This window comes from Streptomyces sp. NPDC002835, assembly GCF_053591995.1.
The window spans coordinates 112,118-168,353 of record NZ_JBSFUW010000001.1 but is presented as its reverse complement, the minus strand read 5'-3'; the positions used below and the strand labels follow the sequence as shown (position 1 = coordinate 168,353).

54 protein-coding genes (2 of these 54 cut by a window edge) are annotated in these 56,236 nt (G+C 71.8%); 35 read left to right on the top strand and 19 right to left on the bottom strand.

The genetic code is table 11. From position 1 onward, the window contains the following. Positions 1-556, top strand: partial view of a radical SAM family heme chaperone HemW gene (gene hemW, locus ACWD01_RS00820; RefSeq protein ID WP_451156675.1) — the final stretch only. It extends 677 nt beyond the left edge of the window; the window shows 556 of its 1,233 coding nt (coding positions 678-1,233); its start codon lies off the left edge, out of view; the stop codon is at positions 554-556. Positions 557-655: 99 nt separating this feature from the next. Beyond that, entirely contained in the window at positions 656-1,234 is a 579-nt protein-coding gene (locus ACWD01_RS00815) for a Uma2 family endonuclease (protein WP_451156673.1), read from the top strand. On the opposite strand, the gene ACWD01_RS00810 is transcribed toward ACWD01_RS00815, so the two are convergent. Both ACWD01_RS00810 and ACWD01_RS00805 read right to left on the bottom strand, forming a co-directional pair. Further along, positions 1,212-2,024, bottom strand: a complete 813-nt coding sequence (locus ACWD01_RS00810; RefSeq protein WP_451156671.1) for a DUF3097 domain-containing protein — start codon at positions 2,022-2,024, stop codon at positions 1,212-1,214. The two genes, ACWD01_RS00815 and ACWD01_RS00810, sit on opposite strands and share 23 nt — an antisense overlap. A gap of 25 nt (positions 2,025-2,049) precedes the next feature. Beyond that, positions 2,050-2,772, bottom strand: a complete 723-nt coding sequence (locus ACWD01_RS00805) for an MBL fold metallo-hydrolase (RefSeq protein WP_451156669.1) — start codon at positions 2,770-2,772, stop codon at positions 2,050-2,052. Positions 2,773-2,960: 188 nt separating this feature from the next. Between ACWD01_RS00805 and hrcA the strand changes: the two genes are divergently transcribed. The 4 genes from hrcA to ACWD01_RS00785 all read left to right on the top strand — a co-directional run bounded on the left by hrcA (position 2,961) and on the right by ACWD01_RS00785 (position 7,671). Next, on the top strand, positions 2,961-3,986 hold the full coding sequence (gene hrcA, locus ACWD01_RS00800; RefSeq protein ID WP_356889918.1) for a heat-inducible transcriptional repressor HrcA: 1,026 nt from the start codon (positions 2,961-2,963) through the stop codon (positions 3,984-3,986). After that, a complete protein-coding gene (dnaJ, locus tag ACWD01_RS00795; protein ID WP_451156667.1) occupies positions 3,987-5,123 on the top strand; it encodes a molecular chaperone DnaJ in 1,137 nt (378 codons plus the stop codon). A 731-nt stretch (positions 5,124-5,854) separates the two neighbouring features. After that, the gene (locus ACWD01_RS00790) at positions 5,855-6,928 is read left to right on the top strand and encodes a nitronate monooxygenase (RefSeq protein ID WP_451156665.1); all 1,074 of its coding nucleotides are present in this window, start codon (positions 5,855-5,857) and stop codon (positions 6,926-6,928) included. After that, complete coding sequence (locus ACWD01_RS00785; protein ID WP_451156663.1) at positions 6,928-7,671, top strand: 16S rRNA (uracil(1498)-N(3))-methyltransferase; 744 nt, start codon at positions 6,928-6,930, stop codon at positions 7,669-7,671. The genes ACWD01_RS00790 and ACWD01_RS00785 overlap by 1 nt, the downstream gene beginning before the upstream one ends. A gap of 22 nt (positions 7,672-7,693) precedes the next feature. Here the strand turns inward: ACWD01_RS00785 and ACWD01_RS00780 are convergent, their stop codons facing one another. Then, on the bottom strand, positions 7,694-8,083 hold the full coding sequence (locus tag ACWD01_RS00780; RefSeq protein ID WP_451156661.1) for a hypothetical protein: 390 nt from the start codon (positions 8,081-8,083) through the stop codon (positions 7,694-7,696). Positions 8,084-8,156: 73 nt separating this feature from the next. On the opposite strand from ACWD01_RS00780, the gene ACWD01_RS00775 reads away from it, so the two are divergent. The 3 genes from ACWD01_RS00775 to ACWD01_RS00765 all read left to right on the top strand — a co-directional run bounded on the left by ACWD01_RS00775 (position 8,157) and on the right by ACWD01_RS00765 (position 12,637). After that, positions 8,157-8,690, top strand: coding sequence for a hypothetical protein (locus ACWD01_RS00775; protein ID WP_451156659.1), 534 nt, complete (start codon positions 8,157-8,159; stop codon positions 8,688-8,690). A gap of 45 nt (positions 8,691-8,735) precedes the next feature. Continuing rightward, positions 8,736-11,933: a S41 family peptidase gene (locus ACWD01_RS00770; protein WP_451156657.1), complete on the top strand. Its 3,198-nt coding sequence runs from the start codon at positions 8,736-8,738 to the stop codon at positions 11,931-11,933. 236 nt (positions 11,934-12,169) lie between these two features. Beyond that, a complete protein-coding gene (locus ACWD01_RS00765; RefSeq protein ID WP_451156655.1) occupies positions 12,170-12,637 on the top strand; it encodes a cupin domain-containing protein in 468 nt (155 codons plus the stop codon). A 197-nt stretch (positions 12,638-12,834) separates the two neighbouring features. Here ACWD01_RS00765 and ACWD01_RS00760 read toward each other — a convergent pair whose 3' ends face one another. Continuing rightward, the gene (locus tag ACWD01_RS00760) at positions 12,835-13,290 is read right to left on the bottom strand and encodes a VOC family protein (protein WP_451156653.1); all 456 of its coding nucleotides are present in this window, start codon (positions 13,288-13,290) and stop codon (positions 12,835-12,837) included. 159 nt (positions 13,291-13,449) lie between these two features. Here ACWD01_RS00760 and ACWD01_RS00755 point away from each other — a divergent pair, with 159 nt between their 5' ends. Beyond that, a complete protein-coding gene (locus ACWD01_RS00755; RefSeq protein WP_451156651.1) occupies positions 13,450-14,022 on the top strand; it encodes a CGNR zinc finger domain-containing protein in 573 nt (190 codons plus the stop codon). Between the two features lie 50 nt (positions 14,023-14,072). On the opposite strand, the gene ACWD01_RS00750 is transcribed toward ACWD01_RS00755, so the two are convergent. The 4 genes from ACWD01_RS00750 to ACWD01_RS00735 all read right to left on the bottom strand — a co-directional run bounded on the left by ACWD01_RS00750 (position 14,073) and on the right by ACWD01_RS00735 (position 18,204). Then, entirely contained in the window at positions 14,073-16,085 is a 2,013-nt protein-coding gene (locus ACWD01_RS00750; protein ID WP_451156649.1) for an FAD/NAD(P)-binding protein, read from the bottom strand. A 103-nt stretch (positions 16,086-16,188) separates the two neighbouring features. Then, positions 16,189-16,335 carry a hypothetical protein gene (locus tag ACWD01_RS00745; RefSeq protein ID WP_451156647.1) on the bottom strand — a complete coding sequence of 49 codons (147 nt, stop codon included), beginning with the start codon at positions 16,333-16,335 and terminating at the stop codon, positions 16,189-16,191. Continuing rightward, positions 16,332-16,847, bottom strand: coding sequence for a cobalamin B12-binding domain-containing protein (locus ACWD01_RS00740; RefSeq protein ID WP_451156645.1), 516 nt, complete (start codon positions 16,845-16,847; stop codon positions 16,332-16,334). Before ACWD01_RS00740 ends, ACWD01_RS00745 begins: the two co-directional genes overlap by 4 nt. A 439-nt stretch (positions 16,848-17,286) precedes the next feature. Further along, positions 17,287-18,204: a LysR family transcriptional regulator gene (locus ACWD01_RS00735; protein ID WP_451156643.1), complete on the bottom strand. Its 918-nt coding sequence runs from the start codon at positions 18,202-18,204 to the stop codon at positions 17,287-17,289. Between the two features lie 257 nt (positions 18,205-18,461). Between ACWD01_RS00735 and ACWD01_RS00730 the strand changes: the two genes are divergently transcribed. The 7 genes from ACWD01_RS00730 to ACWD01_RS00700 all read left to right on the top strand — a co-directional run bounded on the left by ACWD01_RS00730 (position 18,462) and on the right by ACWD01_RS00700 (position 24,538). Continuing rightward, positions 18,462-19,073: a CGNR zinc finger domain-containing protein gene (locus ACWD01_RS00730; RefSeq protein ID WP_451156641.1), complete on the top strand. Its 612-nt coding sequence runs from the start codon at positions 18,462-18,464 to the stop codon at positions 19,071-19,073. Positions 19,074-19,316: 243 nt separating this feature from the next. After that, a complete protein-coding gene (locus ACWD01_RS00725) occupies positions 19,317-20,720 on the top strand; it encodes a vanadium-dependent haloperoxidase (protein WP_451156639.1) in 1,404 nt (467 codons plus the stop codon). 353 nt (positions 20,721-21,073) lie between these two features. Continuing rightward, entirely contained in the window at positions 21,074-21,208 is a 135-nt protein-coding gene (locus ACWD01_RS00720) for a hypothetical protein (RefSeq protein ID WP_451156637.1), read from the top strand. A gap of 83 nt (positions 21,209-21,291) precedes the next feature. Continuing rightward, positions 21,292-21,996, top strand: coding sequence for a DoxX family membrane protein (locus ACWD01_RS00715; RefSeq protein WP_451156635.1), 705 nt, complete (start codon positions 21,292-21,294; stop codon positions 21,994-21,996). 182 nt (positions 21,997-22,178) lie between these two features. Beyond that, complete coding sequence (locus ACWD01_RS00710; protein WP_451156633.1) at positions 22,179-22,538, top strand: histidine triad nucleotide-binding protein; 360 nt, start codon at positions 22,179-22,181, stop codon at positions 22,536-22,538. 17 nt (positions 22,539-22,555) lie between these two features. Next, positions 22,556-23,467, top strand: a complete 912-nt coding sequence (locus ACWD01_RS00705) for a ribonuclease Z (protein ID WP_451156631.1) — start codon at positions 22,556-22,558, stop codon at positions 23,465-23,467. A gap of 69 nt (positions 23,468-23,536) precedes the next feature. Next, positions 23,537-24,538 carry an adenosine deaminase gene (locus tag ACWD01_RS00700; RefSeq protein ID WP_451156629.1) on the top strand — a complete coding sequence of 334 codons (1,002 nt, stop codon included), beginning with the start codon at positions 23,537-23,539 and terminating at the stop codon, positions 24,536-24,538. A gap of 71 nt (positions 24,539-24,609) precedes the next feature. Here the strand turns inward: ACWD01_RS00700 and ACWD01_RS00695 are convergent, their stop codons facing one another. Further along, positions 24,610-25,872, bottom strand: a complete 1,263-nt coding sequence (locus ACWD01_RS00695; RefSeq protein ID WP_451156627.1) for a YncE family protein — start codon at positions 25,870-25,872, stop codon at positions 24,610-24,612. Between the two features lie 186 nt (positions 25,873-26,058). On the opposite strand from ACWD01_RS00695, the gene ACWD01_RS00690 reads away from it, so the two are divergent. The 9 genes from ACWD01_RS00690 to era all read left to right on the top strand — a co-directional run bounded on the left by ACWD01_RS00690 (position 26,059) and on the right by era (position 33,700). Further along, complete coding sequence (locus tag ACWD01_RS00690; RefSeq protein ID WP_451156625.1) at positions 26,059-26,706, top strand: TetR/AcrR family transcriptional regulator; 648 nt, start codon at positions 26,059-26,061, stop codon at positions 26,704-26,706. Between the two features lie 166 nt (positions 26,707-26,872). After that, positions 26,873-28,006, top strand: coding sequence for a carbohydrate kinase family protein (locus ACWD01_RS00685; RefSeq protein ID WP_451157331.1), 1,134 nt, complete (start codon positions 26,873-26,875; stop codon positions 28,004-28,006). Between the two features lie 179 nt (positions 28,007-28,185). Beyond that, entirely contained in the window at positions 28,186-29,208 is a 1,023-nt protein-coding gene (locus ACWD01_RS00680; protein WP_356889961.1) for a PhoH family protein, read from the top strand. Between the two features lie 12 nt (positions 29,209-29,220). Beyond that, positions 29,221-29,718 (top strand): rRNA maturation RNase YbeY, encoded by a 498-nt coding sequence (gene ybeY / locus ACWD01_RS00675; RefSeq protein WP_356889963.1) that lies wholly within the window; start codon positions 29,221-29,223, stop codon positions 29,716-29,718. Then, positions 29,715-31,019, top strand: coding sequence for a hemolysin family protein (locus ACWD01_RS00670; RefSeq protein ID WP_451156622.1), 1,305 nt, complete (start codon positions 29,715-29,717; stop codon positions 31,017-31,019). The genes ybeY and ACWD01_RS00670 overlap by 4 nt, the downstream gene beginning before the upstream one ends. Then, the gene (locus ACWD01_RS00665) at positions 31,016-31,372 is read left to right on the top strand and encodes an MmcQ/YjbR family DNA-binding protein (protein WP_451156620.1); all 357 of its coding nucleotides are present in this window, start codon (positions 31,016-31,018) and stop codon (positions 31,370-31,372) included. The genes ACWD01_RS00670 and ACWD01_RS00665 overlap by 4 nt, the downstream gene beginning before the upstream one ends. A gap of 130 nt (positions 31,373-31,502) precedes the next feature. After that, positions 31,503-32,240 (top strand): hypothetical protein, encoded by a 738-nt coding sequence (locus ACWD01_RS00660; RefSeq protein WP_451156618.1) that lies wholly within the window; start codon positions 31,503-31,505, stop codon positions 32,238-32,240. A gap of 37 nt (positions 32,241-32,277) precedes the next feature. After that, positions 32,278-32,631, top strand: coding sequence for a cytidine deaminase (locus ACWD01_RS00655; RefSeq protein WP_356889971.1), 354 nt, complete (start codon positions 32,278-32,280; stop codon positions 32,629-32,631). A gap of 127 nt (positions 32,632-32,758) precedes the next feature. Further along, positions 32,759-33,700: a GTPase Era gene (gene era, locus ACWD01_RS00650; RefSeq protein WP_451156616.1), complete on the top strand. Its 942-nt coding sequence runs from the start codon at positions 32,759-32,761 to the stop codon at positions 33,698-33,700. A 47-nt stretch (positions 33,701-33,747) separates the two neighbouring features. Here the strand turns inward: era and ACWD01_RS00645 are convergent, their stop codons facing one another. Next, positions 33,748-34,014 (bottom strand): protealysin inhibitor emfourin, encoded by a 267-nt coding sequence (locus ACWD01_RS00645; RefSeq protein ID WP_451156614.1) that lies wholly within the window; start codon positions 34,012-34,014, stop codon positions 33,748-33,750. A gap of 59 nt (positions 34,015-34,073) precedes the next feature. After that, on the bottom strand, positions 34,074-35,129 hold the full coding sequence (locus ACWD01_RS00640) for a M4 family metallopeptidase (RefSeq protein ID WP_451156612.1): 1,056 nt from the start codon (positions 35,127-35,129) through the stop codon (positions 34,074-34,076). 294 nt (positions 35,130-35,423) lie between these two features. Here ACWD01_RS00640 and leuA point away from each other — a divergent pair, with 294 nt between their 5' ends. The 5 genes from leuA to ACWD01_RS00615 all read left to right on the top strand — a co-directional run bounded on the left by leuA (position 35,424) and on the right by ACWD01_RS00615 (position 42,481). After that, entirely contained in the window at positions 35,424-37,187 is a 1,764-nt protein-coding gene (gene leuA / locus ACWD01_RS00635; protein WP_451156610.1) for a 2-isopropylmalate synthase, read from the top strand. Between the two features lie 204 nt (positions 37,188-37,391). Next, positions 37,392-38,084 carry a tellurite resistance TerB family protein gene (locus ACWD01_RS00630; RefSeq protein WP_451156608.1) on the top strand — a complete coding sequence of 231 codons (693 nt, stop codon included), beginning with the start codon at positions 37,392-37,394 and terminating at the stop codon, positions 38,082-38,084. A 159-nt stretch (positions 38,085-38,243) separates the two neighbouring features. Continuing rightward, positions 38,244-40,325 carry an MMPL family transporter gene (locus ACWD01_RS00625; protein ID WP_451156606.1) on the top strand — a complete coding sequence of 694 codons (2,082 nt, stop codon included), beginning with the start codon at positions 38,244-38,246 and terminating at the stop codon, positions 40,323-40,325. 258 nt (positions 40,326-40,583) lie between these two features. Next, positions 40,584-41,810 (top strand): sensor histidine kinase, encoded by a 1,227-nt coding sequence (locus tag ACWD01_RS00620; RefSeq protein ID WP_451156604.1) that lies wholly within the window; start codon positions 40,584-40,586, stop codon positions 41,808-41,810. Next, complete coding sequence (locus ACWD01_RS00615; RefSeq protein WP_451156602.1) at positions 41,807-42,481, top strand: response regulator; 675 nt, start codon at positions 41,807-41,809, stop codon at positions 42,479-42,481. The genes ACWD01_RS00620 and ACWD01_RS00615 overlap by 4 nt, the downstream gene beginning before the upstream one ends. 16 nt (positions 42,482-42,497) lie before the next feature. Here ACWD01_RS00615 and ACWD01_RS00610 read toward each other — a convergent pair whose 3' ends face one another. Further along, positions 42,498-43,892 (bottom strand): FAD-binding oxidoreductase, encoded by a 1,395-nt coding sequence (locus ACWD01_RS00610; protein ID WP_451157329.1) that lies wholly within the window; start codon positions 43,890-43,892, stop codon positions 42,498-42,500. Between the two features lie 175 nt (positions 43,893-44,067). Further along, complete coding sequence (locus ACWD01_RS00605; protein ID WP_451156600.1) at positions 44,068-45,846, bottom strand: LuxR C-terminal-related transcriptional regulator; 1,779 nt, start codon at positions 45,844-45,846, stop codon at positions 44,068-44,070. A gap of 269 nt (positions 45,847-46,115) precedes the next feature. Between ACWD01_RS00605 and ACWD01_RS00600 the strand changes: the two genes are divergently transcribed. Beyond that, positions 46,116-46,358, top strand: coding sequence for a hypothetical protein (locus ACWD01_RS00600; protein WP_451156598.1), 243 nt, complete (start codon positions 46,116-46,118; stop codon positions 46,356-46,358). A 95-nt stretch (positions 46,359-46,453) separates the two neighbouring features. Here the strand turns inward: ACWD01_RS00600 and ACWD01_RS00595 are convergent, their stop codons facing one another. After that, positions 46,454-47,821 (bottom strand): FAD-dependent oxidoreductase, encoded by a 1,368-nt coding sequence (locus ACWD01_RS00595; protein WP_451156596.1) that lies wholly within the window; start codon positions 47,819-47,821, stop codon positions 46,454-46,456. 617 nt (positions 47,822-48,438) lie between these two features. Between ACWD01_RS00595 and ACWD01_RS00590 the strand changes: the two genes are divergently transcribed. After that, positions 48,439-48,660: a hypothetical protein gene (locus tag ACWD01_RS00590; protein WP_451156594.1), complete on the top strand. Its 222-nt coding sequence runs from the start codon at positions 48,439-48,441 to the stop codon at positions 48,658-48,660. A gap of 42 nt (positions 48,661-48,702) precedes the next feature. Here the strand turns inward: ACWD01_RS00590 and ACWD01_RS00585 are convergent, their stop codons facing one another. The 5 genes from ACWD01_RS00585 to sbnA all read right to left on the bottom strand — a co-directional run bounded on the left by ACWD01_RS00585 (position 48,703) and on the right by sbnA (position 55,242). Further along, positions 48,703-49,866: a benzoate/H(+) symporter BenE family transporter gene (locus ACWD01_RS00585; RefSeq protein ID WP_451157327.1), complete on the bottom strand. Its 1,164-nt coding sequence runs from the start codon at positions 49,864-49,866 to the stop codon at positions 48,703-48,705. Between the two features lie 212 nt (positions 49,867-50,078). Further along, positions 50,079-51,281, bottom strand: coding sequence for a trans-sulfuration enzyme family protein (locus ACWD01_RS00580; RefSeq protein ID WP_451156592.1), 1,203 nt, complete (start codon positions 51,279-51,281; stop codon positions 50,079-50,081). After that, complete coding sequence (locus ACWD01_RS00575; protein WP_451156590.1) at positions 51,278-53,245, bottom strand: FAD/NAD(P)-binding protein; 1,968 nt, start codon at positions 53,243-53,245, stop codon at positions 51,278-51,280. Before ACWD01_RS00575 ends, ACWD01_RS00580 begins: the two co-directional genes overlap by 4 nt. Beyond that, positions 53,242-54,243, bottom strand: coding sequence for a 2,3-diaminopropionate biosynthesis protein SbnB (gene sbnB / locus ACWD01_RS00570; RefSeq protein ID WP_451156588.1), 1,002 nt, complete (start codon positions 54,241-54,243; stop codon positions 53,242-53,244). Before sbnB ends, ACWD01_RS00575 begins: the two co-directional genes overlap by 4 nt. A gap of 12 nt (positions 54,244-54,255) precedes the next feature. Next, entirely contained in the window at positions 54,256-55,242 is a 987-nt protein-coding gene (sbnA, locus tag ACWD01_RS00565) for a 2,3-diaminopropionate biosynthesis protein SbnA (protein ID WP_451156586.1), read from the bottom strand. Between the two features lie 409 nt (positions 55,243-55,651). Here sbnA and ACWD01_RS00560 point away from each other — a divergent pair, with 409 nt between their 5' ends. Beyond that, positions 55,652-55,921, top strand: coding sequence for a DUF1905 domain-containing protein (locus ACWD01_RS00560; RefSeq protein ID WP_451156584.1), 270 nt, complete (start codon positions 55,652-55,654; stop codon positions 55,919-55,921). A 45-nt stretch (positions 55,922-55,966) separates the two neighbouring features. Then, positions 55,967-56,236 carry the 5' portion of a DNA repair protein RecO gene (gene recO, locus ACWD01_RS00555; RefSeq protein WP_451156582.1) on the top strand. It continues 477 nt past the right edge of the window, so the window shows 270 of its 747 coding nt (coding positions 1-270); its start codon is at positions 55,967-55,969; its stop codon lies beyond the right edge, outside the window.

The window sequence follows — 56,236 nt, the reverse complement described above, 5'->3', positions numbered from 1 at the left end:
CGCGCTGATCGTCGAGGAGGGCACGCAGCTCGCGCGGCGCATCCGCCGCGGCGAGGTCCCCATGACCGACGACGACGTCCACGCGGACCGCTATCTGATCGCCGACGAGGTGCTCTCCGCCGCCGGCTTCGACTGGTACGAGGTCTCCAACTGGGCCACCACGAAGGCCGGCCGTTGCCTGCACAACGAGCTGTACTGGCGCGGAGCCGACTGGTGGGGCGCCGGCCCGGGGGCGCACAGCCATGTGGGCGGCGTGCGCTGGTGGAACGTGAAGCACCCCGGCGCGTACGCCGCCGCGCTCGCGGAGGGCCGCTCGCCGGGCGCGGGGCGCGAGATCCTCGCGGACGACGACCGCCGTGTCGAGCGGATCCTGCTGGAGCTGCGGCTGCGCGAGGGCGTCCCGCTGGCGCTGCTGCGCCCGGCGGGCCTGGCGGCGGCCCGCAAGGCCCTCGCCGACGGCCTGCTGGACCCCGGCCCGTACGAGGAGGGCCGCGCGGCCCTGACCCTGCGGGGGCGGCTGCTGGCGGACGGGGTGGTCAGGGACCTGGTGGACTGATCACTCGCCGGAGTGAATCGGTGCGGAGACGCCACGTAGGTGCCTAGGCTGATCCTAGGCTGCCGCTCAGAGGCCGCGGCGGAAATGGAGGACACGGAGATGACCGCTGTGGACGATCGCGGGATGACGGAGTTCTTCGAGGGTTTCGAGGCCCCCGAGGGTGTCAGGGTCGAGCTCCTCCGGGGGGAAATTGTGATGATGGCGGGGCCCGATCTGGTGCACAACCTGATCGTGGAAGCTGTGTTGGATCAGATCCCGCGCCAACGCTGGGCGCGACTGCAGACCCAGGACATTGACATCCTGAACGAGGCCAGTGAGCCAGTACCCGACTTGGTGGTGCTGGAACGCGAGGCGGGACCGCCGTCGGGGCGGTTGCTCCCCTCTACGCTGATCACGATGCTGGTCGAAGTCGTCTCCAAGACCAGCGTCGATCGCGACTACGGCGTCAAACGATCGGTTTACGCGGCGGGAAGGGTGCCCGCCTACTTGATCATCGACCCGATCATGGCCCAGTGCGTCTTCCTCACCGAGCCCGTCGGCAGTGGGGACAAGGCCGAGTACCAGGTCCAGCGGGTAACGAAGTTCGGCGACTCCGTTCCGCTGGACATACTCGGTATCAAGTTGGACACCGGCGAATTCGGCACTCTCCCCGGAGTCAGGCCTCACCGCTGGCCGTGACGAAGTCGATCAGTTCCTCCACCCGCCCCAGCAGCGACGGCTCCAGGTCCTTGTAGCTCGTCACCCTGGACAGGATGTGCTGCCAGGCCGCGCCCGTGTTCTCCGGCCAGCCCAGCGCCCGGCACACGCCCGTCTTCCAGTCCTGGCCCCGCGGGATCCTCGGCCACGCCGGGATGCCGAGCGACGACGGCTTCACCGCCTCCCACACGTCGATGTACGGGTGGCCCACCACCAGCACGTGCGGGTCGGTCACCGACGCCGCGAGCCGGGACTCCTTCGAGCCCTCGACCAGATGGTCCACCAGGACGCCGAGGCGGGCGTCCGGGCCGGGCGCGAACTCCGCGACGATCGACGGCAGGTCGTCGACGCCCTCCAGGTACTCGACCACCACGCCCTCGATGCGCAGGTCGTCACCCCACACCCGCTCCACCAGCTCCGCGTCGTGCCGGCCCTCGACATAGATGCGCCCGGCGCGTGCCACCCGCGCCCGCGCGCCGGGCACGGCGAGCGAGCCGGACGCCGTACGGGACGGGCGTGACGCGGCCGCCGGGGCCGGGCGGACCAGGGTGACGGTCCGGCCCTCCAGCAGGAAGCCGCGCGGTTCGAGCGGGAAGACCCGGTGCTTGCCGAACCGGTCCTCCAGGGTCACCGTCCCGGCCTCGCAGCGGATCACCGCGCCGCAGAAGCCGGTCGACACCTCCTCGACCACCAGATCCGGCTCCGCCGGCACCTCGGGGACGGGCTTCGACCGCTTCCAGGGCGGCGTGAGATCAGGGCTGTAGCTGCGCATCGCACGACGATACGACCGCCCGGCGCTACGACACGCCGAAACGCGCCGCCAGTTCCTCCCGCTGCGCCCGCACGAACGCCGCGTCGACGGCCGCGCCGTGCCCCGGGACGTACAGCGCCTCCTCGCCGCCGAGGTCCAGCAGCCGGTCCAGCGCGGCGGGCCACCGGGAGGTGATCGCGTCCGGGCCCGCCTGCGGCTCGCCGGACTCCTCCACCAGGTCGCCGCAGAACACCACCTCCGGCTCACCCGGCACCAGCAGCGCCAGGTCGTGCCCCGAGTGCCCCGGTCCCACATTGGCGAGCAGCACCTGGCGGCCGCCGAGATCGAGCGTCCACTCACCGCACACCGGATGGTGTGGCGCGACCAGCAGGTCCGCCGCCTCCGCCGCCTCGTCGGGCGGCACCCCGTGCCGTACCGCGGTGTCCCGGACGGCGTCCCGCTCCCGGCCCAGCAGCGTGTCCAGGCCCACCGCGCCGTACACCTCCGCGCCCGCGAAGGCGGCCGTGCCCAGCACATGGTCGAAGTGGGGATGGCTCAGTGCGATGTGCGTCACCCGGCGGCCGCCCATGAGCGCCTGCGCCTGGGCCCGGATCTGCGCCCCCTCGCGGAGCGTCGAGCCCGTGTCGTACAGCAGCGCGGAGTCCGCGCCGATCACCAGGCCGACGGTCGCGTCCCAGCCCGGCAGACGGCGACGGCCGACGCCGAGGGCGAGCCGTTCCCAGCCGAAGTCTTCCCAACTGACGTCCATACGGCGACGCTATCCGCATCACCTCCGCGCCCGCCTGTGCGGACCGTGCCCGGCAGCGTGTCCGACCGCATGGTCTGCCACCCTTGCTACCCGTGTACCCGACAGCCGTACACTGGCCGGGGAGTGTTGGCACTCGAACACGGCGAGTGCCAGACCACATACGAGGAACCACATCTGGAGGTGCGCGAATGCTCAGCGAACGCAGGCTCGAGGTGCTGCGCGCCATCGTCCAGGACTATGTCGGCACCGAGGAGCCCGTCGGCTCGAAGGCCCTCACCGAGCGGCACAGGCTCGGCGTCTCCCCGGCCACCGTCCGCAACGACATGGCCGTGCTGGAGGAGGAGGGCTTCATCGCCCAGCCGCACACCAGCGCCGGCCGGATCCCCACGGACAAGGGGTACCGGCTGTTCGTCGACCGGCTGGCGGGCGTCAAGCCGCTGTCGTCGCCCGAGCGCCGTGCCATCCAGAACTTCCTGGACGGGGCGGTCGACCTCGACGACGTCGTGGGCCGCACGGTCCGGCTGCTGGCGCAGCTGACCCGGCAGGTCGCCGTCGTCCAGTACCCCTCGCTGACCCGGTCCACGGTCCGGCATGTGGAACTCCTCTCCCTCGCTCCCGCCCGTCTGATGCTCGTGCTGATCACGGACACCGGCCGGGTGGAGCAGCGCATGATCGACTGCCCCGCGCCGTTCGGCGACACCTCGCTCGCGGACCTGCGGGCCCGGCTCAACAGCCGGGTCGTGGGACGCCGCTTCGCGGATGTGCCGCAGCTGGTGCAGGACCTTCCCGAATCCTTCGAGCACGAGGACCGCGGTACCGTCTCCACGGTGCTGTCCACCCTGCTCGAGACCCTGGTCGAGGAGACCGAGGAACGGCTCGTGATCGGCGGCACCGCCAATCTGACCCGCTTCGGCCACGACTTCCCGCTGACCATCCGGCCGGTGCTGGAGGCGCTCGAGGAGCATGTGGTGCTGCTCAAGCTGCTCGGGGAGGCGAATGAGTCCGGCGGCATGGGCATGACCGTACGAATCGGTCATGAGAACGCCCATGAAGGACTCAACTCCACGTCCGTGGTCTCCGTCGGCTACGGTTCGGGCGACGAGGCAGTCGCCAAACTCGGCGTGGTCGGACCGACCCGCATGGACTACCCCGGAACGATGGGAGCGGTACGCGCAGTGGCACGTTACGTCGGACAGATCCTGGCGGAGTCGTAAGTGGCCACGGACTACTACGCCGTACTCGGCGTGCGCCGCGACGCATCGCAGGACGAGATCAAGAAGGCCTTCCGCCGCCTCGCGCGCGAACTCCACCCGGACGTGAATCCGGACCCGAAGACGCAGGAGCGCTTCAAGGAGATCAACGCCGCGTACGAGGTGCTCTCCGACCCGCAGAAGAAGCAGGTCTACGACCTCGGCGGAGACCCGCTCTCGCAGGCCGGAGGCAGTGGCGCCGGAGGCTTCGGCGCGGGCGGCTTCGGCAACTTCTCGGACATCATGGACGCGTTCTTCGGTACGGCGTCGCAGCGTGGGCCACGCTCGCGTACGCGCCGCGGCCAGGACGCGATGATCCGCCTCGAGATCGACCTCAACGAGGCGGCCTTCGGCACGACGAAGGACATCCAGGTCGACACGGCCGTCGTCTGCACGACCTGCTCGGGCGAGGGCGCCGCGCCCGGTACGTCCGCGCAGACCTGTGACATGTGCCGCGGGCGCGGCGAGGTGTCGCAGGTGACGCGGTCCTTCCTGGGCCAGGTCATGACGTCGCGGCCCTGCCCGCAGTGCCAGGGCTTCGGCACGGTCGTCCCCACGCCGTGCCCCGAGTGCGCCGGCGACGGGCGGGTGCGCTCGCGTCGCACCCTGACCGTGAAGATCCCGGCCGGTGTCGACAACGGCACCCGGATCCAGCTCGCGGGCGAGGGCGAGGTCGGCCCGGGCGGCGGCCCCGCCGGTGACCTGTACGTCGAGATCCACGAGGTCGCCCACCCCGTCTTCCAGCGGCGCGGCGACGACCTGCACTGCACGGTGACGATCCCCATGACGGCGGCGGCGCTCGGCACGAAGTGCCCGCTGGAGACGCTCGACGGCATGGAGGAGGTCGACATCCGCCCCGGCACCCAGTCCGGCCAGTCGATCCCGCTCCACGGGCGCGGCATCACGCACCTGCGCGGCGGCGGCCGCGGCGACCTGATCGTCCACGTCGAGGTGACGACCCCGTCGAAGCTGGACGTGGAGCAGGAGCGGCTGCTGAGGGATCTGGCGAAGCTGAGGGGTGAGGAGCGGCCGCTCGGTCAGTTTCAGCCGGGGCAGCAGGGGCTCTTCTCCCGCCTGAAGGACGCGTTCAACGGGCGCTAGGCGTTCTGACCGGGGCGTGCGCCGCCTTCCAGGCGGCAGGGTTGGCACTCGGGCCCCGGGGTCATCCCGGCGTCCGGGCCAGGGTGGGCCCCCGCCCCGGGGCCCCGTCCGGCCCTTCCGGGCGACGGATGGGGACTCGGGCTTTTGGGCCCAGTGTCGCTGGGTGGGCGGGCCCGGGCTCCGCCCGGGCCCGGTACCGCGCTCCGCGCGGTGGCCTCAAACTCCCCCTACGGCCTGGCGTCCGTGGGAGGTGCCCCCGGGCCGGGCTGGAAATGCCGCTGCGCGGCAACCAGCCCCGAGCCGGGCACATCCAGCCTCGCTGGGGGCACTCCCCCTACGCCTGGCGGCGTGGGAGGTACCCCCACCCACGGCCGCCAGGCCGTAGGGGTGAGGCGCGGGGGGATGTGCCCCGGCCACTTCAGCCTCGCCGGCGTTCGAGGCGCGGGGGTGTGGGGGCGGAGCCTCCGAAACGCCGCGCGGAGCGCGGTGCACGCCTGGAGCGGCCGACCCAGCCTCCGCGCGGGGTGCTCGAGCCGCCGGGCCGGCACGGAACCGGGTAACCCAGCCCCGCCGGCGTTTGAGGCGCGGGGTTCGGGGCGGAGCCCCGACGGGGCCGGTCAACGAGCTCCGGCGGCGATTGAGGCGCGGCCCGGTTCGGGCGTGGGCGCACGTTCCCGAAGAGCGGAACGGGGGATTCGGCTCGGCCCGTGGGGACGTGGCACGATGCCTGCATGTCCTCCGCGCTGACCGATCTCTGCCGGCATCCGATCGTGCAGGCCCCCATGGCCGGCGGCGCCTCCTGCCCGCAACTCGCGGCGGCCGTGTCCGAGACCGGCGGGCTGGGTTTCCTCGCCGCCGGGTACAAGACGGCCGACGGGATGTACCAGGAGATCCAGCAGGTCCGCGCGCTCACGGCCCGACCCTTCGGCGTCAATCTGTTCATGCCGCAGCCCGGCACCGCCGACCCCGCCGCCGTGGGGGTGTACCGGCAGCAGCTGGCCGGTGAGGCCACCTGGTACGAGACGCCTCTCGGGGACCCGGACCAGGGGCGGGACGACGGCTACGAGGCGAAGCTCGCGATACTGCTCGACGACCCGGTCCCCGTGGTCTCGTTCACCTTCGGCTGCCCCACCCGCCCGGTGCTGGAGTCCTTCACCAAGGCGGGCACCTACACGATCGTGACCGTCACCACACCGGAGGAGGCGCAGACCGCACAGTGGTGCGGCGCCGACGCCGTGTGCGTGCAGGGCGTCGAGGCGGGCGGCCACCAGGGCACGCACCGCGACGACCCGGCGGGCGACGGCTCCGGCTACGGACTGCTGACGCTGATCCAACTGGTGAGGGAGACCGTGGAGTTGCCCGTCGTAGCCACTGGCGGCCTGATGCGCGGCAGCCAGATCGCCGCCGTACTGGCGGCCGGCGCGAGCGTCGCACAGCTCGGTACGGCGTTCCTGGTGTGCCCCGAGTCGGGCGCGCATCCGCTGCACAAGCAGGCGATGACCAACCCGTTGTTCGTCCGCACCGACGTGACACGCGCGTTCTCCGGGCGGCCCGCGCGGGGCCTGGTCAACCGGTTCATGCGGGAGCACGGGCCGTACGCGCCGGCCGCGTATCCCGATGTGCACCAGCTGACGAGCGGACTGCGCAAGGCCGCGGCGAAGGCGGGCGACGCGCAGGGCATGGCGCTGTGGGCCGGCCAGGGCCACCGGCTGGCGCGGGAGATGCCCGCCGCCCAGTTGGTGGGCGTGCTCGCCGCCGAAGCCGACACGGCACGGGCCGCGTTCGCGCACGGCGGTGGTGTGTGATGACCGCTCCGGTCTTTCTCGTCGAGTCGCTCGCAGGGGTCGCTCCGGGCGCGTCCGTCACCCTTGACGGTCCCGAGGGGCGGCACGCGGTCTCCGTGCGCAGGCTCCAGCCCGGTGAGCAGATTGTCCTTACGGACGGCCTCGGCCGCGGCGCCGCCGGCTCCGTCGTCTCCACCGAGGGCAAGGACCGCCTGGTGGCCGAGGTGCGCGAGTGCCCCGAGGAGCCGGAGCCGGCGCCCCGTATCACCGTTGTGCAGGCACTGCCGAAGGGCGACCGCGGTGAACTGGCCGTGGAGACCATGACGGAGACCGGTGTCGACGCGGTCGTGCCGTGGGCCGCGGCGCGCTGCATCACCCAGTGGCGGGGCGAACGCGGCGCCAAGTCGCTGGCCAAGTGGCGGGCGACGGCCCGTGAGGCGGGCAAGCAGTCCCGCCGGCTGCGCTTCCCCGAAGTGGCGGAGAGCGCGACGACCAAGCAGGTGGCGGCACTTCTGGCGGCGGCGGACTTCGCGGCGGTGCTCCACGAGGAGGGCGCGCAGCCGCTGGCGACGGCGGACCTTCCGGAGACGGGATCCATCGTGCTGGTCGTCGGCCCCGAGGGCGGGGTCTCCCCGGACGAACTGACCGTGTTCACGCAGGCCGGCGCGAAGCCGTACCGGCTCGGCCGCAGCGTGCTGCGCACCTCCACGGCGGGTACGGCGGCGACGGCGCTCCTGCTGGGGCGTACGGGCCGCTGGTCCTGAACCGGCCGGCCGGCGGCGGGCGTCAGCCCGCGGGAGCCTTCGGGCCGGCCGCCGTCACCGCGTCGAACAGCGGCCACCCGTCGACCTCGGCGGCCCCCGCGCGGGCCGGCATCGTTCCGCGGGCTGCCGTGTCCAACAGCCGCCGCACCACGCCCGGTTCGTACAGATTGAGCCAGCTGTCGTGCGAGACGACCGTGCCGGACTCCCAGTAGCCGGTGGAGACGATCCGGCCCGGCGCTGCCCGGAAGGTGATCTCGAGCCGTTGCCGTGTGCCCTCCCGCCGGAGGGACAGCACCAGACGGCAGTCGGTGACGGTGTCCGCCGTCCGGGTGTGCCGGTGGCGTACGGACCAGAGGTAGGCGGTCTCCGCGTCGATCCCCAGCCGGCGCACCCGGTCGAGCTTCTTGGTCATCGCACGACCGTACGGGCCGTACCTGGCCACAACCACTCTTTTCCGTACGGGCGCCCGGTGGCACTCTGGCCTCATGCCCGCCCGGACCAGAGTGCCGCGCGTCCTCGCCGCAACCGCCGCCGCAGCAGCGGCGGTCGGTGGCCTGGCCGCCTGTGAACCCGCCGCCGGCGGGCTGAACTCCGCCGCCGTGGCCGTGACCACGGACCGGACCGTGACCAGCACCCTCGAGCGCCTGACGTTCGACGTCGCCTGGCTCAACTGCACCGCGCGGACCGAAGGCGGCGCGGTGACGGCCGGCGGCTCGCAGTCGCCCTCGCCGTCCGTGCCGGCCCGCGCCGCCGTCGACTGCCAGGGGGAGACCCGTTCCCGGCAGGCCATCACCGTCACCGGCACGGTGACGGAGGAGCGGGCGGGGAAGTGCGTCCGCGGAGATCTGATCGCCAAGATCGAGAAGAAGACCGTGTTCCGGGCGACGATGCTCGGGGACTGTACGAACACGCCGAGCGGCACGCCCACGCCGAGCCGGACCCCCGGTGTTCCCGGTGCGCCGGGGCCCGCGGTCACCGTGACGGTGACCGAAACAGTGACCGCCGTTCCGGCCAAGTGATCCAAAACCCTCACCCCGGGGCCCCGGCCTGCCTAGGGTGACGGTGTGACGCACCCTGCCTACCTCCGGTATCCGCATCTGCACGGTGACCTGATCGCCTTCACCGCCGAGGACGACGTCTGGGTCGCGCCGCTCGACGGCGGCCGGGCGTGGCGCGTGAGCGCCGACAACATGCCCGTGAACCATCCCAGGATCTCGCCCGACGGCACCCGTATCGCGTGGTCCTCCTCCCGCGACGGCCTGCCGGAGGTGCATGTCGCCCCCGTCGACGGCGGCCCCTCCGAGCGGCTCACCCACTGGGGGAGCTACCGGACCTCCGTACGGGGCTGGACCCCGGACGGCCGGGTGCTGGCGCTCACCACCCACGGCCAGGCGTCCCTGCGCCGCAGCTGGGCGCACGCGGTGCCGCTCGACGGCGGCCCCGCCACCCGCCTGCCGTACGGGCCGGTCGGCGGTGTCGCGTACGGCCCGCACACGCTGCTGCTGTCGGCCACCATGGGACGCGAGGCCGCCGCCTGGAAGCGCTACCGCGGCGGCACGGCGGGCAAGTTGTGGATCGACCGCGACGGCGACGGGGAGTTCGTACGCCTCCACGAGGACATCGACGGGAACATCGAGTACCCGCTCTGGGCCGGCGGCCGCGCCGCCTTCCTCAGTGACCACGAGGGCGTCGGCGCCCTGTACTCGTCGCTGCCCGACGGCTCCGACCTGCGCCGCCACACGCCCCTCGACGGCTTCTACGCCCGCCACGCCGCGACCGACGGCACCCGCGTCGCCTACGCGAGCGCCGGTGAACTGTGGCTCCTGGACGACCTGGAGGGCGCGGAGCCGCGCCGGCTCGACCTCCGGCTCGGCGGACAGCGCACCGATCTGCAGCCGCGCCCGATCGACGCCGCCGACCACCTCGGCGGCGCTGCGCCCGACCACACCGGCCGCGGCAGCGCCGTCGAGATCCGCGGCGGCGTCCACTGGGTCACCCACCGCGAAGGACCGGCCCGTTCGCTCGCCGCCGAGCCCGGCGTGCGCGCCAGAATGCCGCGCACGTTCCGTGTCGACGGCGAGCAGCACGTCGTCTGGGTGACCGACGCGGAGGGCGACGACGCGCTCGAGTTCGCGCCCGCCACCGGCACCGCCGCCGGCGCCACACCGCGCAGGCTCGCCGCCGGCCGGCTCGGCCGCGTACTGAACCTGGCCGTCGCCCCCGACGGCAGCCGCGCCGCCGTCGCCTCGCACGACGGCCGGGTGCTGCTCGTCGAGCGCGAGACCGGCGAGGTGCGCGAGGTCGACCGCAGCGAGCACGGCGACGCCGACGGCCTGGTCTTCTCGCCCGACTCGTCCTGGCTCGCCTGGTCGCACCCCGGCCCCAGCCCGCTGCGGCAGATCAAACTCGCCAACACGGGTGACCTGACCGTCTCGGAGGCGACGCCGCTGCGCTTCGCCGACTTCCAGCCGGCGTTCACCCTCGACGGCAAGCACCTCGCGTTCCTCTCCGAGCGCGCCTTCGACCCGGTCTACGACGCACACGTCTTCGACCTGGCCTTCGTCGGCGGATGCCGGCCGCACCTCATCACACTGGCGGCCACGACACCCTCGCCGTTCGGGCCGCAGCGGCACGGGCGGGCCTTCGACTCGGACAAGGACAACGCGCAGGACACGGACGAGAACGCGGAGCCCGTCACCCGCATCGACCTCGACGGACTGGCCGACCGGATAGTGCCGTTCCCCGTCGAGGCCGCCAGCTACTCCACCCTGCGCGCCGCCAAGGACGGCCTGCTGTGGCTGCGCCACCCGATGCGCGGCGTCCTCGGCGCGACCCGTGCCACGCCCGAGGACCCGGAGCCGAAGACCACCCTCGAGCGGTACGACCTCGGGCGTCAGCGGGTCGAGGAACTCTCCTCCGACGCCTCCTACTTCCGCGTCAGCGGCGACGGCAAGCGGGCTCTGCTCTACACCGGCGGCAAGCTCAGGGTCGTTCCCAGCGACCGCGAGGCGTCCCACGACGCCGGCGACGACGCCGCGAGCATCACCGTCGACCTGTCCCGAGTGCGGCGCACCGTCGAACCGGCCGCCGAATGGCGGCAGATGTACGACGAGGCCGGGCGCCTCATGCGCGACCACTTCTGGCGGCCCGACCTCGGCGGCGTCGACTGGGACGGCGTCCTGGACCGCTACCGGCCCGTCCTCGACCGGGTCGCGACCCACGACGACCTCGTGGACCTCCTGTGGGAGGTCCAGGGCGAGCTGGGCACTTCGCACGCGTACGTCATGCCGCCCGGCGGTCACGGGGACGCCGCCACCCGGCAGGGGCTGCTCGGCGCGGACATCTCCCGTACGGACGACGGCGCCTGGCGCATCGACCGCATCCTGCCGTCCGAGACCTCCGACCCCCACGCGCACTCCCCGCTCGCCGCACCCGGCGTCGCCCTGCGGGCCGGCGACACGCTGCTCGCGGTGGACGGCAGGCCGGTCGACCCGGTCAAGGGCCCGGGACCGCTGCTCGTCGGGGCGGCGGGCAAGCCGGTCGAGCTGACCGTCTCCCCGGCCGGCGGCGGTGACCCGCGGCACGCCGTCGTCGTCCCCCTCGCCGACGAGGAACCGCTGCGCTACCACGCGTGGGTCGCCGACCGGCGCGCCTACGTCCACGAGAAGTCCGGCGGCCGCCTCGGCTATCTGCACGTCCCCGACATGCAGGCGCCCGGCTGGGCCCAGATCCACCGCGATCTGCGGGTCGAGGTCGCGAAGGACGGGCTGGTGGTCGACGTACGGGAGAACCGCGGCGGTCACACGTCGCAGCTCGTCGTGGAGAAGCTGGCCCGCCGCATCGTCGGCTGGGACCTGCCGCGCGGCATGCAGCCGTCCAGCTATCCGCTGGACGCGCCGCGCGGCCCGGTCGTCGCCGTCGCCAACGAGTTCTCGGGCTCCGACGGCGACATCGTCAACGCGGCGATCAAGGCGCTCGGCATCGGCCCCGTCGTCGGCACGCGCACCTGGGGCGGTGTCATCGGCATCGACAGCCGTTACTCCCTCGTGGACGGCACGCTGGTCACCCAGCCGAAGTACGCCTTCTGGCTGGAGGGTTACGGCTGGGACGTGGAGAACCGGGGTGTCGACCCGGACGTCGAGGTCGTCGCGACGCCTCAGGACCAGGCGGCGGGGCGCGACCCGCAGCTGGACGAGGCGATCCGCCTGGCGCTGGCCTCCTTGGCCGAGGCGCCGCCGAAGCAGCCGCCGTCGCTGCCGTAGGGCATCCCCTGTTTGTGGTGTCCCGGGCCCGTCAGGGTCCGGGACACCCTATTTTCTGGCCCCTCTTTCATTCCTTCTTGGCTGCTCGTCGATGGTATTGGCTTTTTCGTTTCCCCCTATCGGCTGATCGAATGAGCCAGACCTCGCGCGCGGGATAAATTTATTCCCAGGTTTCCAGCTGGCGGAACCGGTTATTAGCGCGCCTGCGGTGCGGGTGTTATATCGAAGGAAGAAAAATGAAGCGCATTGATGTGTCTCGACGGGGCAAGATGCTGGCGGCCGTTGCCGCGGCTGCCGTACTGGCCGGCGTCGGCAGTGTCGCCACGGCGAGCCCGGCGCACGACCTGACCGCCGTGACCACCGCGGAGGGCAAGTTCACGGTTCCCCACGACCTCCGGGTCAGGAACGTCACGAACGTCGTGGAGCAGACCCTGACGATCCAGCCCGGCGGCGACACCGGTTGGCACGTGCACCCGGGGCTGGTGATCCTGACCGTGCAGAAGGGGACTATCGTCCGCAAGAACGCCGACTGCACCGAAGAGGTGTTCCCGCAGGGTACGTCGTTCATCAAGCAGGGCGACCTCCCTCTGAACGGCGTGAACGAGGGTACGGAGCCCATCGAGCTGCACCTCACGTATCTCCAGCCTGAGGGAGCTCCGCTGCGTTACGAGCGCGACGCCCCGGCCCACTGCAACTTCGACTGATTCGGGAGACGACCCGGTTCTTCCCGTCCTTTCATGGACGGGGAGAACCGGATTTTCCTTTTCCGGAAGCCCCGGACGATCCGCGCCATTCCAGTAATGCGAGCAATTCGAATGACGGCTGCGATCACCGTTGTGTGGGGCGGCCGGGTCCACCGGGCCGGCTTTTCTGCGGAAACACCCGGTCGTCCGCCGGGTTCCTAGAAGAAGCCGCAGGTGGGTGCGCCGGCGGTCGGGGCGTCGGCCGGGTCCGCGCCGGTGGGTGCGTAGATCTCCAGGCGGGTGCCGTCGGGGTCGGTGAAGAAGATGCCGCCGGAGGTGCCGTTCTCCCCGTGCGGGACGACGCCCTGGTAGGTGAACTCGGCGCCGAGACCGCGCAGCACCTCCTCGGCGGCCCGGACGTCCTCGACGGTGTCCACCTGGAAGGACAGGTGGTGCAGGCCGGGGCGGTCGGCGGCGAAGGAGCCCTCGCTCTGCTGCCAGAGCGCCACCATCATGCGGCTGCCGCGGCCGAGGAAGGCCCAGCGGCGGTCGTCCTCCTTGCCCTCTGCCATGACCTCGAAGTCGAAGACCTCGCGGTAGAAGGCGAGCGAGCGGTCCAGTTCGGTGACGTTCAGCCCGATGTGGCCGGTCTGCAGGTCGGTGGCCTTGCTCATCGTCGATCACATGCCTTCGATCCAGGGTCGCGAGCCGCTCTCGTAACCGTTGAACGCGAATTTAATGGTTAGATCGCGACTGTGTCAACCGGTGATCAACGGATGACCGGTTATCATGGGTGGGACCAGCACGCCGACCGCACAGAAAGGACCTGAACCGTGACCTCAACCGCCGCGGCAGACCCGAGGCCGCTGACCGGCGAGCCCCTCGGCATCGATCTGCTCAACACCCGCTGGATCGACGGCGCGGGCCATCACGATCTGCTGTCCGGCGTCGACGGACTGGCGGTGTGGCTGAACAGCGCGGCGGTACGCGACGCCCTCGGCGGAGCATCCGTGCCCGCCGGCGCCCACACCCTGGACCAGCTCCTTCGGGCCCGCGCCGCGCTCGACCAGGCCATCGCGAGTCCCGCCGCCCCCGGCCCGGCCGCGGTGGAGGCCGTCAACGCCGTGCTCGACCACGGCCGGATACGACACGTCCTGCGCCCCGACGGCCCGGGCACCGTCATCGAGGCGGACACGCCGTCCTGGCTGCCCGCCTGGGTGGCGGTCGAGTCCTATCTGCGGCTCCTCGCCGACCGCCCGGAACGCATCCGGCACTGCGCCAACCCGTCGTGCGTGCTGCACTTCTACGACGTGTCCAAGAACGGCACCCGCCGCTGGTGCTCCATGGCCGGCTGCGGCAACCGGGCCAAGGCGCAGCGGCACCAGGCCCGCGTCCGGCCGGCCTGACCCGTGGCGCCGCCGTCACCGGCGAACCGCGGGCCGGCTCGCGGTTCGCCTCACCGGTCGGCGGTGACCATGCCCGGGCCGCCGCCGGTCTGGCGGGGGACGAACGCCCCCTCCGTCCCGCGGTTTCCGGTCCGCTCGCCCGGAGAGCCGAGCGGGCGCAGGGCGTCCGCCGCGATCGCGTCCGCGTCCCGGTAGAAGAGCGTGGAGACCCCCGGGCGGCTGCTGCCGACCTGGGTGAACCACCGGGTGTGCTCGGTCGGGATGCCGAGGGCGTACAGATCGGGCTGCGGGACACCGGCGGCGTTCACCACATGGAACGGACTGTCCGTCACCTCCAGCCCGCCGGTGACGTACCGGCTTCCCGCGGGGCCCTCGATCACGTACGCGCGGACCATGCCCTCCTCGATGAGCCGGCGGGTCAGCGGAGAGGTGTCGCGGCGCAGGTCAGGGGTGGGAATGCGGGCGTCGACGAGCGTGTGGACCAGCCGCTCGGAGCCCGCCACCTGCGGCGAGGACACCAGGAAGCCGCCCGCCCGGTCGTCGGCGGTGAAGCGGGTCGCCGGGCCCGCCACCTCCACCACGCCCCGATGGATCAGGGCTCGCAGCTGTTCGACCCGGTACATCGGCGGTCCCGCCGACAGCAGGGCGTTGACCGGCAGGAAGCGGCGGTGGAAGAACCCGGTGTGCGACTCGGGCAGCAGGCCGCCGAAGTCGACGGCCTCCCGCACCACGTTGCGGATGTCCCGGAGCACGTCCAGGGCGGACTTGAGCGGGCCGTCCACGGTGCCGAGCCCCGCGGCCGAGAGATCCTCGTCCATCACCTTCAGCAGCCGCGCCCGGAACTCCTCCGGAGAGTCGAAGCGCTCGTCGCCGAACGGGCGGGCGAGGGCCTCCAGATCGATCGGCGGGACGTCCGCCACGCCCGCCTCGGCGAGCAGGGTGCGCCGGTCCTTCCCCGAGCGCAGCGCGGCCGCGTGCGCCTCGGCGAAGGCGGCCGCGGCCGCCCGCCCACGGGCGATCCTCACATGGGTCAGGTAGTAGACGTGCTCGACCTCGTGGAGCAGCAGCGGCAGCACGTCCTCCGCGAAGTCCAGCTGACCGGTGCCGCCCGCCTCCCGGCGGGCCGCCCGCGCCGCGAGCACCGCGTCCCGGGTGAGGAACAGGGCCCGGTGACTGTAGGACGGCTCCTTCTGGTTGCGGCCCCGGGCGGGAATGGGCAGCCCACTGCGCGAACCGGCGACGATGCGCGGCTCACGGCCACTGGGTGCATACTCCAGCCTGCCGCTCGCGCCGGTGCGGAACGCGCCGCCGCGGCCGACGGTCAGCGACAGCATCACGTCGTAGAAGGAGAGGCCGATGCCCCGGATCCCCACCGTGCTGCCGGCCGGGACGGACTCCTCCGCGAGCGGCATGTCCGCGGTGGAGTCGCCGCAGAGGTAGCGGGTGCCCGGCGTGCGCGCGGCGAAGTCGAGCATCTCGCGCTCGAAGTCGTCCGGGGCGTTGACGGGATGACCGGTGGCGAGGACGACCCGGTCCGCCTCCAGCAGGTGCGGGGCGCAGTCCAGGGTCATGAGGTAGCCGCCGTCGGAGCCGGACCGCAGCGCGGTGACCCGGCCGGTGACCGGTACGAACTCGACATGGTCCGGCAGACCGCGGACGACGGTGCCGAGGACGTCGGCGAGATAGTGGCCGTAGCGGACGCGGGGCGCGTAGTCGTCGGGGCCGAGCGGCTCCTCGCCCAGCCGGGCCCGCTCCTCGATCCACTGGCCGAGCGAGGGACCCGCCCCGGGCCGGGCGGGGCCGTCGTCGGGGTCTCCGGAGTACATGGTCACCTGGCTGATGACCGTGTTCATGGTGAACCAGTCGTCCTGGTCGGTCCGCCACACCCGGCCGGCGCCGACCTCGGTGGAGTCGATCAGATGGATCCGGACGGGGCGTGGCGCACTGCCGCCGGCCGCCGCTCCTTCGGCCTCGGCGGTCGCCCGGACGGCGAGACGCTCCAGGACGGAGATGCCGCGCGGGCCGCTGCCGACGACGGCGATGACAAGGGGATGTCGGGACATGTCTCCGGGCACAGGGCTTCCTAGGTGGTGTGGAGGAGCGCCACGCCGTGCGGGGGCGCGAGAGGGTCTGCCTGCCGAGGAGGGTGGGTCCTCCGGTCGGCGGTCACCTGGACTGCGCGGCCCCATGGCCGCGTTCGCCGTTCTCGGTCGGGGCGGCGAACGCTGCGGCGAACGTGCCGAGCAGGTCGCCGGCCCGGCCGGCGGAGGCGAACGCCGAGGCGAACGTGCCCAGTGCGACGGGTGCGGTCATCGGGCGCCCGTCGCGGCGACGGCGGGCGCGGCGTCCCGGGCGAGGTACCGGCGGAACTCGTCGATGCCGGCCGCGTCCTCGAAGACGGCGTCGAAACCGGCGGCCAGCAACTCGGGACCGTAGGTGCCCGGTTCGGCGCCCGTCACGCCCAGCTTGCCGCCGATGACGACTCGTAGACCGCGCAGGTCCGGCTCGTCGCGGAGGCGACGGATGCACCGTGCCCCGTCGAGTGCGCCGTGGCCGTTGACGCTGCTGATGACGACCACATCGGGCCGGACCCGCCGGCACTCCTCGATGAGTAACTCGTCCGGCACGCACGAGCCGATGTTGGTCACTTCGTGTCCCATTTCCTCCAGCAGCAGCTGCAGGAAAACGAGGTTCCAGGTATGGGCATCGGAGGAGACGCTCGAGACGAGCACGCGGTGGCGGGGGCGTTCCACCGGGCGCTCGGTCTCTCGTTCCGCGGCGTCCGGTCGGCGGGTGCGGTGCGGGTGGACCTGATGGGTGGACAAGGCGGCTCTTTCGTCGGGTGCGGGCGCGGCGGCGCGGCAGGGCGCGGTGACGACATGGCACGGTGACGGGTCGCCGACGCGGGCGTGGTTCACGGTGGGGATGGAGGTGGGGGGCCGGGGCGGAACGGCCGGTCAGGGCTGAAGGCCGTTCCGTCCCCGGCCGGTTCAGGAGGCCGCGGTCACGCCGGCGGGGCAGATCTCCCACCGCGGCGGCCGGCCGGGTACGGACGGGGCCCACCGAGTGATGCTCTGTGTGTCACGAGAAGGCTATAAAGGGGAGGCGGGGCTGGTTTCGTGTGTTCGCCGATGCCCGTTATCAAAAATTCCGATGGGACGGGCCGGACGTGTCACCGGGCCGGGGACCGAGGAAAACGAAAGAAAGGCCCTCGTGGTCCGAGAGCCTTTCCGAAGCCGGTGGAAAAAGAAAGAAGGCCGGCCGTCAGGCCGGTTGCGCCACGGTGTCGCGGCCCAGCCGGATCGCCACGTCCCAGACCGCGGCGACCGCCGACATGGCCACGTCGCGGCCGCTCCACAGCGCCCGCACATCGAGACGGACCCGGGGCAGGCCCGGCAGCACCGCGAGGCCGTTGCTCTCCTCGGTCGGCCCGATGGACTCGGCCGGGAGCATGGCGATGCCGTAGCCGGCGCGTGCGAGTTCCCGGGCGCCGCCCATGGAACCCGCCTCGATGACGGCCGCTTCGATGCCGTACACCTCGCGCAGCGTGGTCACCAGGACCTGGTGCGACGCGCAGTGGGGATCGACGGCCAGGACCTTGAGCGGTCTGAGCGCCGCCGCCGGGTCGGGTGCGGCGAGGATCGAGGCCGCACCGACGGGCACCACCTCGAGGTCCGGTAATTCATGGACGACGATCCCGGGGGCGGAGGGTTCCCCGGCGGCGAAGTCGCCGTGAATCAGGGCCATGTCGACGTCGCCGCCCCGCAGCGCCCCCAGCGCGCGGCTGATCCCCAATTGGCGTGGCGACACCTGCACCTTGGGATAGCGGTAGCGGCAGTCGCGGACCAGGGCGCCGATCCGTGTCTCCAGCAGCAGTGCGGAGGCGCCGACCGTGGCGCGTCCCTCTGCCTCGCCGGAGGGGTCGAGGGCGGTGGCCATCTCGTCCACGACGTGAAAGATCCGGTTCGTGTAGTCCCGGAAGATCTCTCCCGCGGACGTCAGACGAACTCCGTGCGGCATTCGTTGTATCAGCGGGAGACCGACACGGGACTCCAGGGAGCGAATGTGCGACGTGACACTTGATTGTGCGTAACCAAGGCTGCGCGCAGCCTTGGTGAGGCTTCCGGTTCTGGCTACTTCGCGAAAGGTCCTGAGTTGATAGAGCGCGATATCCAATGACATGTCATTTCCCCCAAGGAAAAACACGGATCCGTCGTCATCCGGACGCGAACGGCGTCGAGGCACTGCGGCCTGCCCTTCGCCCACGGACTCCGGCCCGCATCCGGCGGTGACTCCCCCCTTGGAGGCATGGCCGGATCGCGTCGTACCTAATGATGTCAAGAGCGAAGATGCGTTAGGTTGGATCCTGCCATGCAGTCAGCTGCCGCGACAAGCCCGATGCCGTTCGCCCAGCTGAGCCCGACCGGATGAGGACCGAGATGACCACCGATGCCCCCGCACCGGGACCCGCGGACGTCCCTCCCCTCCATGGCGAGCCGCTGCCGCTCGAGTTCGCCAACACCGTGTTCCCCGTGAGGGGGGTTCTCCGGGACGGCCTCGGATCCCCCGAACGGCTCGCCCGGTGGCTCGAAGCCTGCTGCGACCGGCTGACGACGCCGCTGCCGGCCGGCGCCCTCGAGGCGGTCACCGCGGAGGACGTCCTGAGCTTCGTGATGCTGCGTGACGTCACCCGCCGGCTGACCGAGGCCCACGTCCGCCGGCTCAGCCCCGATTCCTGGGACGTCGCGCAGCTCAACCGGGCGTCGAGCATGGACCGGCCGTGGCCCTCGCTGCGCTGGATCGAGGGCGGGCGGCCCACTCTGGTGCAGATGTGTCCCGCGCCGCCCCTGGTGGCGGTCCAGTCCGAGATCGCGCACTCCCTGATCGGGATGCTGACCGGCACGTCCGGCGTGCAGCCCCGCGCGTGCCAGGCGCCGGGCTGCGTCCTGTTCTTCGACCGTGCGCGCAGCCGCCGCGAGTGGTGCTCGACCGGCTGCGGCAACCGGGCCCGGGTGGCCCGTCACTACGCACGCAGGAACCAGGCCCAGTAGAAGACCCCGTCCCTGTCTCAGGTCTAACGACCGAAGCTTGACTTGCCGTTAGGGCGAGATGGCCGTCCAGTGAACCCCCTGCTGAGGCGGGGGCATCGGTTTTCCCGATCCGGCCCATCGGTGAAGCGGTCGGTGACGGGCCACGATGGCCGAATACGTTCCATGGCAAGGCAGAAACGCCATGGCGTCGCCGGCACCTCCTCGAGTGTCGCCAGGGCCAACACAGAACAGGGATGAGACTTCATGCTCTCCACCACACGTCCGGGCAGGACCGCACTGAAATACGCCGTCGCAGCCGTGGCCATGGCGTCCCTCGCCACCCTGGCCCCCGCCCACTCGGCGGCGGCAGAGGAGATCCCGGCCCCCGACGCGTCCACACTCGACTCCTCACGCGGCACCAACGATCACGTCCTCTACTGGAACGACGCGATCCTGGACGTGTTCCGCCACACGGGCGGCACCCCCGGTCCGCTCAGCCGCGGCGGGGCGATGATGGATCTGGCCATCTACGACGCCGTCAACTCCATCCGCACCATAGGCAAGCCGTACCGGACCCAGGACCCCTCGGCCCGCGGCGACTACGGCGCGCTCAACACGGCCATCGACTACGCCGCCTACACCGTCCTCAAGGACGCCTTCCCGCGGTACCCCTCGGCCGACCTCGACGCGAAGCTGAAAACGGCGCTGGCCATGCCGGACCACGCCGGCTGGAAGCAGCGCGAGCGGGGCCGCGCCCTCGGCATCAGGACCGCGGAGGCGATCATCGCCGACCGCGCCGGAGACGGTTCCACCGACGTCACGCCCTATGTGGGAGTCACCGCTCCCGGACACTGGCAGCCCGCACCCGGTAAGCCCGCGGGAGCCCCCAACTGGGGCAAGGTGAAGCCGTTCGCCCTGAAATCCGGCTCGCAGTTCCGGCCCGGCAACATCGGCGGCTTCGCCACCGCGGACGAGCTCCTCCGCAGCCCCGAGTACGCGGCGCAGGTCAACGAGATCAAGCGGATCGGAGGCAAGGGCTCCACCGCCCGCACCGCGGAGCAGACGAAGATCGGCCATTACTGGGCCAACGACATCGAGGGCACCTACAAGCCCGTGGGCCAGCAGTTCGACCACACCACGGCGGTGTTCCGCACGTACCGGCCGAACGGCACCTCCTACGAGAGCGCCAAGCTCTTCGCCCTCACCTCGGTGTCCCTGGCCGACGCCGCGATCGCCGTCTGGGACTCCAAGTACCTGAGCGACTGGGACGTCTGGCGGCCGGCGGACGCCATCACCCGCGCGAACGAGGTCCCGAACCCGGGCATCGTCGCCGACCCGGCGTGGCAGCCCGAGGAGCAGGACACCGCCGGCAACAGTTTCAGCCCCAATTTCCCGACGTACGTCTCCGGCCACAGCGGTATCGCGGCGGCGTGGGCAGGTGCCGTGCGGGGCTACTTCGGCACCGACAACCTGTCCTTCACGGCCGGCACCGACGACCCGCTGGCCCAGGGCGTCACGCGTTCCTTCCCCAGCCTGAGCGCCGCCGCACAGGAGAAGGCCGACAGCCGCAAGTATCTCGGTGTGCACTTCGAGTGGGACAACGAGGCAGCGCTGACCATGGGTTACCGGGTCGCCGGCCACGTCGGCGCCACCATCGTGAACAACTGACCACCTGAACCACTGACCACCTGAATCACTGATCAGCCCCCGCCGGCAGCCGGGCGCGGCGCGGGCCCGATCCACACGCGTCATCCCCGGAGAACAGCGACACCGCGGCCGCCGCCCGGCGGCCGCGGACCGCCTCCAGCCACCGAAGAACGGCGCCGTTCGGACAGAATCCCGCCGGCGCGTGGCGGAGTCCGAGAAGAGACCCGAGACGCTGCCGCGCCCGCAGCGGCACCGGCCGGGATCCGCCGGCCCGCTGAGGGCGTCGGCCAAGTGACCGCGCACTCTGCCCCTGATGCACGTCGTGTCGACCACGTCGCCCCGGCCCTCTGCCGCCGGGCGACCACAGGGCCGCGGTGGAACAGATCGCCTTCATCGCTGTCGAGACGTACGACACGGACTGCCCCCAGCGCATCGAGCCCCCGTACAAGGCGGCCGAGTTGGCGGGAGCACGCGGCCCGAGTGCGCGAGTGCACGGCCGAACCCACTGAAGAGAACGCCCGGTTGAGGGACGGTATTCCGCGTCGGCTTCGGCCGGGCGGAGCCCGACCGCTGACGAAATCGAGGTACATCCATGATCCGCATCGCAAGAATCCCACGCACGGACCGCTACGCCCACTGGGCGGCCGCGTTCTCCACCGCCTACCGGCGCCGGGAGACGGACGTTCTCCGGATCAGTGTCGGAGTGCTGTTCGTGTGGTTCGGCGCACTGAAGTTCGTGCCCGCGCTGAGCCCGGCACAGGACATCGCCACGCAGGTGATGGGCGTGATCAGCTTCGGCATGGTCCCGCCCGGCGTCTCCCAGCCGGCCCTGGCCCTCATGGAGGTGCTCATCGGCATAGGGCTGGTCACAGGGAAGCTGCTGCGGCTGACGCTGGCCGTGTTCTTCGTCCACATGGGGGGCGTGTTCGCCACCCTGGTGATCCTCCCGGCCGCGGTGTGGCAGTACCCGTTCGTCCCCTCCATGGAGGGGCAGTACATCATCAAGAACCTGGTCCTCGTGACCGCCTGTCTGTCCGTCGCCGCCGCGGCCCTGCGGACCGCCCGGTCGTCGTCCGACGCCGCGCAGCCGGACGCACCCCTGACGCCGGACGCCGTGACGGCTCCGCAGTCCTTCTGCCCGTCGTGCCTGCTGACGGACGGCGCCGACCGGTCACCGCGCCCGACGCCGGCCGCGCAGGGCAGCGTCCCCTCCGGGGCGGCCGGACTCCGTCAGGACCCGTACCTGGTCCGGCGCAGTGTCCTTGACGACTCCCTCCAGCCCGGCCGCCGCGGCTGAGAGCGGACCCCTCGCCCCCTGACGCCGTGCACCACCGGGGGACGAGTGAACGGGCGGCTGCCCCGTGAAGCTGATGCGGGGCAGCGGGGCCTGCCGGCCGCGCGCCGAGGGCGCCACACCCCCCGGGGTGCGCAGCCCGATAGCATGCGGAAGTCGTCGTCAGCGCGCCAGGAGGACCGGGAATGGCCGGAGAACCGCAGGCCGACTGCCTGTTCTGCAAGATCGTCGCCAGGGAGGTGCCCGCCACCGTCGTACGGGAGACGGAGACGACCCTCGCCTTCCGCGACATAAACCCTCAGGCCCCCACGCACGTCCTCGTCATCCCCAAGGCGCACTACCCGGACGCCGCGTCGCTCGCCGCCGGCGCGCCCGAACTGGCCGCCGACGTGCTGCGTGAGGCCGGTCACGTCGCGGTGGAGGAGAAGACGGCCGGCAGTGGCTACCGAGTCGTCTTCAACACCGGCTCCGGCGCGGGCCAGACCGTCTTCCACGCCCACGCGCACGTGCTCGGAGGCCGCGGCCTCGAGTGGCCGCCCGGATAAGCCGGAAGCAACGCGCCTTGTCCGTACGTGAACTCGTGGTGCTGGGCACCGCCAGCCAGGTCCCGACCCGGCACCGCAACCACAACGGCTATCTGCTGCGCTGGGACGGAGAGGGACTGCTCTTCGATCCGGGGGAGGGCACACAGCGCCAGATGCTGCGTGCCGGTGTCTCCGCGCACGACATCAACCGGATCTGCGTCACCCACTTCCACGGCGACCACTCCCTCGGCGTCGCCGGGGTGATCCAGCGGATCAATCTGGACCAGGTCCCGCACCCGGTGTCCGCGCACTATCCGAAGAGCGGGCAGCGGTTCTTCGACCGGCTGCGGTACGCCACGGCGTACCGCGAGACGGTCAAGCTCAAAGAGGTCCCGGTCGCCGCCGACGGCGTCATCGCCACCACCGCGGGCTACACCCTGCACGCGCACAAGCTGTCGCACCCCGTCGAGTCGTACGGCTACCGGCTCGTCGAGCCCGACGGCCGCCGGATGCTCCCCGAGAAGCTGGCGGCGCACGGCCTGGCCGGGCCGGACGTGGGCCGGATCCAGCGCGAGGGCGCACTGGACGGGGTCACGCTCGACGAGGTGAGCGAGGTCCGTCCGGGGCAGCGGTTCGCGTTCGTGATGGACACCCGGCTCTGCGACGGCGTGTACGCGCTGGCCGAAGGCTGCGACATGCTGGTCATCGAGTCGACGTTCCTCGACGAGGACGGGCGACTCGCCGCCGACCACGGGCACCTGACGGCGGGCCAGGCGGGCAGGGTGGCGCAGGAGGCGGGCGTCCGGCACCTGGTGCTGACGCACTTCTCGCAGCGGTACACGGATGCCGCCGCCGAGTTCGAGCGGCAGGCCAGGGCGGCCGCCGGCTTCGACGGCGAGGTGACCGTCGCCAGGGACCTCTCGCGAATCCCCGTACCGAAGCGGGCCTGAGACGCGCTCCCGTCCCGGGGCCCGAGCGCGTTCCGCGGTCGCGAGGCACCGGCCGCCTAGGATGCGACCATGCCTCTCCCCAAGGCCGAACTCCACCTTCACATCGAAGGCACCCTGGAGCCCGAGCTCGCCTTCACCCTCGCCGGGCGCAACGGCGTGGAGCTGTCCTACCCGGACGCCGAAGCGCTGCGCCGCGCCTATCTGTTCAAGGATCTGCAGTCCTTCCTCGACCTGTACTACGGGCTGATGACGGTGCTGCGCACCGAGGAGGACTTCGCGGATCTGGCCGACGCCTACCTCCGGCGCGCCGCCGAGCAGGGCGTCCGGCACGCGGAGATCTTCTTCGACCCGCAGGCGCACACCGCGCGGGGCGTCGGCATCGGCACGGTCGTTCAGGGACTGGCGCGTGCGCTCGACCGCGCGGAGGAGCGGTACCGCGTCTCCACCCGGCTGATCATGTGCTTCCTGCGGGACGAGACGGCCGAGTCGGCGCTGGCGACGCTCGAGGCGGCGAAGCCGTATCTGCACCGGATCACCGGCGTCGGCCTCGACTCCGCGGAGGCCGGCCACCCGCCGTCGAAGTTCCGCGAGGTGTACGAGGCGGCCGCCGCGCTCGGTCTGCGCCGGGTCGCGCACGCGGGCGAGGAGGGGCCGCCGGAGTACATCTCCGAGGCCCTGGACGTGCTCGGTGTCGAACGGGTCGACCACGGCCTGCGCTGTATGGAGGACCCGGAACTGGTGACGCGGCTGGCGCGCGAGCGGATCCCGCTGACGCTGTGTCCGCTGTCGAACGTGCGGCTGCGCGCCGTGGACGTGCTGGAGGACCATCCGCTGGCCCGGATGATGGCCGCCGGGCTGATGTGCACGGTCAACTCCGACGACCCGGCGTACTTCGGCGGCTACGTCGGCGACACCTTCCACGCGGTGCACGAGGCGCTCGGGCTGGACGACGAGCAGCTGCGGGAACTGGCCCGTAACTCGTTCCTGGCGTCGTTCCTGGACGACGACGAGGAGCGCCGCGCGCGGTATCTGGCCGAGGTGGAGGCGTACGAGTTCGAGCACGCCGGCTAGCCGGGCAGACCGGTTGACGTCGGGCACGGCCGGACCCGCGCGGCGCGCGCGCCCGGCCGTGCCCCTGCGGCTCAGCCCGCCGCGGGGCCGGTCCAGCCGGCCGGTACGTGCGCGAGGCGCACCCGCTGCGGGTGGTCGCCGACGGCGACGGTGGCGACCTTCCTGCCCGTGGCGAAGTCGATCGCGGTGACCGCGTCGGCTCCGCTCTCGGAGATGACGCAGGACCTGCCGTCGCCGCTGACCGTGGCCCAGTAGGGCTTCGACGCGGGCACCAGCGGCCCCTCCGTCAGGGTGGCCCGGTCGACGACGGTGGCGTAGTCGTCCATCGTCCCGGCGACGCAGAGCTTGTCGCCCTTCGGGCTCATGGACATGCCGTGGTGGCGCGAGTCGTTGACCCAGCTGGTGCGGTCCTCGCTGGTCGCCGGGTTCTTCGGCAGCGTCTTGACCCGCGTGACCTGGTCCGCCGCCACGTCGTACTCGACGAAGCCGTTGAAGAACGACACCTGGAAGTACAGCCTGGACTCGTCGGGCGTGAAGGCGACCGGCCGGACGGAGTCGGAGAGGTCCTCGCGGCCGAAGGCGTCGAGCCGTTCCCGCATGTCGATGACCTTCACCTGCTGATGGGTCCGTGTGTCGACGACGGTGATGCGGCGGTCGCCCTTGGTCCAGTCGAGCCAGGGCGCGTCGAGGGCGGTGTTGACCTCGCCGATGGACATGTTCCACAGGTACCTGCCGCCGTCGGTGAAGACGTTCTCGTGCGGCTTGTCGCCGGTCTTGAACGACCCGGCCTGCTCGCCGGTCTCGATGTCGAGGACATGCACGGTGTTGGACGTGGAGGCGGAGACCGCGACCCGCCTGCCGTCGGGGGAGACGGCCATGTGGTCGGAGCGGAAACCGGAGACGGGGAAGCGCCAGTTGATCCTCCCGGTGGCCAGATCGATCGAGACCACGTCGGCGAAGCTGGGGCGGGAGACGACCATGGCCGACCCGTCGGGCGTCGAGTACATGTCGTCGACGAACTGGTCGTGCCCCTCGCCGGGGCCCTGGCGGATGCCCAGGAAGAAGGCCAGTTTCAGCGGGTTGAGGTAGATCTCCCGCAGCCGCTCCTCCTTGTCGGGTATGACGTTGATCCGGCCGATCTTCGCGAAGTCGCCCCGGGCCTCGATGACATCGGCGGTGCCGTCCCAGTTGTTGCCGACGAACATGACCTCCCGCAGGGAGTCCGCGGCCGGGCCGGCCGGGGCCGCGGCGGTCGCCGTCACCGACGCGGTGGCGGTCAGAGCCAGGGCGGCGACGGCCGCGCCGACGGCCCGCCTGGTGCTGGACAGAGACATCGTCGTCCTACCTTTCACGGAGGCGGCCCCAGGAGCTCGAGGCGCAGTCTGAAAACGAAGCCGTTCAGATTGAGCTACTGGAAAGTAACGAGCGGTGACGGGCTTCACAAGACTTCGCACACGCCGAAACCCGGACTTCGGCCCGCCGACCCGTGAAAATGAGTCGTCCGACGACCAGGAGGTCATGTGACAGGCAGGGCCCGGCCGGCGACCGGCCGTTACGGAGGCAGGTCCGCGGAGGAACGCCGGGCCGAGCGCCGCCGCCGGTTCCTCGACGCGGGCCTCCGGCTCTTCGGCGACGCACCGGGCTACCGCGCGACCACCGTCGCCGCGCTGAGCGAGGCGGCGGGGCTCTCCACCCGCCAGTTCTACGAGGAGTTCCGCACCCTCGAGGACGTACTGGCCGCCCTGCACCTCCGGGTCAACGACTGGGCGGAGGAAGCGGCGCTCGCCGCCCTCGCGCGGGCCTCGGAACTGCCGGTGGCCGAGCGGGCGGCGGCGGTCTTCCGCGCGTACGCTGCGAACGTGACGGGCGATCCCCGGCGCATCCGGATCACGTTTCTCGAAATCGTGGGCGTCAGCCCGCAGATGGAGCGGCAGCGGCTGGCGCGCCGGGCCCGCTGGGTGGACTTCATCTGCGCGGAGGCGGCGCGCGCCGTGGAGCGCGGAGAGGCCGAGCCGCGCGACTACCGGGTCGCGGCGGCGGCGTTCATCGGCAGCGTCAACGGGCTGCTCCACGACTGGACCGCCGGATGGGTGGACGCCACCCTGGACGAACTCGTCGACGAACTGGTCCGGATGCTGCTCGGCATCCTCCGCCCGGCCCCGCTGTAGAGCGCCGGCCGGGGGATACGGACCCACTTGCCGTGCCCATCGGGGGCCCGGGCCGCTCGATCGCTCCGTGCCCGCCTCCGTTCCGGTGCCGGTGGCGTCGGGCAGACTGGCTGGAAATGCACCACGTACGGGAGTGCCCACGGTGACCACTCGCAACGGAAAGCAACTGCCGCAGCCGGCCGGCTCCGGTCCCTTCGCGCGTGGCCGCGCCCGCCCGGCCGCGGCCACCTGCCTCGACCCCCTCGCGGCACTGCGGACGCCCGGCGATCCCGACTGCGACGTCTATCTGACCGGCAGCGTCTTCCTCGACATCATCTTCACCGGCCTCGACTCCGCCCCCGTGCGCGGCACCGAGTCGTGGGCCCGCGGGATGGGTTCCAGCCCCGGCGGCGTCGCCAACATGGCCACCGCCCTCGCCCGTCTCGGGCTGCGCACCTCCCTGGCTGCCGCCTTCGGCGACGACCACTACGGCGAGTACTGCTGGGACGCCCTCGAGCAGGGCGAGGGCATCGACCTGTCCCTGTCGCGCACCGTCCCCGGCTGGCACTCCCCGGTCACCGTCTCCATGGCGTACGAGGGCGAGCGCACCATGGTCTCCCACGGCCACGAGGCCCCGCCGCCGGAGCCGGCCCCCGACTGCCCGCCGCCCGCCCGCGCCGCGGTCGCCTCCCTCACTCCGGGCGTCCGGGCGGAGTGGATCGCCCAGGCCGCCCGCAAGGGCACCCGGGTCTTCGCCGACGTCGGCTGGGACGAGTCGGGCCGCTGGGATCCGGACGACCTGGCCGACCTGGAGCACTGCGAGGCCTTCCTGCCGAACGCGGCGGAGGCCATGCGCTACACCCGCACCGACTGCCCGCGCGCCGCCGCCCGGGCCCTGACCGACCGGGTGCCGCTGGCCGTCGTCACACTCGGCGCGGAAGGCGCCTATGCCGTGGACGGCTCCACCGGCGAGAGCGCCGAGGTCCCCGCCATCCAGGTCGAGGCGCTGGACCCGACGGGCGCGGGGGACGTGTTCGTGGCGGGATTCGTCACCGGCACGCTGGCGGGCTGGCCGCTCGCCGACCGGCTCGCCTTCGCCGGGCTGACCGCGGCCCTGTCGGTGCAGGAGTTCGGCGGGTCGCTCTCCGCTCCGGGCTGGTCGGAGGTCGCGGCCTGGTGGCAGTCCGTCCGGGCCGTGCACGACCAGGACCCGGCGGCCCTGCACAGGTACGGCTTCCTCGAGCGGCTGCTGCCCGCGCCGGCCAGGCCGTGGCCGCTGCGCCGGGCGGTCCCCACGATCGGCTTCGGCCGCTCGGCCTGAGGCCGCGCCCACCCCTGCCCGCGCCCGCCACGGCGCCGTTCCCCTCCGGCACCGCCCGGATCCGCTCCGGTAAAAGCCTTCGGCCTTGTCAGTGGCACGTCGTACTCTGGATGTCCCAGAGGTTGTCGAGCAGCGAGAACCCTGCAACGGGAGGTATGTGCAGGCCACAGAGCCGGCCCATGACTCAGACACCGACAGACCAGACCCCCGCGCCGGGCCAGGCGCGAGCCCACTTCACCGTCCCGGCCAAGCACCCGATGGTGACAGTTCTCGGCTCGGGTGACGCCCTGCTGCGCGTGATCGAGAAGGCCTTCCCGGCGGCCGACATCCATGTCCGGGGCAACCAGGTCAGCGCGGTCGGCGACGCGCGGGAAGTCGCCCTGATCCAGCGCCTGTTCGACGAAATGATGCTCGTGCTCCGCACCGGGCAGCCGATGACGGAGGACGCAGTGGAACGCTCGATCGCCATGCTCAGGGCGGCCGAGGAAGGTACGGGCGACGCCGTGGCCGAGACCCCGGCCGAGGTCCTCACCCAGAACATCCTCTCCAGCCGCGGCCGCACCATTCGCCCCAAGACGCTGAACCAGAAGCACTACGTCGACGCGATCGACAAGCACACGATCGTCTTCGGCATCGGCCCCGCCGGTACCGGCAAGACGTATCTCGCGATGGCCAAGGCCGTGCAGGCGCTGCAGTCCAAGCAGGTCAACCGCATCATCCTGACCCGCCCCGCCGTCGAGGCCGGAGAGCGTCTCGGCTTCCTCCCCGGCACGCTGTACGAGAAGATCGACCCGTATCTCCGCCCGCTGTACGACGCGCTGCACGACATGCTCGACCCCGACTCGATCCCGCGCCTGATGGCGGCGGGCACGATCGAGGTCGCACCGCTCGCGTATATGCGTGGCCGTACGCTCAACGACGCGTTCATCATCCTCGACGAGGCGCAGAACACGAACCCCGAGCAGATGAAGATGTTCCTCACCAGGCTCGGCTTCGACTCGAAGATCGTGATCACCGGCGACGTCACCCAGGTCGACCTCCCGGGCGGCACGAAGAGCGGTCTGCGCCAGGTGCAGGCCATCCTCGACGGCGTCTCGGACGTCCACTTCTCACGGCTCACGTCGCAGGATGTCGTCCGGCACAAGCTGGTCGGCCGTATCGTCGACGCGTACGAGAAGTACGACGGCCAAAACGGGAAGTAGTCAGCGCGCACCATGTCGATCGACGTCAACAACGAGTCCGGAACCGAGGTCGACGAGCAGGCGATCCTCGACATCGCCCGCTACGCCCTCGCGCGGATGCGCATCCACCCGCTCTCCGAACTCTCGGTGATCGTCGTGGACGCCGAAGCCATGGAGCAGCTCCACATCCAGTGGATGGACCTGCCGGGACCGACCGACGTCATGTCCTTCCCGATGGACGAGCTCCGTCCGCCGGGCAAGGACGAGGAGGAGCCCCCGCAGGGCCTCCTCGGGGACATCGTGCTCTGCCCCGAGGTCGCCAAGAAGCAGGGCGAGGACGCTCCCACGCAGCACTCCATGGACGAGGAGCTCCAGCTCCTGACCGTCCACGGAGTGCTGCACCTGCTCGGTTACGACCACGAGGAGCCGGACGAGAAGGCCGAGATGTTCGGTCTGCAGGCCGCGATCGTCGACGGCTGGCGGTCGGAGAAGGGCTTCACCGGCCCCTCCCCGGCGCCGACCGTCTCATGACCGGCCAACTGATCGCGGGCGCCGTCGCGCTGGTCGTCGTCGCCTGGCTGGCCGCCTGCGCGGAGGCCGGTCTCGCCCGGGTGTCCAGCTTCCGCGCCGCCGAGGCGGTGCGGAACGGGCGCCGCGGCGCGCAGAAACTGGAGCAGGTCGCCGCGGACCCGACCCGCTATCTCAACGTCGCCCTGCTGGTGCGGGTGGCGTGCGAGATGGCGGCCGGAGTGCTCGTCACCTATGTCTGCCTGACGGAGTTCGCGGAGACCTGGTCGGCGCTGCTCGTCGCCATCGCCGTGATGGTGCTGGTGAGTTACGTCGCCGTGGGCGTCTCCCCGCGCACCATCGGCCGTCAGCATCCGCTCAACACGGCCACCGCCTCCGCGTACGTACTGCTGCCGCTGGCCCGCGTCATGGGCCCGGTCCCGCAGCTGCTGATCCTCATCGGCAACGCCCTGACTCCCGGAAAGGGCTTCCGCAAGGGGCCGTTCGCCTCCGAGGCCGAACTGCGGGCGCTGGTCGACCTGGCGGAGCAGGAGTCGCTGATCGAGGACGACGAGCGCCGCATGGTGCACTCCGTCTTCGAGCTCGGCGACACCCTGGTGCGCGAGGTGATGGTGCCGCGCACCGACCTCGTCTCCATCGAGCGGTACAAGACCGTCCGCCAGGCCCTGACGCTGGCGCTGCGCTCCGGTTTCTCCCGTATCCCCGTCACCGGGGAGAACGAGGACGACATCGTCGGCGTCGTCTACCTCAAGGATCTCGTCCGCAAGACGCACATCAACCGCGACGCGGAGGCGGACCTGGTCTCCACCGCGATGCGGCCGGCGGTCTTCGTGCCCGACACCAAGAACGCCGGGGACCTGCTGCGCGAGATGCAGCAGAAGCGCAACCACGTCGCCGTCGTCATCGACGAGTACGGCGGCACGGCCGGCATCGTGACCATCGAGGACATCCTCGAGGAGATCGTCGGCGAGATCACCGACGAGTACGACCGCGAGCTGCCGCCCGTCGAGGAGCTGGGCGACGGCCGTTTCCGCGTCACGGCCCGTCTCGACATCGGCGACCTCGGCGAGCTGTACGGCTTGGGGGCCGACGAACTGGACGACGAGGACGTGGAGACGGTCGGCGGCCTGCTGGCCAAGGCGCTCGGCCGGGTCCCGATCGCGGGCGCGGAGGCGGTCGTGGACCTGCCGGACGGCCGTGCCCTCCGGCTGACCGCGGAGTCTCCCGCGGGCCGGCGCAACAAGATCGTGACGGTGCTCTCCGAACCGGTGGAGCTGCCGGCGGAGGAAGGGGCGACGGGGTGACTCCGGAGGAACTGCGGGCGTTCTGCCTGGAATTCAACGCCGCGGTGGAGGAGTTCCCCTTCGGTCCTGAGACCTCCGTCTTCAAGGTCCTGGGCAAGATGTTCGCCCTCAGCGCGCTGGACGGCACCCCGCTGACGGTCAACCTCAAGTGCGATCCGGACCTCGCGGTCGGGCTGCGCGCGGACCATCCGGGCGTGATCGTCCCCGGGTGGCACATGAACAAGCGCCACTGGAACACGGTGACGGTGGCCGAGCTGCCCGACCGGCTGGTCCGGGAGCTGGTGGAGGACTCGTACGACCTGGTGGTGGCGGGCCTGCCACGGGCGGAGCGACTGCGGCTGAACCGGGGGTGAACGGGGCCCGCGGCCCGGCCCGGTGGGCAGTAATCCATGGCGGGACAGCCTCCGTTTCTGTGTATTCTCGGTGCGTCCAGGGGAGGGGGGAAGCTCCCCAAGAGCTGTTCTGACATGGGGAGATGACGCAATGCGTACCCGTATCCGCCGTAGTGCCGCCGCCGTTCTGACCGCTTCCGCTCTGTGCCTCGCGGGCACCGCCTGCGGCGCGGAGGACGACAAGAAGCCGAGCGCCTCCGAGAGCGGCGACGCCAAGGGCTCGGCGAGCGACAGGCCCGCCGAGGAGAGCAAGCCCGTCGAGCCGCTGACGGCGGACCAGATGAAGGCGTCCCTGCTCGAAGTCGGCGACCTGCCCTCCGGGTGGACCGCCGACAAGGTGCCGGCCTCCGGCGACGCGGCGCCCAAGTCCGACAAGGCCGAGTGCCAGCCCCTCGCCGACCTGATGGGTGAAGAGGTCAAGGGCGCGACCAAGGGCGGCGAAGCCGACTTCAAGGGGGCGGGCGGCAAGACCCAGCTGAGCCAGCAGGTCTTCACGTTCCCCGGCACGGGCGCGGCCGACTACGTCAAGGCGATCGACACGGCGCTCGCCGCCTGCACCACCGTCCCCTTCGACATGGAGGGCACGAAGGTCCCGGTCAAGATCGCGCGCGTCGACGCCCCGAAGGCGGCGGAGGCCTCCCAGGCGTTCACGATGTCCTTCGAGTTCGCGCCCGGCATCGAGATCACGGCGAACCTGCTCGTCGCGCACCAGGGCGCGGGAGCCACCCGCGTCGCGTTCATGAACGACGGCGGCGCCGAGGCGCAGAAGAACTTCGGCGAGCTGGTCACGGTGGTCGGCGACAAGCTCGTCAAGGGCGCCCAGGGCTGACGCCGGTGCGGACTCGGGGCCGATCTATGCTCGTGGCATGACGCAGAGTTCCGACCTCGGCCCCGAGGACCGCAAGATCATCACGCTGGCGCGCAGCGCCCGGGCCCGTAACGGCGTGCCCGAGGGCGCGGCCGTGCGCGACGAGACCGGCCGCACCTATGTCGCCGGCACGGTGGCCCTGGACTCGCTGAAGCTCAGCGCGCTGCAGACCGCCGTCGCCATGGCGGTCGCCAGCGGCGCCACGTCGCTGGAGGCGGCGGCCGTCGTCTCCGAGGCGGACGCCGCCTCCGACGACGACCGCGCGGCGGTACGGGACCTGGGCGGAGCGGGGACGCCGGTGCTGCTCGCGGGCCCCGACGGGGAGTTGAAGGCCGCGGTCACCGCGGGCTGACGCGGGGCGCGGCCGGTGTTTCCCACGGCCGCCGGACCGCATGGGACGGAGCCCCGGAAGCCCCTCGGGGGCGCCCGGCGCGGGCGCGCGTGACCGAGCGCCCCCGGCATCAGGGAGAATGGGCGCCATGAGCGCTCGTACCCAGTCTTCCGAAGCCCCCCATCGGGCCGGCTTCGCCTGCTTCGTCGGCCGTCCCAACGCGGGCAAGTCCACCCTCACGAACGCTCTGGTCGGCCAGAAGGTGGCGATCACCTCCAACCGGCCGCAGACCACCCGGCACACCGTGCGCGGCATCGTGCACCGTCCGGAGGCGCAGCTGATCCTGGTCGACACCCCGGGGCTGCACAAGCCGCGCACCCTGCTCGGCGAGCGGCTGAACGACGTGGTGCGCACCACCTGGGCCGAGGTCGACGTGATCGGCTTCTGCCTGCCGGCCGACCAGAAGCTCGGCCCCGGCGACCGCTTCATCGCCAAGGAGCTCGCCGGCATCAAGAAGACTCCCAAGGTCGCGATCGTCACCAAGACCGACCTGGTCGACTCCAAGACGCTCGCCGAGCAGCTCATCGCGATCGACGCGCTGGGCAGGGAGCTCGGCCTCGAGTGGACCGAGATCGTGCCGGTCTCCGCCGTGGGCGACAAGCAGGTGAAGCTGGTCGCCGACCTCCTGATTCCGCTGCTCCCGGAGAGCCCCCCGCTCTACCCGGAGGGCGACCTCACGGACGAGCCCGAGCAGGTGATGGTCGCCGAGCTGATCCGCGAGGCCGCGCTGGAGGGCGTGCGGGACGAGTTGCCGCACTCGATCGCGGTGGTCGTCGAGGAGATGCTGCCGCGCGAGGACCGCCCCGCGGACCGCCCGCTGCTGGACATCCACGCCAACGTCTACATCGAGCGCCCCAGCCAGAAGGGCATCATCATCGGCCCGAAGGGCAAGCGCCTGAAGGAGGTCGGCATCAAGTCCCGCAAGCACATCGAGGCGCTGCTGGGCACGCCGGTCTTCCTGGACCTGCATGTGAAGGTCGCGAAGGACTGGCAGCGCGACCCGAAGCAGCTCCGGAAGCTGGGCTTCTGAGCCGGGCGCGGGAAACCGCCCGCGGCACCGGCTCAGGGCCCTTCTTCTCAGGACCCTTCTTTGAGCACCAGCGAGATCAGATGCCGCTGTGCCTCGGTCAGCCGGGGATCGGAGCAGTAGACCGTCCGCCCGTCGACCGTGAGCTGGTAGCTGAACCCGTCGGGGACTCCGATGGGCGGGGTGTCCCGGCCCTCTGTCATCGCCTGTTCGGCCAGGGCGTGCATCTCGTCGGCGTCGGCCCGCTCCGAGGTGTCCACCTCGGCGTGACGCTCGATGCCGGCGAAGCCGCCCGTACGCCTTACCTGGATACGCATGGTTCCCGTTCTAGTACGGAACGGGGCCGGGCGACAGCCGGGCCGCCCGGCCCCGGTGCTCATTCGGACGTCTTGACGCCGACCTGCGACCACGCCTTGAGGACGGCCTCCAGCTCCTCGCCGTCGCCGTAGCGGGCCTTCGCGGCGGCGGCGGTCAGACGGGCGAAGCTGCCGAAGTCGGCGTCCACCGTCAGCTCGCCGCCGGTGAGCACGTCGAACCAGATCTGTCCGGCCCGCTCCCAGGCGCGTCCGTCGAGCCGGGTGGCGAGCAGATAGAAGGCGTGGTTGGGGATGCCGGAGTTGATGTGGACGCCGCCGTTGTCGCGGCCGGTGCGGACGTAGTCCGCCATCGTCGCGGGCTGCGGGTCCTTGCCCAGCATGTCGTCGTCGTACGCGGTCCCCGGCGCCTTCATCGAGCGCAGCGCGGACCCGGTGACCCGGGGCGTGAGCAGGCCGGCGCCGATCAGCCAGTCGGCCTCGTCGGCGCTCTGGCCCAGCGTCCGCTGCTTGACCAGCGAGCCGAGCACGTCGGAGACCGACTCGTTGAGGGCGCCGGGCTGGCCGAAGTAGCTCAGATTGGCCGTGTACTGCGTCAGGCCGTGCGCCAGCTCGTGGGCGATGACGTCGACCGCGACGGTGAAGTCGAGGAACACCTCGCCGTCGCCGTCGCCGAACACCATCTGCTCGCCGTTCCAGAAGGCGTTCCCGTACTGCTCGTCGTAGTGGACCGTCGCGTCCAGCGGCAGGCCGGCACCGTCGACGGAGTCGCGCCCGTACGCGGTCAGCAGTTCGAAGGTGGCGCCGAGGCCCGCGTACGCGCGGTTGACGGTGGCGTCCCTGACGGCCTCGTCACCCTCGCCGCGTACCCGGGCGCCGGGCAGCGCGGTGCCGTTGTGCGCGTCGTACACGGTGCGGCGCGGGCCGTCGGCCGGGGCGGCGACCGGGCGGGCGGCAGCGCCGACCACGGTGGTCAGCCGGCGCCCGGTGCGGTGCGCGGCGTCGGCCTGGAGGGTGCGCCGGGCGGGGCCGGAGAGGGCGGGGTCGTCGGCGCGGGCGAGCTTGTCGAGGATGTGCGGCGGCACGATGCCGCAGAAGACCGGGGTGCGAATGTCCATGGAGGGCAATGTCGCAGCCGGTGACGACTGTGTCACGGAAAGCGAGCACGGTTGATGAAATAGAGTGATAGGGCATATTTCACGGTTACTGACCGGTCGTCCCGCATACTGAAACAGGCCCCATGCACCCGTCGAAGCTCGGCTAGTCTTCTTCGCATCATGCGTTTCGGGCTGCTTCTCCTTAGCTGCCGCGGCGAGGGCCTGTAGTCGATAGGCCGACCCCCTCCCCGCGGAGTCTGGTGCTGCTTCGACCCAGTCGGCCCCCTTCCCGCAGGATCAGAGGAGCCCAACGTCATGTCACAGTCGCAGTGGATCGGCCGTCCCACCCCGATCACGAACACGACGCACCTGCAGAAGCCGTCCGGGATGCCGATCCACAAGTACGGCCGGTACGAGGCCGTCGAGATCCCCGACCGGACCTGGCCCGAGCGGCGGATCACCAGGGCCCCGCGGTGGCTGTCCACCGACCTGCGGGACGGCAACCAGGCGCTGATCGACCCCATGAGCCCCGCGCGCAAGCGGGAGATGTTCGACCTGCTGGTACGCATGGGGTACAAGGAGATCGAGGTCGGCTTCCCGTCCTCCGGCGAGACCGACTTCAACTTCGTGCGCTCCATCATCGAAGAGGGCGCGATCCCCGAGGACGTCACCATCTCGGTGCTGACCCAGGCCCGCGAGGACCTGATCGAGCGGACCGTCGAGTCCCTGGTCGGCGCCCGGCGCGCCACGGTCCATCTCTACAACGCCACCGCGCCCACCTTCCGCCGCGTCGTCTTCCGCGGCTCGAAGGACGACATCAAGCAGATCGCGGTCGACGGCACCCGGCTGGTGATGGAGTACGCGGAGAAGCTGCTGGGCGACGAGACCGCCTTCGGCTACCAGTACAGCCCGGAGATCTTCACCGACACCGAGCTGGACTTCGCCCTGGAGGTCTGCGAGGCGGTCTGCGACGTGTGGCAGCCCGGCCCCGGCCGCGAGATCATCCTCAACCTGCCGGCCACCGTGGAGCGTTCGACGCCGTCCACGCACGCCGACCGCTTCGAGTGGATGTCGCGGAACCTGACCCGCCGCGAGCACGTCTGCCTGTCCGTCCACCCGCACAACGACCGCGGCACCGCCGTCGCCGCCGCCGAGCTGGCGATCATGGCGGGGGCCGACCGGATCGAGGGCTGCCTGTTCGGACAGGGCGAGCGCACCGGCAACGTCGACCTGGTCACCCTGGGGATGAACCTGTTCTCCCAGGGTGTCGACCCGCAGATCGACTTCTCGCAGATCGACGAGATCCGCCGCACCAGCGAGTACTGCAACCAGATGGAGGTCCACCCGCGCCACCCCTACGCGGGCGACCTGGTCTACACCGCCTTCTCCGGCTCCCACCAGGACGCCATCAAGAAGGGCTTCGACGCGATGGAGGCCGACGCGGCCGCCGCCGGCAAGAGCGTGGACGACATCGAGTGGGCCGTGCCGTACCTGCCCATCGACCCGAAGGACGTCGGCCGCTCCTACGAGGCCGTCATCCGCGTCAACTCGCAGTCCGGCAAGGGCGGTATCGCCTACGTCCTGAAGAACGACCACAAGCTGGACCTGCCGCGCCGGATGCAGATCGAGTTCTCCAGGATCATCCAGGCCAAGACCGACACCGAGGGCGGCGAGGTCACCCCCGCCGCGATCTGGTCCGTCTTCCAGGACGAGTACCTGCCGAACCCGGACAACCCGTGGGGCCGCATCCAGATCCTCTCCGGGCAGACCACCACCGACAAGGACGGCGTGGACACGCTGACCGTCGAGGCGGTCGTCGACGGTGCGGAGACCGTGCTGACCGGCTCCGGAAACGGTCCGATCTCCGCGTTCTTCGACGCGCTGAACGGCATCGGCGTCGACGTACGCCTGCTGGACTACCAGGAGCACACGATGAGCGAGGGCGCGTCCGCGCAGGCCGCCTCGTACATCGAGTGCGCGATCGACGGACAGGTGCTGTGGGGCATCGGCATCGACGCCAACACCACGCGCGCCTCCCTGAAGGCGGTCGTCTCGGCCGTCAACCGCGCGGCCCGCTGACACCCCCGCACTCCCGTGCCCGACGCCGGGCCTGCTCGATCGTGAGCGGGTCCGGCGTTTTGCGGTGCTGTGCACGCAGTTGTGCCGGGGGCCGGAATCGGCCATGTGGATGCGCACGTCCTCCGGGGTGCTGACGCGACATCCTCCCTGTGGCTAACATCACGTCAACGCGGCAGCGCTGCCGCAGCGTGATGGAGGTGCGACGTGCTGCCAGCCCAAGGAAGGTCCGTCCGAAAACTGCGGGTATGCGGCATTCACACGTCGTGGAACACCGTCGGCGACGGCGAGTTCTTCTGCCCCGGCTGCGGAGGCGACCGCAACTACCGCCGCCGGACCGGCCGCCGCCGCTTCGCGGTCCTCGGTGTGCCCCTGCTGCCGCGCGGCATCGCCGGGCCCGTCGTCGAATGCGCCGCCTGCCACGGGCACTTCGGGACGGACGCCCTCGACCACCCCACCACCGGCCGCTTCTCCGCGATGCTCAGAGACGCGGTGCACACCGTCGCCCTCGCCGTCCTCGCCGCCGGCGGCACCTCCTCCCGCAGCGTCCGCGAGACCGCCGTACACACCGTGCGCGCCGCCGGGCTCGACGACTGCACCGAGGACCAGCTCACCTCCCTCATCGAGGCCCTCGCCGCCGACACCGGCCGGTACGTCACGGACGCCGGACCCTACGGCGCGGCGCTCGCCATCGAACTCCACGAGGCGCTCGAACCCCTCGCCCCGCACCTGGCCCCCGCCGGGCGCGAGTCGATCCTGCTCCAGGGCGCCCGGATCGCCCTCGCCGACGGCCCGTACACCCAGGCCGAGCGCGAGGTCCTCGCCACCGTGGGTGCGGCGCTGCAGCTGGACGAGACCGACACCACCCGCCTGATGGAGACGGCCCGCACCCCCTTCTGACCCCCTGAACGTGTCCGTACTCCCCGGGGAGTACGGACACGGACGTGCCGCCCCGCGGAGTACGGCGCATCTCGCCCTCCCGCGCGACGAAAGCGCCTCCCCGCGACGGGACGCTGGTGACGCAGCCCGCCACCACGCCCGTACGAAGGGGAGACGCCCATGGGGCCCGTACTGACCGCAAGCCGGACACCACCGTCCAAGCCACCGGCCCGGCCGGGCGCCCGGCGCGCCGTGCCATGGGCCGTCGTGGTGCTGTGGGCCGCGGTCATCGCGATCGCCCTGCCCTTCGCGGGCGGGCTCGCCGACGCCCAGCGGGACAACGTCGTCGACTACCTGCCGGCCAGCGCCGACTCCACGCAGGTCGCCAAGATCGAACAGGCCCTCCCCGGCGGCGAGTCGACCGAACTGGTCGTCGTCTACCACCGGGACGGCGGGCTCACCGCCGCCGACCGCTCCCACGCGCAGCAGCAGATCGACCGGATCACCGGCGCCCACCCGTTCGACGGCCAGGCGCCGCAGGGCGTCCCGTCCGAGGACGGCACCACCCTGATGTACCCGATGTCGACCACCGCGCCCGGTACCGACAACGACGCGCGCACCGCCCTGGTCGACGACGTGCGCGAACGGCTTGCCGCCGCCCCCGTCGACGGGCTCGACGCCGAACTCGGCGGCCCCGGCGCGCTGATGACCGACATGGAGAAGGTCTTCGAGACCATCGACGGCACGCTCATGCTGGCCACCGTGCTCGTCGTCGCCGTGCTGCTGATCCTCACCTACCGCAGCCCGTTCCTGTGGCTCGTGCCGCTCACCGTCGTCGGCGCCGCCGCCGTCGCCTCGCAGGCACTCGTCTACGGACTCATCAAGGGCTTCGACCTGACCGTCACCAGCCAGAGCGCCGCCATCATGACCGTCCTCGTCTTCGGCGCGGGCACCGACTACGCCCTGCTGCTCGTCGCCCGCTACCGGGAGGAACTGCGGCGCATCGAGCGGCCCTACGACGCGATGCTCGCCGCCCTGCGCGGATGCGGCCCGGCCGTCCTCGCCTCCTCCGGCACGGTCGCGGCGGGCCTGCTGTGCCTGCTTGCCGCCGACCTCAACAGCGCCAGCGGCCTGGGACCGGTCGGCGCCGTCGGTGTCGTGTGCGCGATGGCCGCCATGCTGACCCTGCTGCCCGCCGTACTCGTCCTGCTCGGGCGCCGCGTGTTCTGGCCGCTGGTCCCGGCGTACCGAACCGAGCCCAGGAAGCGCCGCTCCCTGTTCGCCGCGATGGGCAGCTCCGCCGGCCGGCGCCCGGGCACCGTCCTCGCCTCGGGCCTGCTGCTGCTGGGCGCGCTTGCCCTCGGCGCGTTCAACATGCCAGGGAACCTCGCGCAGGAGGACAGCTTCACCGAACAGCCCGAGTCCGTGGCCGCGATGAAGACCCTCGCGGACGCCTACCCCGGGCAGAGCAGCCAGCCGATCACCGTCGTCGCCCCCTCCGACCGTGCCGCCGAGGCCCTGGCCGCGGCCCAGAGCACCGAAGGGGTCGCCGCCGCCCGGGCCGGCCGCTCCGGCGGCGGCTGGACGGAGATCACCGTCTTCGCCAAGGACGCGCCGGAGACGCCGGGCGAGACCGCCACGATCAAGGCCCTGCGGGCCGGCCTCGACGGCAGCCACGTCGGCGGGCCGAGCGCCCAGCAGCTCGACCTCGCCTCCACCAGCGCGAGCGACCAGAGGGTCGTGATCCCGCTCGTGCTCGCCGCGGTGCTGCTCATCCTGATCGCGCTGCTCCGCAGCCTCGTCGCGCCGCTGATGCTCACCGCGGCGGTCGTCGCGGTGTGGGGAGCGGTCATGGGGCTCGGCGGACTCCTCTTCGAACCGGTCTTCGGCTTCGACGGGCTCGACCCGAGCACGCCACTGCTGTCGTTCGTCTTCCTCGTCGCACTCGGCGTCGACTACGGCATCTTCCTGATGCACCGGATGCGAGAGGAGTCACTCGCGGGCGCGGAACCGCGCACCGCGGCGCTGACCGCGCTGCGCACCACGGGCGGCGTGATCGCCTCTGCCGGGATCGTGCTCGCCGCGACGTTCACCGTCCTGATGAACCTGCCGCTGGTCCCGCTCTTCGAGATGGGCTTCCTGGTGGCGGTGGGGGTGCTGCTGGACACGTTCCTGGTGCGGACGTATCTGGTGACGTCGGCGAGTCTGCTGCTGGGACGGTGGGTGTGGTGGCCGGGCCGCCTGAGCCGTCGCGACGCGTAGTCCGGGGGCGGCGGGGCGGTGTTGGCCGGTCTTGTCGGGGCGCTGCCCCGAGCCCCGCGCCTCAATCTCCCCTACGGCCTGGCGGCCGGCGTTTGAGGCCACCGCGCGGAGCGCGGTACCGGGCCCGGGCGAAGCCCGGCCCGCCCACCCAGCGGGCACGGGGGCCGGGGCTTGCCCCCCACGCGGCGGAGCCGCACATCCGGTACAGCGGGAAGGGGCGGGGTGGGGGAGACACAACAGCTGACCGAGGATGGACCCGTGCCGCACACACCCACGCCCACCCCCACCCGCCCCCGCCTCGGCGAGCGCGTGTTGAACGCGATCAGCCGCGACCCCGTCACCGTCCCCCACCGCACCCGCAACGACGCCTTCATCGCCGCCGCCTTCGGCGCGCTGTCCGTCGCGCTCGCGCTGCTCGTGGACGACGGCCGCCGGCCCGACGCGCTCGGGTGGGTGCTGCTCGCCGGGAGCGTCGTGCCGCTGGTGTGGCGGCGGGCGCACCCCGGGCCCGTGCTCGTCGCCGTGCTGGCCTTCGTCGGGCCGTACCACGCGCTCGACAACACGCACGCCGCGCCCGTACCGGCGTCCCTGCTCGCGCTCTACACCGTGGCGGTCACCGCGCGGCCCCTGCACACCTTCTTCGTCGGGTGTCTCGTCATCGGTGTCACCCTCACGATCATGTTCAACGTCGGCACCCACGAGGGCCTGGAGTCGCTGCGCACGTCCGGCTGGATCCTCGCGGTGCTGGTGTGCGGCGTGGACGTGAGGATCTACCGCCGCTACATCGCCTCCGTAGTCGGCCGGGCCGAACGGGCCGAGCGCACCCGTGAGGAGGAGGCGGCCCGCCGGGTCGCGGAGGAGCGGCTGCGGATCGCCCGCGATCTGCACGACCTCCTCGCGCACTCCATCACGCTCATCGGCGTTCAGACGTCCGTCGCCTCCCATGTCCTGACCGTCGACCCGGACCGCCTCGACCGCGCTTCGATCGCCAAGGCGCTGGACGACATCGCGGAGACGTGCCGTACCGCCCGCGGTGAACTGCGCACCACGCTCGAGGTGTTGCGTGCCGACGGCCCCGACTGCGACGGTCCGCTGCCGGACCTGGCCGCGCTGCCCGGTCTCGTGCGGACGGCGGGGGCGGAGTTGACGCTGAGCACCGGGGACGCGCCGATGCCGCCGGCGGTGGAGGCGGCCGCGTACCGGATCGTGCAGGAGTCGCTGACGAACGCGGTGCGGCACGGTGGCGCCGGGGTACGTGTCACGGTGACGGTGGTCCGGGACGGGGACGCGCTCCGGGTGGAGGTCACCGACGACGGGGAGGCGGCGAAGCCGGTTCCCGGCCAGGGCGGCGGCTTCGGCATCATCGGGATGCGGGAGCGGGCGCGCAGCGTCGGCGGCACCCTCTTCGCGGGGCCGCGGGTGCACGGCCCCGGTTTCGAAGTCGCCGCCACCTTGCCCCTGCTGCCTTCGGAGGCCGCCGTATGAATGCCGTGAACCCGATCCGCGTGCTGCTCGCGGACGACCAGACCCTCGTACGGGCCGCGTTCGCGATGCTGGTGGAGTCGGCCCGCGACATGGAGGTCGTCGGCCAGGCCGGCACGGGCGTCGAGGCGGTCGAACTGGCCCGCAGCGAGCGGGCGGACCTCGTCGTCATGGACATCCGGATGCCCGAGCTCGACGGCATCGAGGCCACCCGCCTGATCGCCGCGGAAGACGACCTGGCGGGCGTCAAGGTCCTCGTCCTGACCACGTACGACACGGACGAGCACATCCTTCAGGCACTGCGGGCGGGCGCGTCGGGGTTTCTGGTGAAGGACACCAGGCCGGCCGATCTGCTGGCGGCGATCCGCACGGTCGCGGCCGGCGAGTCCCTGCTGTCGCCGGGGCCGACGTCCCGGCTGATCGCCCGCGTCCTGAGCGCACCGCGGATGCCGGAGGCGGGCGGCCCGGACGGTCTCACGGTCCGCGAACGCCAGGTCCTGGCTCTGGTGGCCCGCGGCCTGAACAACACGGAGATCGCCGAGTCGCTTGGCCTGAGCCCCCTGACGGCCAAGACCCATGTGAGCCGCATCATGAGCAAACTCGGCGCCCGCGACCGGGCCCAACTGGTCATCGTCGCCTACGAGTCGGGGCTGGTGACGCCGGGAACGGGGTGAGCGGGCGCCGGCCGGTTCAGGGCGCGATGTTGTGGTTGATCCGGAACAGGTTCTCCGGGTCGTACCGGCGCTTGACCGTCCGCAGCCGGTCGTAGTTCTGCCGGTAGTTGGCGCGCACCCGGTCCTGGTCGTCGGTGTCCATGAAGTTGATGTAACCGGCCTCCTCGGTGTGCGGGCGCAGCGCCCTGTCGTACGCACGGGTCCAGGCGACGTTGTGCTCGGTGTCGGCCGGATCGGGGTAACTGGCCCCGAAGGCATGGGAGAACGCGGCGTCACGGTAGGCGAAGGCAGTGTCCTGCGCGCCGACGCGATGGCATGCGCCGTCGATCGGGAAGAGCACGGTGTCGCTCTCCATCGACGGGATCGTCTCGCCGTACGTCATATGGACGTCGATGGCGCCGTCGTTCAGGTCGCGGCTGAAGTTGCCCTTCCAGTAGTGGTGGAGACCGGGCGGCAGGTCCTCGTCGAACAGGGTGTTGATCACCGGGTACGGGATGCGGTCGAGGAACTGGCCGACGACCGGGCCGAGTTCGGCGAGGCGGCCGCGGATGGTGTCGTCCTCCTCCGGCGGACCGCTGAAGCACGTGACCACACCGCACACGGGGCGGCCGTGCCACCGTTCCGGCAGGAACGGGACCTGCGGCCCGAGGATCACGGCGAAGAGCGAGTTGAACTCCTCGGGGGCGTCGGCGATCATGTCCCGCCAGCGGCGCGCCACGTCGCCGTCGAGCGGATAGAGCGTGGGGCCGCCGAGGACGACGTCCACCGGGTGCAGCCGGTACTGGAACGACGTGACGACGCCGAAGTTGCCGCCTCCGCCGCGCAGCGCCCAGAACAGGTCGGGGTGGTGCGCGGCGTCGCAGGTGACGAGGGCCCCTTCGGCGGTGACGACATCGGCGGAGACGAGGTTGTCGCAGCTCAGGCCGTAGCGGCGGGCGAGGTGGCCCATGCCGCCGCCGAGGGTCAGTCCGGCGATCCCCGTGGTGGAGACGACTCCGCCGGTGGTGGCGAGGCCGAAGGCGTGCGTGGCGTGGTCGAAGTCGCCCCAGGTGCAGCCGCCTTCGGCGCGGGCGGTACGGGTGACGGGGTCGACGCGGACCGCGCGCATCCGGGACAGGTCGACGACGAGTCCGCCGTCGCACGTGCCGTGGCCGGCGACCGCGTGGCTGCCGCCGCGGACGGCGAGCGGCAGGGCGTGGTCGCGGGCGAAGTGCACGGCGGCGATCACGTCGGCGGCGTCGACGGGGCGTACGACGACGGCCGGGTGGCGGTCGTGGGCGGCGTTGTAGACGCGGCGGGCCTGGTCGTAGGCGGGGTCGCCCGGCTCGATGACATCGCCGCGCACGGCGGCGTGCAGGGGCTCCAGGGCCAGGTCGGCCGGTTCGGTCGAGGGGGTGGTCAGCGCGGTCATGACGGCACCGGCTTTCGGGGTGGACGTGTGCGTTCCCATGGCCCGGGACGTGTCCGCGGGGCTCATGAGCCGATGAGTCCGTTGTAGGCCGCGGGGACCGGTCCGGGCATCGCCCGGACCGTCCACTTGTCGTAAGGGGCCGGTATGGGCAGAACGGCCCATACGGCGCGGGGAATCAGCCGGCCAGGCCGTGAGCGCAGGCGTAGGCGGTGGCGGCGGCGCGGGAGGTCACGTCCAGCTTGGCGTAGATGTTGTTCAGATGACGCGCGACGGTGTGCTCGCTGATCACCAGTTCCCGGGCGATGTCCCGGTTGGTGCCGCCCGCGGCGACCAGCCGCAGCACCTCCGCCTCCCGCCGGGTGAGACCGCCGGGCAGGCCCCGCGGCCGTTCGCTGAGCAGGGCCGCCGCACGACGGGCGTCGGGGAGCGCGCCCAGTTGCTCGAACGTGCTCCGCGCGGCCCGCAGTTCCAGGCGCGCGGCCTCGCTGTCGCCGGCCGCCCGGCAGGCGGCGGCCAGCAGCATGCGCACCTGCGCGGCCTCGTACGGGATGCGCATCCCCAGCCAGCCCGCCAGGGCGCGGCGCAGCGGCCGCAGCGCCGCGTCGGGGTCGTCGGGGCCCTCGGGGCGGCCCTGGGCGAGGGCGAGCGAGCCCTGCGCCGTGTCGGCCATGGCCCGCAGCAGGGTCGCGGTGGGCGGTCGGGGGCCGGTGGCGGCGAGCGTCTCCAGCTCCTTCACGGCGGTGGCGGCGCTGTCCACGTCACCGACGGCGAGCGACACCTCCGTCTGCGCGGCGAGCAGCCGCGCCCGTCCGAGCAGGTCGGCCGGCGCCTCGCCCTGGCAGGCGAGCGCCGGCCGCAGCCCGGTCACGGCCGCCTCCGCCTTCCCCTGCGCCAGGCGCAGCAGGGCGAGACCGGGCTGCGGCGTGAGGCCCAGTTCGTGGGCGCGGGCGTACGAGGCGGCGGCGTCGTCGAGGCGGCCCCGGCGGCGCTGGATCTCCCCGGCCTCGTAGTGGGCGGCGGCGGCGGCCTCGAGACAGTCGGGCATGACCTCCTGGCAGACCCGCTCGGCCTCCGCGGCGGCCAGCGGCCACGATCCGAGGAGGTCCAGCACCTGCACGTGGTGGATGCGGCAGAGCCCGCGGAAGGGGTTGTCCGTCAGGGTGGCGCCGTCCGCCGTACCGACGCCGCCGTCGGGGGCCGGGGCGGCGTGCCGCGACCAGGGGACGGAGCACCAGGCCATGGCGGCGTCGGTCCATTCGACGGCCCGCGCGAAGTCGGCGGCGGCCATGCAGTGGGTGAGCGCCATGCAGTAGAGCCAGCCGGTGAACATGCCGTTCAGCTCGCCCGCCGTGACCGCGCACATCGCGTCGTCCAGCAGGGCCAGCGCCTCGGCCCGCCGGCCGTTCGCCAGCAGCACCGCCGCGTGCGCCTGGCGGCTCAGCGCGACGAGGTCGGGGCTGCCGGAGTCGACCGCGATGCGGTGCATCCGCCGGACGGCGGCCAGCGCCGCTTCGGGGTCGGCGGCGCTCTGCGCCTCCTCCGACTCGGTCCAGGCCAGGAAGCACTGCTCCGGGCAGTCCGGCTCGTGCTCCAGATGCAGCCGGGCCCGGTGCAGCCAGCCCGCGGCGGCGCCGGGGCGGCCCAGACTGCGGTACTCGTAGAAGAGCCACCACGCGGCGCACCCCGCCCGGCGCCGGTCACCGGCCGCCGCGTACCCGGCGTGCGCGCGCAGCCGGGCGTCGACCGACTCGTCCACGTGCCCGCTCCACCAGGCCGCGTCGGAGAGGAGGTCGAGGTCGCCGGGGGAGAGCGGGCGGGAGCCGGGTCGCCGCCGCCCGTCCGCGCGGAGTCCGTCCCGGTCGAGAGCGTGCAGCAGTACGTACGCCTCGGCCCAGGATTCCCGGGCCGCCGCGTCCCGCGCCCGCTCGACGGAGGGGGCCGACTGGACGGCCATGGCCGCTCCCTTCCCACCTCAGGATAGGAGCGGCCCGGTCACCGCCGAAAGCCCTGGCCCCGCCGCGGAAGGGCGACCGGGCGGCGACGGGGCTCGGCGGTCGCGTCGGCCTCAACCTCGCGGGACTGCACGGTCCCAGAGCCGTGACGCCGCGAATATCCGTGACCGCACGATACAAGCCAGGACGATTTGGCCGGATCGGCGTCTGTTTCCGCAAGCTTTACGCATGTCATGATCGCCGCTCAGTCGATGACCCGAGGGGGAATCTCATGATGACGTCAACGCTGAGGCGCGCTGCGGTACGGGTGGGAACCGCTGCCGGCGCCGCCACCGCGGTCCTGGCTCTGACGGCCGGAACCGCTTCGGCCGAGGTCGTGGTGCGGTGGTACCCGTACACGTCCGCCGGCGCGAAGTCGTGCAACACCGCTGCGAACGCGGCCGGCCCGGAGTACTACTGCAAGGCCCTCAAGGTGGGCAGCAGCACGTGGGTGTGGGCGCTGGCCCGACCGTGACCGCGGGCTCCGTAGCCTGAAACACCGGGGCAGCCTGAAACACCGGGGCCCGGCGGCTGTCGCCGCCGGGCCCCGGTGTCCGCCGCGTCCTCGGACTACGCGCCGCTCGCCCTGAGCATGTCCTCGCGCTCGACGATCTTCACGCGCTCGCGGCCCTGCGGCTCGCCCAGCGCCTTCTCGGCCGCGTCGAGCTCGTACCAGCCCTGCCAGGTCGTCCAGCGGACGTTCCGGTCCGCGAGGAAGGACTCCACGGCCTCCGGCTCGGGCGAGGCCGGCGTTTGGAGGCGGCCGTTCGCGTAGTCCTTCAGCAGGTTCGCGACGGTCTCGTTCGCGTCGCCCTTGGTGTGGCCGATGAGGCCCACCGGGCCGCGTCGGATCCAGCCCGTGACGTACGTGGAGTCCAGGTGCTCGCCGGACTCCTCGATCACGCGGCCGCCCTCGTCCGGGACCGTGCCCGTCGTGACGTCCCAGGGGAGTTTCGGCAGCTCGTCGGAGAGGTAGCCCACGGCCCGGTAGACGGACTGGACGTCCCAGTCCTTGAACTCGCCGGTGCCCTTCACGTTGCCCGTGCCGTCGAGCGCGGTGCGCTCGGTGCGCAGGCCGACGACCTTGCCGTCCTCGCCGAGGATCTCCGTCGGCGACTCGAAGAAGTGCAGGAACAGCTTGTGCCGGCGCTCGCCGACGTCCCGGATCGCCCAGTTCTCGAGCGTCTTCGCGACCATGTCGGCCTGCTTGTTGCCCCGGCGGGTCTCGATCGAGCCCGCGTCGTAGTCGATGTCCTCGGGGTCGACGATGACCTCGATGTTGGGGGAGTGGTCCAGTTCGCGGAGCTCCATGGGGCTGAACTTGGCCTGCGCCGGCCCGCGGCGCCCGAAGACGTGGACCTCCACGGCCTTGTTGGCCTTGAGCCCGTCGTAGACGTTCGGCGGGATCTCGGTCGGCAGCAGCTCGTCCGCCGTCTTCGCGAGGATGCGCGCCACGTCGAGCGCGACGTTGCCGACGCCGAGCACGGCGACCTTCTCGGCCTCCAGCGACCAGGTGCGCGGCCAGTCCGGGTGCCCGTCGTACCAGGAGACGAAGTCGGCCGCGCCGTACGAGCCGTCCAGCTCGACGCCCGGTATGTCGAGTGCCCGGTCGGCGGTCGCGCCGGTGGAGAAGATGACCGCGTCGTAGAAGGTGCGGAGATCGTCCAGGCTGAGGTCGTTGCCGTAGTCGACGTTGCCGAAGAGGCGGATCTGCGGCTTGTCGAGCACCTGGTGCAGGGCGGTGATGATGCCCTTGATGCGCGGGTGGTCGGGGGCGACGCCGTAACGGATCAGGCCGAAGGGCGCGGGCATACGCTCGAAGAGATCGATGGACACGCCGGGGTCGGCAGCGGCCACCTCGGACTTCAGCAGCGCATCGGCGGCGTAGATACCGGCGGGGCCGGCTCCGACGATGGCTACCCGCAAGGGGCGGGGCATGACAGGTTCCCTTCGAGCGGCGACAACTGGCTCGTCGGTAACCCTAAACAAAGGCAAGCCTAAGTCAGTACTCGGCCTGGCCCTATGACCTCATAAGGCAGGCTTATGCCCTCTCAAAGGTCTGCTTGATGGACGTCGCGGGGGACGGTGAGGGTGGCCGTCGACCGGTGGGGGCTGCCGTCGGCTCGCGCATGGCCGGAAAGTGCTCCAAGAGAGGTGGCCCGGTGGTGGGCGTTCGGCGCATCTGCCTGGAAATGCCGTCGGTTTGCGGTACCCGCGCCGAGGAATTCCCGCGCCGCCTGCCGAGGAGTTTTGGCCACGGCTCAACAGCCCTGCCCAGCTGCCCAGTTGTAGTGGACACACTCTTGATCAGCGTACCCGCGGAGCGTCTCCTTCGTAATGCGATTCGTGAAGCCGACCATGGACGGGAAATCATGTCGAGCAACGAAAAGGCACCGCGTCACCCCATGGCGCGCATGTCGGTGGGAGGAAGCCGTGAACACATTGCGCGTTGCTCTGAAACGGCCCGGGACCGCAGGCGCCGGACGGGGTCGCCGCAACGCCGACACGGTCCGCCTGATCTCTGCCGCGCTGCCCGGGGGACTGGGCGAGGCCCCATGACACAGATCCCGCCGATCGGTTCGTACGTCGTCGACACCCGCAACGGCCGCGTGGGCCGGCTCATGGGTGAGTCGGGGCCGTTCCTGTCGCTGAGACCCGTCGGCGGCGGCCGGGAGTGGGAGTGCGCCCCGGACAGCGTGCGCCCCGCGACCGCCGCCGAGCGGATCAGCGCGACGACGGCGTACGTGAACGCCCGCAGCCGGGGCGACGTCCTCTGAGCGGTGCCGGCGCGCCCCGCCGCGGGGGCGCGCCGACGGCGGTCAGGCCGACTTGGCCGGGCGGCGCAGCCGGGTCAGGATCACATGGGCGAGCACGCCGAACAGCAGCCCCCAGAAGGCGGACCCGATCCCGAAGAGGGTGATCCCGGACGCCGTGGCGAGGAACGTGATGAGCGCCGCCTCGCGGTCCTTCTCCTCCGCGACCGCGCCCGTCAGCCCGCCCGCCAGCGCGCCGAACAGGGCGACGCCGGCGACCGCCGCGACCAGCTCCTTGGGCAGGCCCGCGAACAGCACCACCAGCGTGGAACCGAACATGCCGATCAGCAGATAGAACGCACCGCAGGAGACCCCCGCCACATATCGGCGGCGCGGGTCCTGGTGCGCCTCCGGGCCGGTGCAGATCGCCGCCGTGATGGCCGCGAGATTGACGGCGTGCGAGCCGAACGGCGCCAGGGCGGTGGAGGCCAGGCCGGTGGAGCCGATGAGCAGCCGGTCGTCCGGCCGGTAACCGGCCGCCGCCAGCACACCCATGCCCGGGGCGTTCTGCGAGGCCAGCGTCGCCAGCGTCAGCGGCACGGCGATGCCGATCAGCGAGGCGACGGAGAAGTGCGGCGCGGTGAACACCGGCGCGGCCAGTTCGAGGCCGTCGAGGTGGACGTTCAGCCGGGAGCCGGCCGCCGCGGCCACCACACCCGCCGCCAGGGCGACGAGCACGGCGTAGCGCGGCAGCAGCCGCTTGCCGAGCAGATACGCCACCAGGACCGAACCGGCGATGTAGGGGGCGGACTTGAGGGAGGTGAACACCCCCGTGCCGAAGGAGAACAGGATGCCCGCGAGCATCGCCGAGACCACCGCGCCGGGCACCTGCCGCATCAGCCGGCCGAACACCCCCGTCAGCCCGACCAGTGTGATCAGCAGGCCGGTGACCACGAAGGCGCCGATCGCCTCGGCGTACGAGTACGCGCCGAGGCTGGTGACCAGCAGCGCCGCGCCGGGCGTCGACCATGCGGTGATGACCGGCATCCGGGTGCGCAGACTGAGCCCGATGCAGGTCAGGCCGCTGCCGATGGAGATGGCCCACACCCAGGAGCTGGTCTGCGCGCTGTCCAGCCGCCCGGCCGACGCGGCCGCCAGCACGATGACCAGCGGCCCCGAGTAGGAGACGACGACGGCGACGAATCCGGCCAGGACGGCGGAGACGGACATGTCGCGCCAGAAGCCGGTGCCCTTGCCCGCGCCGGCCGCGACCTGCTCGGCCGCGCCCTCGCCGGCGTCGCCTCGGCCGGCGTCTCTGTGCTCGGCCGCGCTCTGCTCGGCCGCGCTCTGCTCGGCGCCGTCCGGCGCGGGCTCGTCCGGCGCCGGGCCGACGTCCGGCGGGGTGCCGGACGCCGGGGTGCGGGGGGTGCGGATGTCACGGCTCAACGGTCTTCCTTCACGGCCCGCTCCAGGGCCTGTTCGAGGTCTGCGACGAGATCCGCCGGGTTCTCCAGTCCCACCGAGATACGGAGCATGTCCTGGGGGGAGGTGCTGCCCGGCCCCTCGAAGGTGTATCGGTGTTCGATCAGGCTTTCCACCCCGCCCAGCGAAGTGGCGCGAATGAACAGCTCGCAGTGCTGGGCGGCGCGCAGCGAGCGCTGCCATTCCCCGGCCACGTGCAGGGAGAGCATTCCGCTGAACCCGCCGGTCATCTGACGTGCGGCGATGTCGTGCCCGGGGCCGCCGGGCAGCCCCGGATAGGCGACCTTGCGGATCAGCGGATGGTCGGCGAAGTGCTCGGCGAGTGCCAGCGCGGTGGCCGAGATCTGCCGCATACGGGGGAAGAGGGTGCGTATCCCCCGCATCAGCAGATAGGTCTCCAGCGGGCCGAGGATCGGGCCGGTGAGCCGGCGGTGCAGCTCCAGCCGCTGCCACAGGGCGTCGGCCCGCTCGCCCGGCGAGGGCGCCAGTACCAGCAGACCGGCCACCACATCGGTATGGCCGTTGAGGTACTTGGTGCCGGAGTGCATGACGATGTCGGCGCCCAGCTCGAACGGCCGCGTGTGCACCGGGGTCGGCACCGTGTTGTCGACGCCGAACAGGGCGCCCGCCTCGCGCGCCACCGCGCCCACCGCCGCGATGTCCGTCACCGTCCAGGTGGGATTCGCCGGGGACTCGGCCCACACCAGGGCGGTCGGCGCCGCGGCCACCGCCGAGGCGACCGCGTCCAGGTCGTCCATCGGGACCTGGACCACGTCGAGACCGCGGTCCGGGCCGAACTCCAGGAGCCACTTGGTGAGCCCGAAGTACATCGTCCGCGGCACGACGACCCGGGAGCCGGCGGGCAGCACCTGGAAGACGGCGGTCGCCGCGGCCATGCCGGACGAGAACACCAGCGCCCGCGAGCCGCCCTCCAGGCCCGCCACCACGTCCTCGACCTGCTCGTACCCCGGTGCGCCCTGGTCGCGCAGATAGGCGAACCCGGCCGGGGTGCGGTACTGGTCGTCCCGGGCGAAGGTGGCGCCCAGGCTGATGGCGGGCGGCACGGCGCCGGTGGTGGGGGAGCGCCAGCCGTCGCCCTGCGCGGCCCGGGTCTCCGCGTGGTAGGCGTGCGTCCAGGGGCTGTACTTCTCGCTGTTGCTCATCGGTTCCTCTCGTCGGTCGGTGACGGCAGCCTGTCGGTCGGTGACGGCAGCGCCGTGGCGAGGGCCAGTTCCGCGTCCAGCAGCGCACGCGAGGGCGCGCCGGGGGACGGGACGTAGTGGTTGTAGTAGCTGGAGCCCTCGGTGTGCGGGCCCAGGAAGAACAGGCGCGGCTCGGTCCGCCCGGTCCGGCCGACGCTCCGCCCGTGCCGGTCCACCTCCAGCCCCGGCAGCGGCACTTCGCCGGCGGTGCGGGTGCGGACGCGGCCGGACTCGACCAGCCTCCGCAGCAGCGAACCGGGCACCCGCTCGGCCACCGGCTCGGTCACATGGGCGTGCACCACATGGTCGACCTCCTCGGCGGCCGGACGCTCCAGCAGCGTCGACTCCAGCCGCCAGGGGCCGTTGCCGGCCGGTGGGACGACCTTCGGGGCCGGGCCGGGGCCGATCCGTACCACTCCCGCCTCGATGAGGGAGAGCAGCTCCGCGGAGCGGTCCAGCTGCGGGCCGATGACCAGGCGGTTCACCAGTGGGGCGACGGCGCGGAAGAAGTGCGCGAGCGACTCGTCGTCCAGGCCCGGCGCGTCGACGGCGGCGCGCAGGACGTCGCGGTGGTCGCGCAGGACCTCCAGGGCCTCTTTGAGAGGGCTGACGCCCAGGCCCGCCCGTGCCTCGGCGAGATCGCCCGCCACCTCGGCCGTGAAGGACGCGGTGTACTCGCGGTGACCGGGCCAGGAGCGGGCGGGCGGGCCGTCGCCGTGCGCCTTCGGGTCCGTGACGCCGGCCAGCAGGTCGCGGACGGGGGACGGGCCGAAGCGGGCGCGCAGCTCGGCGAGCAGCCGGTCGTGGCCGAAGTCGCCCACGCCAGAGGCCAGTTCGGCGGCGGCCCGCGCCGCGCCGCCGTCCGTTTCGCGGGCCAGTAGCGTGCGGTACCAGGCGAGTTCCATCTCGGCGACGACGAGCGGCAGCACGTCCTCGGTGAAACGGAGCCGGCCGCCCGGCCGTCCGGCGCGCAGGGCGGCGAGGCGGGACACCGTGAGCACGAGCGGTACGGGACGGACCCGGCCGGGATTCAGATGCGGCCGGCTCCGGGCCGGCAGCCCGGAACGGTTGGCCAGCACGATCAGCGGCTCGCGCCCGCCGGGCTCGTACCGCAGCCGCTCCCCGTCGCGGACATGGCGGCCGCCGCGCCCCACGGTGAGGGTGGCGATCACGTCCATGGCCGTCAGGCCCGTACCCAGCACGGCGACCCGGTCGCCCGGGGCGACGGTGCCGACCGCGTCGGGCAGCGGGTACGGGCGGGTGATCAGCCGGGGGTCGGCGGCGGGCGGCGCGGGCAGGCGGAGCGAGTGGTGCCCGACCGTGACGAAGACGGCGTCGGCCGTGATCCGTTCGCCGTCGGCGAGCACCACGGTCTCGCCGTCGCTCTCGCTGTCCTCGCCCGTGTCTGTGCCGGCGAGGACGTCGACCGCCGTGGTGGTGTGGCGTACCAGAGTGAGGCAGTCGGGCGCCGCTTCCGTGATCCGCTCGGCCGCCCAGGCGAGGTACTCGCTCAGCAGCCGGCGGGGCAGGAAGTCGTTGGGCCTGATCCGCCGGCCCCGGCCCGGCCGGACGGTGAAGCCGTCCTCGCCGAGCCGCAGATCGCGCTCCTGGCACCACTCGTGCAGCGACGGCCCGGCCGGTAGTACGGGGCCGTCCACCATGTCCGCGTCGGCGAACGCCGTGAGCTGTGCGCAGACGGTGTTCAGCAGCAGATGGTCGGGCTGGTCCGCGCGGTGGAAGCCCGGTCCCGCGACCGCCGGGTCCACCAGGTGCACCACGAGCGGGAACGGGTCGGCGACGGCATGGGCGACCAGCCGCTCCAGTACGCCGAGGCCGCGGGATCCGAGACCGACGATCACGAGGGAGCCCGGTACCGGCGCCGCCACGGCTTTGGAGCCGCTGGTACCGCGGGGATGTGTGGTCACCACCGGCTCGTCTCCCCGAAGAAGTCCGGCACCGGCAGGGCCGTGCCGCCGCGGTGCGCCTCGGCGAGCACATGGGCGCCGACGGCCAGGTCGAGGACGCCGAGGCCGAACGGTGAGAAGATCACCGGCCGGTCCGCGGAGAGCTCCGCCTCGCCGCTCAGCACACCGGCGAGGGTGCCGGTCACGAACGCGCGGGAACCGGAGAGCTGTTCGGCCAGATGCGGCGAGGTGTCGGCCTTCAGACAGTGGTCGACGTCGTCCAGGACGTTGTCGGCCGCCAGGACCACTTCGGGCGCCAGGTCGCGCAGCGAGATGTTGAGCACCAGCTGACCCGGCCCGAACGGCTTGGTGACGTACGGCGCGAGCGCCGTCGTGGCGAACACCACGGTCTCGGCCGCCAGGGCCGTGTCCAGGTCGGCGGTGAACGAGGCGGCCCGGTCCTGGGTGGCGCGCACGTGGTCGGCGAGCGCCTGGCCGGACGCCTCGTCGATGTCGTGCACCAGATAGGAGTCCGGGGCGCAGCCGGCCGCGTGCAGGTAGTCGCAGATGTTGCGGGCGATGACCCCGCCGCCCACCACGGCGACCGTGGTGCCGCGGTAACCACCGGGCCGCAGGGTCCGGGCGGCGACGGCGGCGGACGCGGCGGTGCGGGCCGCGCTGATCCCCGCCGCCTCCAGGCAGGCGACCGGGTAGCCGGTCTCGTAGTCGTTGAGCACGAGGACCGCGGAGGCACGCGGCAGGCCGGACGCGGTGTTCCGGGGGAAGCTGGCGATCCACTTGATGCCGGCGAGCTGTACGTCGTCACCGAGGTAGGCGGGCAGGGCGATGATCCGCGAGTCGGGCTTGTCGGGGAACCGCAGGAAGTAGCTGTCGGGATTGACCGAGTCGCCCCGGTCGTGTGCCCGGTAGGCGCGCTCCACGATGTCGATGACCGCGGCGCGGGAATCCCGCAGGATTTCCCCGACCGCCTTGCCCGTGACAATACTGAAGTCGAACATTTCTCCCCCTTCTCAGGCGTGCGCCCGAGGTATTTCGTTGTCGATTGTTCCGAGCCCGCGCTCGGCCACCCATTGGTCGTCGTAGAGGGTGTCGAGATAGCGGTCCCCGAAATCCGGGGACACGGCGACCACCGTGCTCCCCTCCGGAATATGTTTCGCCGCTTCCTGTACGGCGAAGAGCACCGTCCCGGTCGATCCGCCGAAGAGCAGGCCGCGTTCCCTGGCGAGCATCCGGCACATCTCGACGGACGCCGATTCGGGCACCAGAATCAGGTCGTCCACCATGTCCCGGTCGAATATCTCCGGCCGTCTGCTGGTGCCGAGTCCCGGAATGTGCCGGCGCGCGGGAGGGCCGCCGAAGGTCACGGAGCCGACCGTGTCGACGGCGATGACGCGGGTGGCCGGGCTGTGCCGGCGCAGATAGGCGCCGCAGCCCATCAGCGTCCCGGTGGTGCCCGCGCCGATGAAGACGTAGTCGGCGTGGCCGATGTGCTCGAAGATGGCCCGCCCGGTGCGGTCCCGGTGGGCCTCGGGCCCCGCCGGGTTGGCGTACTGGTTCAGCCAGTACAACTGCGGTTCGCGGCGCAGCCGTTCACCGATGTAGTCGATGCGCGACTGGAGATATCCGCCGTTCGTGTCGGGCACGTCGATCACGACGACCTCCGCGCCGAGCGCCTGCATCAGCCGGACGGACTGGCGGTTGGCGTTCGGGTCGGTGACACAGGTGAGTGCGTAGCCCTTCGCCGCGCACACCATGGCCAGCGCGATGCCGAGGTTCCCCGACGTCGATTCGATCAGCCGGGTGCGCGGAAAGGCGCGCCCGCTCTTCTCGGCCTGCTTCTCGGCGTCCGCGACGAGCGCGATCGCCGTCTTGAGTTTGACGGAACCTGCTGGATTGAGACCCTCGATCTTCAGGTAGAGCGAACTGCCAGGAACCAGTTGGTCGAGTCGGATGAAGAGATCATCCAGTACGAGATCGTAAACTTCTTCCGCTATCACCAGAATCCAAACCGTGAATACGGGAATTGCGCATGGCGAAATGAGCCGCTGCGGTCACCCGTGGGCTTGTCGGCGGTGCGCATGGTCGGGCGCACACGTTGCAGAAGGGACCTTTCCCCCGTCCCCCGTGGCCACGAACCCCCGTTCGTCTGCGGCCGCGTCAATTCTGACACGTGGTCGGGCTTCGGCCAAGTTGTTTCAGCGGCCGGGAAAGGTTGAAAGGTGAATTGTGTTTCGGCGGGCCCGTGTGCGTGGAGAAGGGAATTCTTTATTCCGTCATAACAGTGCTGCTCGCCGGGCCGCCGCCCCCGCAGCCGCGGGGCGCCCGCCGGCCGGGCCACCACCGCCCGCCCGCGGGGCCACCGCCGCCCGGCCGATGAGTTCCGGCCCGCTCGGCGGTCCACCTGTCATGGACAAGGAATTCACCGCCATGCTGCAGAAGAGCCCCGCCGAGGGCGGCTGGACCTACCTGGTCTGGCCCGAGTCCGTCGAGTACTTCGGGACGCGAGGGCTCGTCAAGGTCCGCGGGACCATCGACGGGCATCCTTTCCGGAGCTCGTTCATGGCCCTCGGTGACGGCAGGCACAAGCTGCCCGTCAAGGCCGACGTGCGCAGGGCCATCGGCAAGGAGGCCGGCGACACCGTGACCGTTCGCCTCGAGGAACGCATCGTGCCTTGACCGACCCGGGACCGGGTGCCGTCCCCGGTACGGGAGAATGGGGCCATGAGCCTGTTCCGTGATGACGGCGTCGTCCTGCGCACCCAGAAGCTGGGTGAGGCGGACCGCATCATCACGCTGCTCACCCGCGGTCACGGCCGGGTGCGGGCCGTTGCGCGGGGAGTGCGGCGGACCAAGTCCAAGTTCGGGGCCAGGCTCGAACCGTTCTCCCACGTCGACGTGCAGTTCTTCGCGCGCGGCAGCGAGCTGATCGGGCGCGGGCTGCCGCTGTGCACCCAGTCGGAGACCATCGCCCCGTACGGCAGCGGCATCGTC

Excerpts from the sequence above, each read along its gene's own strand:
- ACWD01_RS00815 (WP_451156673.1), top strand. The coding sequence starts at position 656 with ATGACCGCTGTGGACGATCGCGGGATGACGGAGTTCTTCGAGGGTTTC.
- ACWD01_RS00810 (WP_451156671.1), bottom strand. The coding sequence starts at position 2,024 with ATGCGCAGCTACAGCCCTGATCTCACGCCGCCCTGGAAGCGGTCGAAG.
- ACWD01_RS00805 (WP_451156669.1), bottom strand. The coding sequence starts at position 2,772 with ATGGACGTCAGTTGGGAAGACTTCGGCTGGGAACGGCTCGCCCTCGGC.
- hrcA (WP_356889918.1), top strand. The coding sequence starts at position 2,961 with ATGCTCAGCGAACGCAGGCTCGAGGTGCTGCGCGCCATCGTCCAGGAC.
- ACWD01_RS00790 (WP_451156665.1), top strand. The coding sequence starts at position 5,855 with ATGTCCTCCGCGCTGACCGATCTCTGCCGGCATCCGATCGTGCAGGCC.
- ACWD01_RS00785 (WP_451156663.1), top strand. The coding sequence starts at position 6,928 with ATGACCGCTCCGGTCTTTCTCGTCGAGTCGCTCGCAGGGGTCGCTCCG.
- ACWD01_RS00780 (WP_451156661.1), bottom strand. The coding sequence starts at position 8,083 with ATGACCAAGAAGCTCGACCGGGTGCGCCGGCTGGGGATCGACGCGGAG.
- ACWD01_RS00775 (WP_451156659.1), top strand. The coding sequence starts at position 8,157 with ATGCCCGCCCGGACCAGAGTGCCGCGCGTCCTCGCCGCAACCGCCGCC.
- ACWD01_RS00765 (WP_451156655.1), top strand. The coding sequence starts at position 12,170 with ATGAAGCGCATTGATGTGTCTCGACGGGGCAAGATGCTGGCGGCCGTT.
- ACWD01_RS00760 (WP_451156653.1), bottom strand. The coding sequence starts at position 13,290 with ATGAGCAAGGCCACCGACCTGCAGACCGGCCACATCGGGCTGAACGTC.
- ACWD01_RS00750 (WP_451156649.1), bottom strand. The coding sequence starts at position 16,085 with ATGTCCCGACATCCCCTTGTCATCGCCGTCGTCGGCAGCGGCCCGCGC.
- ACWD01_RS00745 (WP_451156647.1), bottom strand. The coding sequence starts at position 16,335 with ATGACCGCACCCGTCGCACTGGGCACGTTCGCCTCGGCGTTCGCCTCC.
- ACWD01_RS00735 (WP_451156643.1), bottom strand. The coding sequence starts at position 18,204 with ATGTCATTGGATATCGCGCTCTATCAACTCAGGACCTTTCGCGAAGTA.
- ACWD01_RS00730 (WP_451156641.1), top strand. The coding sequence starts at position 18,462 with ATGACCACCGATGCCCCCGCACCGGGACCCGCGGACGTCCCTCCCCTC.
- ACWD01_RS00725 (WP_451156639.1), top strand. The coding sequence starts at position 19,317 with ATGCTCTCCACCACACGTCCGGGCAGGACCGCACTGAAATACGCCGTC.
- ACWD01_RS00715 (WP_451156635.1), top strand. The coding sequence starts at position 21,292 with ATGATCCGCATCGCAAGAATCCCACGCACGGACCGCTACGCCCACTGG.
- ACWD01_RS00710 (WP_451156633.1), top strand. The coding sequence starts at position 22,179 with ATGGCCGGAGAACCGCAGGCCGACTGCCTGTTCTGCAAGATCGTCGCC.
- ACWD01_RS00700 (WP_451156629.1), top strand. The coding sequence starts at position 23,537 with ATGCCTCTCCCCAAGGCCGAACTCCACCTTCACATCGAAGGCACCCTG.
- ACWD01_RS00695 (WP_451156627.1), bottom strand. The coding sequence starts at position 25,872 with ATGTCTCTGTCCAGCACCAGGCGGGCCGTCGGCGCGGCCGTCGCCGCC.
- ACWD01_RS00680 (WP_356889961.1), top strand. The coding sequence starts at position 28,186 with ATGACTCAGACACCGACAGACCAGACCCCCGCGCCGGGCCAGGCGCGA.
- ybeY (WP_356889963.1), top strand. The coding sequence starts at position 29,221 with ATGTCGATCGACGTCAACAACGAGTCCGGAACCGAGGTCGACGAGCAG.
- ACWD01_RS00670 (WP_451156622.1), top strand. The coding sequence starts at position 29,715 with ATGACCGGCCAACTGATCGCGGGCGCCGTCGCGCTGGTCGTCGTCGCC.
- ACWD01_RS00660 (WP_451156618.1), top strand. The coding sequence starts at position 31,503 with ATGCGTACCCGTATCCGCCGTAGTGCCGCCGCCGTTCTGACCGCTTCC.
- ACWD01_RS00655 (WP_356889971.1), top strand. The coding sequence starts at position 32,278 with ATGACGCAGAGTTCCGACCTCGGCCCCGAGGACCGCAAGATCATCACG.
- era (WP_451156616.1), top strand. The coding sequence starts at position 32,759 with ATGAGCGCTCGTACCCAGTCTTCCGAAGCCCCCCATCGGGCCGGCTTC.
- ACWD01_RS00645 (WP_451156614.1), bottom strand. The coding sequence starts at position 34,014 with ATGCGTATCCAGGTAAGGCGTACGGGCGGCTTCGCCGGCATCGAGCGT.
- ACWD01_RS00640 (WP_451156612.1), bottom strand. The coding sequence starts at position 35,129 with ATGGACATTCGCACCCCGGTCTTCTGCGGCATCGTGCCGCCGCACATC.
- leuA (WP_451156610.1), top strand. The coding sequence starts at position 35,424 with ATGTCACAGTCGCAGTGGATCGGCCGTCCCACCCCGATCACGAACACG.
- ACWD01_RS00625 (WP_451156606.1), top strand. The coding sequence starts at position 38,244 with ATGGGGCCCGTACTGACCGCAAGCCGGACACCACCGTCCAAGCCACCG.
- ACWD01_RS00615 (WP_451156602.1), top strand. The coding sequence starts at position 41,807 with ATGAATGCCGTGAACCCGATCCGCGTGCTGCTCGCGGACGACCAGACC.
- ACWD01_RS00610 (WP_451157329.1), bottom strand. The coding sequence starts at position 43,892 with ATGACCGCGCTGACCACCCCCTCGACCGAACCGGCCGACCTGGCCCTG.
- ACWD01_RS00605 (WP_451156600.1), bottom strand. The coding sequence starts at position 45,846 with ATGGCCGTCCAGTCGGCCCCCTCCGTCGAGCGGGCGCGGGACGCGGCG.
- ACWD01_RS00600 (WP_451156598.1), top strand. The coding sequence starts at position 46,116 with ATGATGACGTCAACGCTGAGGCGCGCTGCGGTACGGGTGGGAACCGCT.
- ACWD01_RS00595 (WP_451156596.1), bottom strand. The coding sequence starts at position 47,821 with ATGCCCCGCCCCTTGCGGGTAGCCATCGTCGGAGCCGGCCCCGCCGGT.
- ACWD01_RS00590 (WP_451156594.1), top strand. The coding sequence starts at position 48,439 with ATGACACAGATCCCGCCGATCGGTTCGTACGTCGTCGACACCCGCAAC.
- ACWD01_RS00585 (WP_451157327.1), bottom strand. The coding sequence starts at position 49,866 with ATGTCCGTCTCCGCCGTCCTGGCCGGATTCGTCGCCGTCGTCGTCTCC.
- ACWD01_RS00580 (WP_451156592.1), bottom strand. The coding sequence starts at position 51,281 with ATGAGCAACAGCGAGAAGTACAGCCCCTGGACGCACGCCTACCACGCG.
- sbnB (WP_451156588.1), bottom strand. The coding sequence starts at position 54,243 with ATGTTCGACTTCAGTATTGTCACGGGCAAGGCGGTCGGGGAAATCCTG.
- ACWD01_RS00560 (WP_451156584.1), top strand. The coding sequence starts at position 55,652 with ATGGACAAGGAATTCACCGCCATGCTGCAGAAGAGCCCCGCCGAGGGC.